The following is a 45,684-nucleotide window of genomic DNA, read 5'->3' as shown; positions in this document are numbered from 1 at the left end:
CGTGCGGTCACGGTGACGGATGGCGTGCGCCACCTCGTCCGGGACAATTATTTAGAAGTCCGCATCCACCGCTCGCTTGAAACCGATGCCATTGAAGCCTACAGCGGCCGTGGGTTGGACATGTACCGCTTCGGAGAAGAGTCAATATTTGTCTCGGAAGCCCTGAAGGAGGCATTCAAAGAGGTCAGTCCGCAGGGATTGCGCTTCAGTTTGGGATTCTCGGAGTTCGCTGCCTAAGTAGACTCTCTAATTCAAGAAAACGGTCGGAAGGTAAACGCGCTCCGTTCAGTTGAAGGAGCGTTTATTCATCAACGAGTTCTGAGAGAACCCACTCAMCTCCCTTGGTTGCTCGGGTGGCTGCGGCTCCCCTCGGCAGGTCGGACACCTCCACGACGGTCCCATCCAGGGCCACCACCTCGTCCAAGCGCAAAACGAGGTAGTCTTCGTCTGGCAACCCTTGTTCGTGGCCTTCTGCGCCCGAGAATTGCCAATAGCCATCGTCGAAATGCGCCACAAACAGAATCGGTGATTCCTGACGCACGACGTAGACCGTGGTAATGACAGCCGTGTCGGGGGCGTCAGCAAAGCGTTTTGGGGGCGTGCTCATAATTCTTTAAAAGTAAGGGTTTGCCCAACGCAGGCCCACAAAGCCTTGCAGTTCACTGAAACGGTCCGAATATCAAAACGAGCCTTTTCCTGTAGGCGTACAGTGTGCCGTTGATTGGCGTCCACGAGTCAATGCGCTGCCTCAAAACGGCCTATTGAAGTCGTAAGATCCTTAACGCAATTTTTCGCCCTGTTTTAACGAGGGCCCCCACCGGCTGTGCGCCTCGCYCGACGGCACGCCGATTGAGCGGGCCTGCCGCCAGCGCCCCCCCCACCGGCCCGCCCGACGGCGGCCGGCCCCCTGGTGGTGGGGGCCCCCTGGTGGTAGGGGCCCCCACCACCAGGCCCACGTGCCCAATGGCATTATTGCTGCATAATGGTTAGTCAATGGCCATTCCTCTGCCAACTACCCCCTTGGCTTTTGGGCGCAGCGGCGGCGGGGCACTCGTTGCCAGAACCGTTCCGCAGGCACCGCCAAGCCACCAGTTTATTACTTATTCAATATGATATAGAGTTTTATGCATCTGTGCGATACATTTGGACCATTGCCTGGCCGCCGTTGCGGTCGGCGCAACGGTTTCCACATTTTCCGTCCCTCCTGTATGCGCCCAACTTTTACTGTTTTGCCTCCCCCTGCGGCCGTGCGCCGGGGCACCGGCCCGCTCCTGGCGGGGCTGCTGTTGGCCACCAGCGCGGCCCACGCCCAACCCCTTACCCTCACCAGCGTGTCGCCCGCGCGCAACGCCGTGGCCGCCCCGCGCCCCGCACCCGTGGCCGCCACCTTCAGCATAGCGTTAGCTAACAATGCCGCCACCCAGGGGGCCCTAAAAGTGTTCAGCCCGCAGGCCGGGGGCCGCAAGGCCGGCACGGCCACCGTCAGCGGCAGTACGCTTAGCTTCCAGCCCACCACGGCCTTCCGGGCCGGCGAAACCGTGTCGGCTATCGTCACGGCCGGGGCCCAAAGCAGCACTGGCGCCGCGGCCCAGCCGCAGGTGTTCCAGTTCACGACGGCCACCAGCCCGACCAACGGCCTCTTCAGCGGAGGTTCAGACGTACCAACGGGTAGGCTGCTCGCCGACATGGTGACCGGTGACGTGGACGGCGACGGCGACCTGGACATTCTCACAGCCAATGGCAACTTCGACGTGAGCATCCGCCTGAACGGGGGCGACGGCACATACACCAACAGCCCTCACTCGTTTGTTGTGGGCGACAACATAACGGCCCTGACGATAGGCGACGTGGACGGTGACGGCGACCTGGATTTACTGATAACCTTCTACCCAGGCGTAGCCCCTGGGGCCGCAATAGCTTACCTCAACGACGGCAAGGGCGCTTTCACGGCCGGTGGCTCTGTGCCGCTGGGCTTTGGCGTCGGCCAAACTGTGCTGGGCGACATTGACGGCGACGGCGATCTAGATTTCCTGGGCGTAAGCAGCACGGGTATTCCTGGTACTGGAAGAACTTATAAGGGCGTTGTGGCAGTGCGGCTCAACGACGGCCACGGCGGGTTCAGCGGCACCCAGAACTTGGCGTTGGAAACCTTCTACCTAGCGCTTGGCGATGCGGACGGCGATGGCGACCTCGACCTGTTTGGGAACCAGAACAGCGTGGCGAGCTTGAGCCTAAATGACGGACAGGGCGTTTTTGGAACTGCCCAGCCGCTGGGCCTGCGCACATCTGCTCCCTTCACCGCCGGCCGCACCGTGCTGGGCGACCTGAACGGCGACGGCAGCCTCGACGTGGCGGTGGCCGACCGGGTGGGCGGCACGGTAATTATTGGCCTCAACGACGGCACGGGGGTCTTCGCCACGGCCTCGGAGGTGGCACTGACCGCCATCAGCACGCCTTTGGTGGGCGCCAGCCTGGCCCTGGGCGACGTGGACGGCGACGGCGACCTCGACATAGTAGGGGCCGGCGTGATGACCACCGCCGTAAGCGTGCGGCTCAACGACGGCTTGGGCCGCTTCACGGGCAGCCGGGAGGTAGCGGTGACCGTTGCCGCCCCGGAAGCGGCGGAGTTGCGGGCCGTGGTGCTGGGCGACGTGGACAACGACGGCGACCTGGACATCCTCGCCGGCAGCGCCAGCGCGCCTACTTCGTCTGACAATAGCATCGTGAGTGTTCGCCTGAACCAGGCGAAGGCCTTCGTACCTGTTTCCTACCGCCTGCACGCGGGCGGGGGGGCCCTGGCCACTACCCGCGGAGCCTTTGCCGCCGACCAATACTACGACGCGGCCAACAGCGCCGCCTTTATCACCACGGCCCCCGTCGCCGGCACGCCCGACCCGGCCCTCTACCAGACCGAGCGCTTCAGCACCCACGGCACTTTGGCCTACGCCCTGCCCGTGGCCAACGGCACCTACTCCGTGGTGCTCCACTTTGCCGAGCTCTACTGGACCAAGCCCGGCCAGCGCGTGTTCGATGCGGCGCTGGAGGGCAAGAAGGTGCTCGACCACTACGACATCGTCAAGAAAGTGGGGCCCCTGGCCGCTACCACGGAGACCTTCGCCGTGACCGTTACCGACGGCGTGCTCAACCTCGACCTCACTGTGCCCTACCTAACCGGCGGCATGGATCAGGCCAAGCTCTCGGCCCTTGAGGTGCTGCCCGCCCTGCCCGTCGCTACCCGCCTGAACGCCGGCGCGGGGGCCCTGACGACCACGCGCGGGGCCTTCACCGCCGACCAATACTACTCGGCGAATAGCGCCGCCGCCGCCACCGCGGTGGCCATCACTGGCACGCCCGACCCGGCCCTCTACCAGACCGAGCGCTACGGCACCGACGGCACGCTCCGCTACGCCGTGCCCGTGGCCAACGGCACCTACTCCGTGGTGCTCCACTTCGCCGAGTTCTACTGGACGAAGCCCGGCCAGCGCGTCTTCGACGCCGCCCTGGAGGGCAAGAAGGTGCTCGACCACTACGACATCGTCAAGAAAGTGGGCCCCCTGGCCGCCGCCACCGAAACCTTTGCCGTCACCGTCACCGACGGCGTGCTGAACCTCGACCTGAGCGTGCCCTACCTGAGCGGCGGCATGGACCAGCCCAAGCTCTCGGCCCTCGAGGTATTCAGCGGCGGTCCGGCCCAGGCCGCGAGCCGCGGGGCCCTGGCCGGCGCGGTGGCCAAAGGCGCCGCGCCGCGGGCCGCGGGGGTGTACCCCAACCCCTCGGCGGGGCGCTTCACGCTGGTCTGCACGGCCCCCGTGGCGCAAGCGGCCACCCTGCTGCTCACCGACGAGCTGGGCCGGGTGGTGCAGCAACGGCAGGTGCAGCTGCAAGCCGGCGCCAACGCGCTGGCCGTGCTGGCCGACGGGGCCACCCCGGGCCTCTACCAGCTCGTGCTGCGCACCGCCGACGGGCACAGCCAGCGCCAGAAGGTGCTGATTCAGCCGTAGCCCCGGCGCCGTTCATTCCCACAAAAAGCTGTCCCCACCCCAGGGGCGGCTTTTTTGGTGGGGGCCAGCGCCAGGCGGGCGCTTCGCGCAGGCTTCCGCAACGAAACCGCGCGCTCGGGACCCGCAGTGGCAAGGGGCAGGAGCGGCCCGCTGCTGACCGCCAGGCTTTAACCCACGCAAAGGCCGTTCTGTAGCCTGTACTGGAGCGGTTTCGGGGGAAGTGACACCCGGGAGGGGAAGCGCGGAAGGCAAGCCCTGGCATGGAATACCAGTGCGTTCAGCCAAACGGTGGGAGCGTGAACCCTAGCGCATGACCGCCGCTGCGCTTCGGCGCTGGACCGGCCAGTGCTTGCTTCGTGCCGGGCCCTGCGCCCCGCCGGCGGGCGTTTGCCCCGGTTATAACGGCACCGGCAAATAGGGCCACGCGAAGTAGAGCACCGCCCCTTGCAGCAGCGTCAGCCCCAGGGTAACGCCCCAGAAAGCGGCTTTCCGGGTTTTGTGGTGCAGCAGCCCCATCGCCGCCCATGCACCGGGCGCCGCGCCGGGCAGCGTCGCCAGGTGCAGCGTGGTTTCGGCCACGCGCCGCTGCCCGCGTCGGGCTTGGCGTTTGTCCCAGGCGAAGAGCAGGAAACACAGCAGGTTGAAAAACGACAGGCAACTCCAGGGTAGGGGCATGGGGCGAGCGGCGGGCCGTACGGAGTAGGCGGTGCTGGGGGTCGGTCCGGGGTGGTTACGGCACGGGGGTGGTTGCGGCACGGGTCGGCACCGGTGGGGCGCGTTCAAAAAGGGGCAAGGAAAACGCGCTGCCAGCGGTTTGGAAAACGAAGAGTGCACCCGCGGAGCCACAAGTTATGGCGCGGCGTCCAAGGAAACGGTGGGGCCGTAAATCCGCTCCGTTCAGTTGAAGGAGGATATCTTTCGTTATGAACTTGTCTTCCGTACTGCGGACCTATCGGCAGAAGTGGTGGCTTTACCTACCCTTTCAACTGCTAGGCATCTTCATGCTTTACTGGGGGTTCACCGCCCCTAAAAAGGACTTTGAGGCGCTCTACCGCGCCAAAGCAGCGGGAATTATCACCTCTCTTGACTCGGGCGACCACAACTCTTCCATCACGGTGGAGCTCGATGATAATGACGCGCAACGCTACCGTTTTTTCCCCGTCGGTGAGCAAGGCGCCCGGGTGTTTCTCGCCAATGCATCCCTCGGTGACAGCCTGCGCAAACGGGCCTTCTCGGACACGCTCTTCCTAGGGCAACAAGACCGAGTGGTGCCCTACCGGTTCAAGCACCCATGACCTGTTCACGTAAACGGTGGGTCGGTGAACACGGCCCGTTCGTTAATTGGAGGGCAGCGCTACGTTAAAAATTCGGGTAATTCTTTCGTACTCGCCACAGCAGCTATATTCCTCCATGTAGGTGCCGGTGACGAATTGCTTGATGGTAGCCGTGGTCAAGCGCACCGGCTGTCCGGCGGCCGGCCGTACTGTGACGGCTTCCCAATCAAGGGGTGGCGTGGTAAAAGCCCACAGAAAGGCTTCGCTACCACGTCCCACAGCAAGGCTATCACCCACCTCTAGCGTATGCACCAGCACCACCTTCCCTTCGGGGTTAGTCAGAAAGCACGTATCGGCGTGGTTGGACGCTTGTATCGCGCGCAGTTGCTCGGGCTTTGTGCCTTTCCACACGCCGGACGCGGTATCGGCCAGGCATTCTAAGGTGAGGCGGCCAGCGGAGGTGTTTTTTAGCACCGTGCGGGTATGGCCCGAATCGGCGCAGGAAGTGGCGAGCGGCAGCAGGAACCAAAGCAGGAAGTGGGGGCGCATGGCGTAAGGCGACGGCGCTGCCAGGGCGTAACGAATCCGGTGCCTGGCCCGCCAGTAATTCCTTGATACGCTCACCCCGCGCAAAGTAACCCGCAATGCGGCGGAGCGTTAACCCTTCTCTGTTTGCGCAAAGGTGTTGCTACTGCCGCGCGAACGAAGTGGAAGTTCCGAAGGGCCGCCCTCCTAAGTTTGCGTTCATGGAAGCGGTCCGAAGGTAAACGCGCGCTGTTCAGGTGAAGGAGAGTTTAAGAAAACGGTACTAATGTAAACGCGCGCCGTTCAGTTGAAGAAGAATTTAACGGACTTCGAGGATGAAACCGGGTACATCTTGCTCGGCGTCTCGAAGCGTTTCGAGCACTCGTTCCGCGTACTGACCTAGGTATTCTTGACTTTGGGCAAAATCCTGCCACACCACTGTTAACGGCACATCAACGCACCTGATACAGTCCCAAAGGGCATCCAGGTTCTCGCCATAATAATCGGGAAAGAAGAGCTTCTGTTTGAGTTGGGCGTGTAGTGCCAGCTCGCTCGTCATCTCGGCCCCTGACAGGAAAATTTTCATCTCGGAAGGTACTGACCAGCGTTCACCTTAACGGTGGTGCCTTAAACGCGTCGTTAAGTTGAAGGAGCGTTGGCGCACACCTTGATTTTAGTACGTTTACGGTGGGCTTTGCTTCTCCTGCTCAACTCACCATGCCGCCATTTCTTCCTTGCCTGCTAACAAGTCGGGTTTCCGGTTGGGCAACCGCCGCGGCGGCGTTGCTGGCGGGGGCAGTTTCGTTCAACGGCGTAGCCCAACACTACCCGGCGGTCCGGGTCCAAGCGGTCGCCGATAGTCTGCTCCGCCAGCAGGTAGGCCCGGCGTTGTGGGCCCAGAGCCACTACCAGGCCCGCACCTTTTACTACACCCGTCACGGGTCAGGCAAGGAACGTTACCGGGCCCTGCTGGCCGGCCGGAAAACCACGGGCCGCCTGCGCCGGCTTGAAGTGCGCTACACCCTGCACCTCACCCCATCGGGCTGCGAAGCGGTGGATACCCTCACGGGCCCGGTCCTGGTGGCCCTGGACGCACGGCTGCACCTGGTGGAGGCGCCCACCCTGGCCTTTGTTCCCGACTTCCTGTGGCGCGGGGAGCCCTGTGCCCTCCTGGGACGCGCTCGCGCCCTGGCCCTGGCGCAGGCCGACTCCTTGCAGCCGGGCTTGGGGCCACCCACCGCGTTGCTGGCGTACCATCCGACCACCAAAGCCTTTACCTGGTCGGTGTTCAACTATCTTACCCGAGACAGCCGACACCCCTACCCCACAGGCACTGTTGAAGTCGTAGACATCAATGCCGCCACGGGCCAGGTCCTGCAACACCAGACAAGGTGGCATGGCCCCATGCGCTAGGCAAGCCGGGTCCCGCAGACCGTTCAAGAAAACGGTCCCAAGGTAAACGAGCGTTTCAAGTAATGAACTGCGCTCCGCAGGCCAACAGTCTTTCCTGCATGGGGGACCCAATTCCGAAGAGCACGTCGTGGTGGTTCAGGCACAGCAGCCACGCATACTTTTTCGATACCAAGTAAACCTCGTCCAGGTAGTAACACTCGGCCAGCACGCGGCCGATGGCGCGGGGCGTCCCTTGGTAAAACCAGAATTTGTCCCCCATGTTGACCGTTTCGTTCAGCACGAGCCAGACCACTTCTCCCGGGTCCACCAAAGAGGCCAGGCGGGTGTGGGGGTCGTCGTCGCACACCAAGCCCACGGCGCCCGGCCGAAACCGCTCCCATAACCACAGCGGGCGCGCGGTGGGGTGGTCCAAGCGGCAGAACACTTGGTAGAGGTTCTCTTCCAACTGCGCCCAATTGGTCGTGAAGGGTAAGGGCGCAAAGTCCTGCGCGGAGAGCTGCAGCCGTTGGCGGGCTTGGTCAATTTCAGCTCGGAGGTCGCTCCACATGAAACGAAAGTACTGTTCAGGCTGGGTGTACTTGCTTAGGGTTCAGTAGACGATGTGGTCGAGGATGGAGACCTTGCCCGCGACCACCCGGTACGGATAATAGTGAACAGCGGGTTCTGCAGGCGGTACCAACAGCGTTACCCGTACGGCGTTCATGGGGGCACTTTCCGGCGTGGCCCGAAAGGTTGTATCGGCCACGATGGCCGCCGCGTGTATTTCCTGTTGGCGGAATTTCTCGTCAATGGCCTTGTCCAGCAGTGCCAGCACGTCCGCGGACTTGGGGAAGTTGCCGCCCGGCGAGGCGGACAACGGCACCACGGCGTGCTGCCTATCCACCACGCCCCCGAACGGGTAGAACTCGGCCGCATCCGCTAAAAAGACGGTGGCATGGTGCACCATCGTGCGCAGCAGGGTTGCCAAGGCTTGTTCCATAGCGGGAAAGGTACCACTGACCAGAAAAGCTGTTCACGAATACGGTCAGAAGGTAAACGAGCGTTCGGTAGACATCATGAGTCGCGCCCTAGGCCTATCTTAAAACTAGTCAGTGCTGGTCTCAGTAAATGTTTGGGTACTGGACAGGTGAAATTACGCGGTTGGATCGGGCCTGATTTGCGTTAATTAGTGACGCTTCCCGGCGATGCAAGCACCTGGCGAGTGCCCTGCCGCCGAGACAAACCGATCGGCCGGCGTGCGCGGCCGGCCGCACACGCCGCCGTATACTTGCGGCGTTCCACCACCAAGTCCTGTGCCATGCTGATCCGCGCGTCGTGGTGGTGGGGGCTGCTCTGCGGATCGCTGGCGGCYTGTACTCCCCCCCCGCCTCCCCCGCCTGCTTTTCAGGAAACGCCCTGGCCGGCGTTCGGCGGCCCGGTGATGCGGCGCCTGTACGATTCGCCCGCGTACGCGGTGCGCACCGCCGCGGGCCGCGTCGTCGTGGCCCCCGCGGGCAAGGCGCGCGCGCCGCAGCTGCGCACGGCCGCCGGCACGTTCCAGGGCAGTGACCACGGCGAATGGGGCGGCCGCCTGGTGTTCGTGCCGCGCGGCCCCCGGGCCCGGCCCGTATTGGTGAAAGAAGGAAACATCCGCGCCGTGTTTCAAGTGCAGGGCACCGTGTACTTCCTCGAACGCGACTTGGTGGACTTTGATTGCCGCGGGCGGCTGTACGAAGTCACGGGCCAACCGTCCCGCCTCGGCTACGTGCTGCGGGCCCGCTTTGCGCAGGCGCCCGTGGTGGCGGCCGTGGCCGGGTCCGACGCGTTCATTGCGTTTGGTGGGGGTTTTGCCATCGTGCACCCTTTGCTGGGGCGCCCCGCTCGGGTGGAAACCGTGCTAGCGCGGGCGCTTTGGGCCGGGCTCTCCCCGAATTCCATCGCCGTGGCAGGCCCGGATACGGTGTACGTTGGGCTGCGCGGGGGGTACGCGCGGCTCGACGTGGCGGCAAAGCTAGCGCACCTCTACCAGCCCCGCACCGGACTGGTAGAGGTGCGCTAGCTCGCTAGGGTCTCCGCACCCCCGTGATTGCGGTTGCTCAATGTTTACCTGGGCGGCTCGCGTATCTACCATTGTCGGTAGCTCTCCAAAATACGGTCGTTTTTTGGCGGGTCTGCGGGGGCGTTTGCGCGGGTCTTAATACGTCAGGCTAAAGTTCACTCAAACGGTCTAAAAGGCACACAGGCGGCGAAATGCAAACATTTGGCATTGCAACGCGCCGGTCTATAACCTCTTAAAGTGGGAGAAAAGGGGGTCTTTATGSGCCATCCTGACCTCTTTGTTGCGCTTGCTCACCACCACGACCCTTCCTGCCAGGTTGGCTTGCTGTTGACTAGCCTTAAGCGAGGAGCGGTTCACGCGGGTCGATAAAAAGCCCACGTGCCAGCTGTCGGAGTCCTCTGTGATGCAAAAGGCTTTCGGGTGAAGACTGTTACGCCTGGCTTTTAGAATGGCGCGAACATCCATCTCATCAGCGTCGAAGAGTTCGTATTGAGGCGCTGAGGCTTCTGCTGGTTTGAACGTGTAGCCATTTTTTTGAATGAATGCTTCGGCAACATGAATGGCTTGCTGTTGCGAAACTTCCTGCGCTTGTCCCCGGGCCAACAGGCAAGCCAAGCCCGAGAGCAGGAGCAGCACGCCGAAGACTTTGTTCATATAGCTGAAGGCCAAAGGGCGCGGGCCCATCGGGTCATTGACCAAAAAATGTTCTGCAAGGGACTTCCTGCGCCTTGACACGATGACTGCTTTCTGCAAAATACCCTTGGTTTACGAAAACAGTCGGAAGGTAAACGCGCTCCATTCATTCAAATGAGGGTTACTTTACAATCCATGCTGCTTCCCTTCTTTGGCTTTGTCTTCGGCGTTGTGGTCAGCGCGCTCCTCGGAGCCGCCGTTATTGCGCTTCACCCCCGCTGGAAGCTGACCTTCGCGAATATTGCCTGGTTTGTTAGCGGCGCCTTTGCGGGGGCCATCGGCTCGTCGCTGCTCTACGACTGGACGTTTGCCGACGACAACCAACAGCTGCACTCCGCCGCCGCAGTGTTTGGGTTTCTGGCAACGCTCGGCGTAGCGACCTTATTGGGGGGCACGTTGGCTGTTTTCCTGTGCCAGCGCTTCTCCAACCGAGTGGCTTAAAGGCTTGTCCGTTTACTTTAACGGTGGGGCTTTAAACTCAGGCACGTTCAAACGAAGGAGGGTTACTTTGTGACAGTGTTCTATCATCTCGTATATCCGGCTTCTCGCTACCGACTTCTCGCCCGAGTATGGCCGCACTGATAAGCCGGAAAATTCGCTTGTTGGCAATGGGAGGCGACCATGTGATCATGTGCGTGCTGTGTGTGCCCATCGCCTTTGTTCTTTCCCCTATGGTATCGAAATGGGCATTTTACGTGCTGCTGGTGCCGTACCTCAATAAAGACTTTCTGCAAGGTCGTAGCCCGGCGAAACGACTGTTGGGCTTGCAATTACAAGAAGCCAACGGAGCATCCGCCAATGAACTGCGCGCCTTTCTGCGCAACGTGACGGTGATGGTGTGGCCGCTGGAAGTGCTGCTGGTTGTCGCAGGCGGCCAAAAACGGCTGGGCGATTACCTAGCGGGCACACAAGTTGTCGCCAGCGCAAGCACACTGGCCACCACCACGCGTTTGTGGTGGCAGGATTTAGCAGCTTACCGAGTCACGCGCAACACGCTTTATACCGTGCTGGCTACTCTCGTTTACCTGCTCCTGCTTCACGGGTTCTTTTCGTGGATAGGGCTATGAGCCTGTTGGAGAATATCGAGTTTAGTTAAACGGTCGAGCAGGTAGACGGACATCCATGTAGAAGTCCATGTAACTAAAATCGCRGTTCAGTTCASTGCTCCACACGGCGGCCAGTAAATTGCCCCAGGAGCGATAGCCGCACCCCATAAAGTGCCCCCCGGCCACCACCGGCACGCCGTTCGGGCTGTACTGGTGCCAATCGCCCCCCGCCCACACCTGGCCCGCGATCATGGCGTGCCGAATGGCCTCGACGTACGGGTGCCATTCCGGGGCGTAGCCGGCCAGGTAATCCGGCCAGCGCATGCCTTCCTCGAAGCTGGAACTCCCGCCCAAGTTGTCCAGGTTGAACCCCTCGAGGGTGTCGAGGCTGTCGTAGCGCTGCCACGTGACGGGGAGGGGTTGCATGCCGTAAAACTACTGGTTGCTCGGTCGGTGCCGTTCAGCGAAAGGGTGATTAAAGTAAGCAATAAGCTATTTTACATACTGGAAACGACCGTGGCTGTTGCAGAACTCGGCGCGACGCCTTCAGCGGAGGGCCCGACCAATCGAACCATGTCGGAAAGGCTGGAAAACGGGCCTTTTCCCGTGCTCAGCAGTTGGCCTATGCTCTTAGCGAGCTGACTAGAGAGTTCTGCAACAGCCACGACCGTTTAATCAACGTTATAGGCCTTCTTCCTATCGGCGGCCGCGCCGTGCGGCGAAATAGGTAAACATTATCGCATGCCATGCGACTTCATATTACTAGCTACTGAAATGTGACCGTTGCCGGCACTGGGGATTTACGACAATAGGAGAGGCAGCTCCATGAGGTGTAAAGCGGAGTAAGCTTAAACGCCAATACAAAAAGCCCGGCCAATGGTCAGGCTTTTAGGTGATTTTGTACGGTTACTTAGGAACTACGCTGGGGCAAGGTGATCGGTATGCCCAAGCGCAGGCCGACGCTTAGGTTGCGCTTGCGAAAATCCTCAATGGGCTCCAGCTGGCGCGACTCCTTTGACGTACGCCGCTGGTCGGTCAAGTCCTCGTACCGCAAGTAGAGAAGGATTGACAGGATGTTTTTGTCTTTGTCCTTTTCCCGGCTTTTGATGTTCAACACGGGGCCGCCTTCCAGGCCTAGCACGAATGAGTCGTTCTCCCGGCCTACGAAATCATTCAAATTGTAGACGTTGCCCAGGTTGACAGTGCTGGAGATGTAGAATCCCGGAACAAAGGAATTCAACGGCAGATTGTAGTAGTCCACGTTGAACTGCCCCACTAGTCCGGTATGAAGTGCTTTCTCGTTGTACGCGGTGCCTTCTTTCGTTTTTACGGTGACGTTTGTGCCGTAAGCATAGAACGGGCGGGTGTTTTCGTAATTGAAGCTGTTGAGCGTGTTGAGGTTATTGTCTTTGGCGGCAGTCACGCCCAATCGGAAAAAGTGCGCCCGTTTGTTAACGTTGACGCGGTAAAAGTTGAGATACCCGGTTAGGCCAAAGAAGAACTTATACTCTGATTTGATGTAAGAAGAATCCTTATTCTCGAACTGGGTGTGGTAGAGCTCAAGCTTGGTGGAGCGGGCAAAGGGGCTGACTGTGATCCAGAAGTAATTTTTCTGCGTCCAAATATCGGCCGCGTTTTTTATGAGTTCGGCACTGGTGTTTTTGTCCAAGTTTTTGTGCTGTTTCGCCCGCTTCGCGTAATCGTCCACGAGCTTGCCAAGGAAAGTGCCCGGTTTTATGTCCTTATGAGATTTACCTTTCTCAACCGTGGTTATGGTGTCGGCTACCGGTGCTTTGGCTAGTATGGTGTCGACGCTACTTGCTTCACTTAGCCCGAGGTTGGTTTTTTTGGTATACGTCTCGATAAAATGGATGAGGATTTTCTTTTGCTGTGGGGTCACAGCGGAATCGGCGGGAATTACGGGCGGGATGGACTCTACCTTGCTCAGGTGGTGATCTCTGAGCAGTGCCATCATCAACAAAGAATCCCGGGATGCTTTTTTGTTGGCCAGCGTGATGTCGTGCCGCGCGTTGACAAGTATGGCGTTGGTTTTGGCGTTTTCCCCGCTCCCGTATTTGGCTTTGTTCACGGCCGGGATGTAGTGTAGCGCCGGCCGAAACTCGAAACCGGTATTAACGCTGGTGTAGCCTTTGAGCAAGTTAATATTGCCGTTGGTGGCACCCGCTTTCAGGTCGAAACTGATGAAGTCCGCCCACGCAAGGTTCGGGGTTGGAAAAGCACCCGACACGGTTGCCTCGGGCTTGGTGACGTCGATTTTCAAGCCGCTGGTTGGCGTGCTTTCCCCCGCAATGGTGTACGTGATGTCTTGAATAATCATGGCGTCGAATTCCTTCGGCGGCAAGGGCGGTTTGGTTTTGACCTTCGGGGTGGCGCGGCTGGGTTGATTTTGTGCAAACACGGCTTGTGCGCACAGTGAAAGGAGCAAGGCTAGGTAGAGGTGCTTCATGGCAATGCGTGGTTGATGCGGAAATGATGGGTGACAAGCGAACAGTCAGCCGTTGTCGGGCAGATGGTGCCGCCTCAAGCAGCTAGGTTAACGTCGGTTAATGAACGGCTTCGAGCCAGCAATATGTAAGCAGCTAACACTGGACAAATCCGTGCTACCACTGAATTGCACATCATTCGTTATCCCCTCTTGCAGCTATTGCTAAGAAACAAGGCGCTAGTGGCCCGAACAGCCCTGGGGTGCCGCACAAATTCAGTGCTGCCACGGAGTGCTCGCTGCCCGTGGTCCGTTACCTTGGCGGATTGACGGGCGTTCCCCCGAGAACGCCCGTCAACTGGGTCGGATGCTTCGTTCGGGCCTGCGCACGAGGCCCCCGTTCCGCTTTCCCTTCTCCGCCATGGCCGCCCATTTGTACGTCCGCACCAACGAAGCCCCGTTCTACGCCGATCCCAAAGTTGCCGGGGGGCACCCGTCGACGATTGTTAACCGCCTGTTGATGGGCTCCTACTTGACGCTGGTGGAGCCCGCCGCCGTGGGCGGGTTTTACCGCGTCCGCTCCATGGGCAAAACGGGCTGGATGCGCGAAGAAGACACCACCGCCAACATGGGCCTGAAAATCTTTTTCCTCGACGTGGGCCAAGGCGACGGGGCGCTGGTGGAAGTGGGCAAGCACCGGTTTTTGGTGGACGCGGGGCCCGACGCCCACATGAAGGCGTACCTAGTCAAGTGGCAATACAAGCACCTGCTCAACGCCGGCGCTACCGTGCACCTCGACGCGTTGTTCGTGAGCCATTTCGACGAAGACCATTACAACGGGTTCACCGAGTTGCTGGCCGACGTCCGCTTCACCTTCGGCGCGGTGTACCACAACGGCATCGGCAAGTGCGCCAAAACCAAAACCGGCTACCGGCCGCCCTTCAATACCGGCCTGGGCGAAAAGTACACCGCCGCGGACGGCACCGAGTACCTGAAAACGAATTTTGATTCCCTGGACGACTTGGTGCGCCTGCGCGACGCGGGCGGCTTGCAGGCCATGTTCGTGCGGTTCATCACGGCGCTGGAAACCGCGCACCGGGACGGGCGCCTGCAGGCCGTGCGGCGCTTGCGGCACGACGGGGCCGTGCTCTTGGAGGAAACGGTGGAAGCCAAGCCGCTGCGGCTGACGGTGCTGGGGCCCGTGTGCGAAGCCAACGAGGGGCGCTGGGAGCACCGCTGGCTCCAGGACGATTCCCACACCGTCAACGGGCACAGCTTGGTGCTGAAACTGGAATTCGGCACGTGCTCAGTGCTGCTGGGCGGGGACCTAAACACGCAGGCCGAAGAGCACTTGATGGCCGCCTTTGCCCCGGACAACCCCTTCCGCGTGGACGTGGCCAAAAGCTGCCACCACGGCTCGTCCGAGTTTTCGGAAGCCTTCATGGACCGCATCAGCCCGCTGGCCACCGTGATTTCGTCGGGGGACAACGAATCCTATTCCCACCCGCGGGCCGACGCGGTGGGCTGCGCCGGCAAGTACAGCCGCAGCGCGCGCCCGCTGGTGTTTTCCACGGAATTGGCCCGGTCCACCAACCTGGCGCAGAACTCCGTGCTCTACGGCTTGATCAATTTGCGCTGCGACGGCGAGCGCATCTTCATGGCGCAGATGAAAGAGGCCCGTACCACGGCGGACCTGTGGGATTCTTACCAAGTCAAGTAGCCGCCCTGGAGCCCTCTGCTCCCGGCGCTATTGATTATCAGAAAGCTACTAGGGAGCTGCGCCTATCTGACAGTAGAATAGGGATGTATAATGCGCTAATCCTGGTCTACGACGGACTATCAAACCACCCCACCACCGAAAACCTTATCCATCTAACTGCAACCTGTCTAGCAGCAAAAGGGAAAATTGCTTTCGATTTCTACTGCTGGCACATTGTAAGCGCATTTCCAGATTTTCTGGCATTAAATGCGTGAGAGGAGTACTTAAATAGGTGAAGACAATTCCTTTTACGTGCTGTAAATCAAGTTTTCTAGAATATAAAAGAGGAGCTTATAATGTTTATTGAACCCACAACTAATTGACCTTATAAGCCCGACAACAGCGTCTTACTAAAGAAACCAGCTGTCAAAGGTTTGTCCGGTAACGAAGGTTATGTTAGGTAATGGTGCTTTACCTATCAATCTAGGTTCCAATCCCGAACTAGCCATAGGAGACGCCGGGGAAGTACACCACGCAGTGCTCACAGGTTTCGGTCCTGCCCCCCTCCCCGTCCGTGGTGCTGCTTAGTAGGTACCGCAAGGGGGTGGGCAAACGTGACCCGTTAACGGGCCTGCGGGTCACCGGCGATGGTTACAACCCCGTCTTGTCAGCGGCCATTTGCTGGACAATGCAGCTCCAATCAGGTTTTGGCTTGGTAGCGGCCATGGTACGGGCGAGGGAAAGTGACACGACAGCGATGACGCCGCCAGCGGATTCGCTTCTACTTCCGTACCGAACAGGTACCTGTCCGGTTTTGCTGCACTAGAGTTGGCGAAAATAGTAGCACTGGCCCCACCAGAAGTTAGGGAAGAGCATTTTTAACAAGCCAGTCGTCCCCATCACGCTTTACCAGGGCAAATCCCTGGCTCAAGTAAATGGCTTCCAAATGCAGTTCAAAAGTGGGTTCCTTCAGCTGTCGTTTCAGAAAAGGCCCTGGATTTTCGTACATGTCCCGTACCTCCCGCAGCGGAAACGCCACCTCTTCCAGCAGCGGCAATTTRGCTTTGACGGCAGCACTGGCTTTTTTGACTGGAATCGCTTTTGATACTTTTTGTCCAGCCAGGTACTCTTCTAACAGGTACTTCTCCACCAATGCTTTATAGACTGCGCCCGCCGGCTTTTTCACCTTCCCCAGCTGGTGCTGCTTGCCAATGCGAGACAGTACAAAATCGACGTATTCGAGCGGATACTCCTTGTCCTCCAGTTGCTTAATGATTTGTTTAATACTCCGCAGGCTAACCCCTATCAACCGCAATGCCTGGATCCAGGCAGGTTCGTCCGCAGCAGGCTGGTTGGCATTCTCAGTATTCTGTAAATGTTCCGTATTCTCAACAAGTTTAACATTTTGTTCTTCTACTTCATCTGAACTCGCCGTGGCCGTATCGTAGCCGAACAGAAATTTGATGCGCTGCACGAGTTGGTTCTGTCGCTCCAGCTCGTAAGTGAACGGCATGTCGGTGCGCGCCAGTTCCAGCTGGGCACGGTCCAGCACCCGCGCTTTGAAGTTGCTGAACCGGGGGTATTCGTTCTCCGCAATGTTGAGCATGAAGCGCAGTTGTTCGGGAGTGACGGTCCGCTGCCCAAAGTCTGAATACTCTTTGAGTAGCCAGTAGATGCGAACCGAACTGGGGCTTTTCAGCTTGCGCAACTCGTCCAGGTCGGCCAACGTGAAGTTGCCACTCTCACGCAACTGCAGCAGGTACGGCATGATGAGGGGGTTGAAGGCCGCCACTATCCCGCCCATGTCACTGTCGTAGCCCGCTTTGGCCATCAGCGGAATGTAGTCGTACTTGGGCCGCCGCCGACGCTTGCGGGTGCCGTCCTCCAGTATTTCGATGTACAGCTTAAAGGAAGTAATGTCGTCGCACATCTCGTCAAGCTGCTGGTAAGCGGACCCGCCGTGGCGCTCAAACAACAGTTCGCTGACCGGAATTACATGCTCTTTGAACTCGGTATCGTCTAGGCTGATACGAGCGAGCAGTGCCAGAAACAGGCGCATCTGGAGGGGCACAAAGCTGAAACGTGCATTGACGAGCGCGTTGTGTTGGGCCACTATTTTATCAGCGTTCTGTTTAGGTAGTGTTTTCATGGTGGATAAGCTGGGGCACTGGAGAGTAAGGGTTGGCCTTTTTGTAGCAACCTGAAGTCAAGCAGCGTCCTTTTTGTAGCAACCTGAAGCCAAGCAGCGTCTATTTTGTAGCAACCTGAAGTCTAGCAGCGTCTATTTTGTAGCAACCTAGCGTCCTTTCTGTAGCAACTTGGCGGTGTGACGTCCTTTTTGTAGCAACCTGAGATTAGCTAGCGTCTATTTTGTAKCAACCTAGCGTCTATTTTGTAGCAACCTAGCGTCCTTTTTGTAGCAACCTGACTTCATAAAACATTGTTGCCCAGTATGTTCTGTGTAGTATAATACTAATACTATAATTTAAGTTTAAAAGTAACTAGCTAGGGAGTTTTTTTTTAACGTCCTTTTTGTAGCAACCACACAGTCTTAAAAGTAAAAAAAAGTACAATTCTAAAGTAAAATTATGGCGGTTAATACTTTTTTATACTAATCATTATCAGCCAGTGATTTGTGTCTTTATACTAGCTTATAATCTGACTCTGATTGATTGCTATTTGCCGCTTTAACCAAGGAAATATGCAATATCAGCCGCCGCTTGGGAAGCTCTTGCAGCAGTGGTTACCGCAACTGGCCCGTTGCAATCGCTTTGGAGCAATTCGTTCGCTGGCCTCGCTACTGGGGTTGCAGCTTGCGGTTTGTTTTAAGCAGCTTTTCCAGCACGGGTTGTGGCAGCGTCCGCTGCGCGGCGGGCAACTGCGCCAGGGCGGCTTGCAGGGTGTCTTCCAGAAACTGCCGGATTTCGAACCCGGGCTCCCAGTACTCGGCCTGCTTGAGCTGCAGGTACGTTTGGTCGCGCACGTATGACCCAAAAGGCACCCAGCGCCCGGTAGGACCGGCCGGTGCGGGCACTTCCGCCAAGGGACCCGAAACAGGACCGGCGGCAGGATGCGCTGGCAGCGGGCTAACGGCCCCGAACATCAGCTCGTCGGGGGTGGGGGCAACGGGCTGGGTCAGCGTGCTGCCGAAGCGTTTTTTGGGGCCGGTGCTCATAGACGGGCGAGGATTTCGGTGGTGAGGTTGGCGTAGTCTTCGGCGCCATTGCTGGCGGGCGCGTAAGTAAACAGGTTTTGCTTTTCGATCTGCGCTTCCGACAGCTTACCGTTTTGCCGGATGCTGGTGTTCATGAGCAGCGGCCCCGTCACGGCGTTTTCCCGCATGATGGCCACCACGTCGTGGTGCAGCGAGAGGCGGTAACTGGCCGAGTACTTCGTCAGGAACAGTCCACCGACCTTCAGGCGGGGGTTGAAGTTTTTGCCCATGATGGCGCAGGCGTCCAGCAGCGTGGTCAGCCCCTCGTAGCCGTAGAACTCGGGCTGCACKGGAATAAACACCGCGTCACTGGCCACTAAAGCCGCGTAGGTAAGGCTGGTGAGCGCGGGGGGCGTGTCAATCAGCACGTAGTCGTAGTCGGCTGCTACGTCCTCCAGTTGGTCGCGTAGGAAGAACTGGTAGGTGGGCTGCTGCCCCAGGATCTTCTCGAGCTGCGTCAGTTCCCGGGCCGAGCCCGCCAGGCCCATCCCCTCCCCTACCCCGACGATGATTTGCTTGAGGGTGCGCTCGCCGCGGATGACGGTGCTCAGGTGAGCCGCCCCGTTGGCGGCAAAACTCATGGTCAGGTTGTGCTGCGGGTCGCAGTCCAGGAACAGCACCCGCTGCCCGCGGCGGGCCAGCTCCTGACCGACCGTTAGCGTGGAAGTGGTTTTACCAACCCCTCCCTTATGGTTTGCGAAGGTGAGAACTTTCATGGGGTAGTAATGAACGTGATGCAGCAATATTACAACGCAGGAAGTAAATGAGCATACTTCACATATCGCCAATACTGAAATTGTTCAACATTCTGAGAATGTTTTAAATATCAAAGGGTTTGTACTTAATTATCAATTCATGTGCCTCAAATAGTGAGTTTTACATGTATTAATGAATGCTAATAATTATTTAGAATATCAAAAATGCTGGACATGTTAGGCAAATAATTAATTTTGAAATATGTTGCGCTTGTCATAAATACTTAGAATGTTGAGTATACTGAACTTGTTTAGCGTTATGTTTTAGAGTTCGGATACACTCTGCATGGCGCAATCAAACTCGCCCGTAACGGCCGCGGTGGGGAAGGAAAATGACCCGGCCCACATCAGGCCATTAGGCATCGATGAAAGCCGGAGAAATGGCCTGGTCTAACGGACTTAGGCACCAGGTCTATTGCAACCGGATGGCTTGGTCGGGCGGGTTAGGCCGGCGCAACTGGTGCACGTGGTTGGACGTCAGAAATCGGGTGCCCTCTAGAAGTCAAGCCCGATGCCGGTTTTGGTGTGTGCTGGTCCATATGACTACTTCAGGTCCTAAATCCTGAGGCAGCCGAAACAAGAATGGGAGCAGAAGGCCGTCTATTCCTGTCGCAATGACACTCAAAACCAAGGGAACGCTGCCCAACTACCAGCAGATTTACGGCAAGGAGTCCAAGGCAAGACCCTTGCGCCTGGCCAGTGAWAGCAGCCGCACCCGTACTAAGGGCTCACTGTACGGGGCCGCGAACAGGAGCCGTCGCAGCAATTGCCTCAGCCGAGTCTCCTTGTAACCGTTTTAAAGCCACGCAATCCGGCTATTCTTAGGTCTGACCAAAGCTATGCTCGAAATCAGCCAAAAACATCGCTTAAACTGTACACAAGGGCGGTAATCGCCTATAATCGCTTGGCATATTCCACATAACCATAATTATGTGGAATCACGTTTTAAGTGTTTAAAAGATAGCCCATGTGCGTATATAAGTACAATTTTACAGTCTATAAAATCAGCACACTGTTCGCATATAGGTACATGCTAGACAGCATTTTATGGCTAAAAAATCAATTGTTGCTTGTTTATATGAAACAGGTATAGTATAATTGTTGTGAAATGACTGCGCAGTCTTTTCTTTCACCATCCTACCAGTATCGTATGACACTAGAAAAGCGATTTCCCACTCTTTTTAGCCAACCACACGCTAGGGAATGGCTCCTCGAAAAAGCATCTGATTTAGCAAGTAACACGGTAAGCGCATACGGCCACGCGTTGGTGGACTACTTTCGGTTTTGTGCGATCCGCGCCATCAATCCTCCCGACGCCAAGCGAACCGACGTCAGAGCCTATGTTACTGACCTAAAATCGCGTTCAAAATTTGGTATGCCTGCCAGGCGTCCCGGCTACGTGAAAAGCACCACGCATGATGGATTTGCCAATGCCACCATACGTCTGAGGGTAACAACCGTCAGACTTTATTACGAATACCTTATTGATGAGGAAGTTAGGACCACGAACCCAATTAAAATAGTTAAATACAAAAGGGGAAGAGGGTTTAATGGAAATAGTCGCGGAATGGTTGAGCGCTACGAAAAGGACCCTTGGCTCCCGAATGAAACGCAGTGGCAGGCGCTCCTGAACGCGGCATCATCCGAATGCATTCGGAATCGTTTCATGCTAGCTCTGGCATACGACACGGGCGTGCGCCGGGCAGAATTGTGCGCCCTGGAGACCGGCGACATAGATCCTTCTCAGCGATTGCTTCATTTACGGGCGAAAACCACTAAAAGTCAGCGCGCACGGCAAGTGCCTTATTCGCAGGCAACGGGCGAACTGTACGCGGCTTACCTGCAGCATCGCCGGCGCATAAGCCGAGCGCCGGGCCCACTTTTCTTGTCTGAGTCACGGCGTAACAAGGGGCTTCCCATTTCTTTTTGGACTTGGTCCAAGGTCGTAAAAGCACTGGGAGAACGAGCCGGCTTGCCGTTGTTTACGCCGCACACGCTACGGCATTTGCGCTTGACCGATTTAGCCCAGGCCGGCTGGAAGATGGCTGAAATTGCGGCCTTGGCTGGGCATGTACACCCAGCCACGACGATGATATACGTCCACATAAGCGGACGTGAATTGAGTGAGCGGTTCCGCCAAACACTTGATTCGACGCTTGACTGGCGGCAAGAAACGATGCAAACCTCACTGCAATGACCAAACGCCTACCTTTCATAGAAAGCAGAAAGGATTCTGTTCGAAATTGGCCTTTTCAACCCCCCCAATTTGACAAGAGTCTCGTCTTAAGCCCATCGGAGAAAACCACGCTGTCTGCTTGGAAAGCGCACGGCCACCTGGGTTGGGGTTCCAAAGCGTTTAAGAAAGAAATTAAGCAGCAGTTGAATCGGCTCATTCAGCCTGTCGAGGTTGCGCTCTTGCATTGGGGAATTCCGAAAGGGGGGGAACGCCTATTGGCTTGCGTTTCATTACTTCTACATGAGATGCATCAACGGCAAACCAGTCTATGGGCTTGGGATGAAACAGCGTGGGCAGAGATAGTTGGTAAAACGTATGAGGATTTTAGAACCATACACCATGATTTTCAACGCGCTCATCATATTGCAAATTTGAAATACCGCCAGTGTGTATTAGCCTGCGCTTACCTACTAAGTGAAATTCCGATTTATCGATTAGTTACTGGTCATAATACGCTTGTTTCCGCTCAACGTATTTTCGGAGGCGTCGCGGTCGAGAAAGCGCTACATACGTTGACGACCGAGTCTACGCGAATCGGACGGGCAGTAACATGGGCAATTAGTCAAGCAACGTGTTCCGCATTACTAGCTAACCGAAGCCCGATTTTAGAAAAGCTTACCCTGCCCGTTATAGAGAAACTACACGAAAGTGATTCTCATAACAAAGCACGAAAAAAAAGCTATGTTACATTGTCAATTATATTGTATAATATTAAGGTTCTATCAACTCATTTACCTACTCCCTGCTACAGTTGGATTAACACCGGAATAGACGACAATTTATGTAATGACTGGCCTCATTTAATTCCGGCGTGGTTTGATCACTTGACGGATGGTGGTGCCTCGCGCAATGAAACGAGAGTGTCGATTTCCTCGGTTGCCAAAGCCGCAAGATGGGCTGCTGAGAAGTATCCAGCCACAGCGGGTGCCCAGCAGTGGACTAAAAGTATGGCCAGAGCCTATAGAGCGGACGTGCAAAAAATGAACGTTGGGCAGTGGCAACACCCAAAAACTAAATCAACTCCCAGGCGCGGTGAGCCATTAGGAGCAAGTTATCAGGCGCAACTGCTGCAAGATCTACGCTTATTTTTCAATGATTGTCACGAATTGGAATGGTTTCCAAGAGCCTTCGACCCTGACCGCCATCTGGCCACCCCTAGGCGCATCTCAGCCAGGCGAGGGCCTAACCCTCGGCCAATTGATGACGCACAATGGGCCAAATTGGTACAAGCTGGATTATCTATCACTCAGGAGGATTTACCTAGCGCTTCTCCGTTCGTGAGCAAGCGAAGTGACGTCACTCCTAAGAGTTGGTATCCACTGGCCATGGTGCGGGCACTGGCGCTTGTTTGGCTCTACTCAGGGTTACGCGCTAATGAAATCCGTCGGCTGCGAGTCGGATGCATACGGTCTATTCCCGGGGAAGAAAACGAGAGTAGGTCCGCCTCAACCCATGCCCTCTGCAATTTGATCGTGCCCGTGGGCAAGAATGGTCGTGGTTTTTTGAAGCCAATCATAAAATTGGTAGGAGACGCCATCGAGCTATGGGAGAAAATTCGTCCTAGTGTTCCCAAACACAGGGATGATAAAACAACCGAAGAAGTAGATTTCTTATTTGTCTGGAAAGGAGAACGAATAGGCCAAACGTACCTCAATGATGTCCTCATTTCCATGCTATGCCGGAAAGCCGGCATTCCCCTCGAAGATGCCTTGGGAAAAATCACTAGCCACCGGGCTCGGCATACCCTTGCCACCCAGTTGGCCAACGCTCCGACGCCACTGCGTGGTCCCTACTTGAGTAATTGGATTGGGCACCGCTCCCGTGGCTCTCTCGGACACTACGTTCAGGAGAATGAACATAAGGTTCAGGAGACCTACGCTGCGGCGAATCGCGTCAGTATTGACAAACGCCAGCTGGAGCAGTTAAAAGAATTTACCGCGATTGGCGGTGAATCAGCAACCGAAGATGGGCCGACACGCTCTGTTGACCTTGGTCACGGCTTCTGCATTTATGATTTCTATGACCAATGCAAACAGCGAAAGCCGTGCATGAATTGCTCATTTTATAGACCTAAAGAATCGCTTTATAGCCAACTGCGGGAAGTAAGAAGTCAGTTGCTACACATGCTGAACTCCATACCACTCTCGAAGGAGGCACGCCAAGCCGTTGAAGATGCGATAGCGATAAATGAAAGGCTGGAAGCCATTCTGCGGAGTACCGAATCCCCCCCGAGCTGAGATACTGGCGTAGAAAAGGCCCCGGGCCGGGTGGATGATGAAGGCAAGGTTGAATTGGCCCGGAAAAGGCGGACAGAAGCCGAAGGCATCGTTCTGCTGTTAAGACGGCCGGAAAGAGCGGACCGCGTAAACCATATCAGCTGAAAAGAAGACGCCTGCCCGGCTTCGTGGCTACGCTGGCAGCACTCTGCTGAACAGCGTAGCCACGAAGCCGGGCAGGCGGTGTACGGTAATCGCGCCCCGGCATTTTCTACCAGGCGCAGCACCTGCTGGGCGGCCGGGTTGCGGTGCCCTTTGGCCAAGTCGGTGAAGTCGGCCGGGGCGTCAGGCGAGCACACAGGTCGGAACAAGCTGACAACGGGCAGCCAGCTGTCCAGCAGCGCCTGCAGTAAGTTGTGGCAGGCGGACCGCTCAGAAGGCGGCGCGGCGGCAGGCCTATCCTGTGGCCCGCGCCACCTGTCGGGTTCCTAATTCAGTGGCTAATGGCGAACAAGGTGGTTCACCATACCTACCTTCCATGGGTGCATCAGTTGGCCAGGACGATGCTGGTGCACAACCGCCCGCGAAACCAACCCAGCCCTTCGACGGTTCGGGGCCGACGACTGACGTCCCGTGTCGCGATGGCCAGGCACCAACGGATTGCCGTTTGGATCGCGCTGACGCACGGGCGCTGGCAGGCGCAAGTCTGCTTCGCGCAAGCAGACGTGGGCGCAAGGCGGATAGGGAAACTACTTGTAGTCGAAACAGCATTCCGAGGCGTTACCCGCGGAAAGGCCTCTTAGCGCAGCATGAGCAATGCTTCCAGGTCGGCGGTAGTAAACTTATTGCCCAGGTCAAGCAGATACGCTTTCAGGTCGGGGTTGAACTTGCCCGTTACCAACCCGGTGTCCGCATCCATGCCCAGGGTAGAAAACAAGAGCATGTATTGACTACGGCTATTTCCCTGCCGAAAGGTCTTGTAATCAATGGCCTGCATGAGCCGTTTTGTGGCCACCCACAGCTTAGCGTACTGCTTGCCGTCCTCGTTATCGCCTGGAATGATGTCACGGAAAGCCAGCTGAAAGGTCTCTTGTGACGAATGCTGGGTCAGGCTGTTCAGGGCCAGGGCAAAGAGGCGGGCTTCCGCTTGGTTGAACGCCCGCGGGGAACGAACGAATAAGCGGCTTAAAAAATCAACTTCTGGGTCGTTGGGTGTAACCGGGTCCATGGCAGCAACGGGAAAATTAGTCGTTAAATAAATTTGGGCGCCTGGGCCCCAGCGTTCGGGCCCGCGGGGGAACGCCTATTGGACAGCCGCCGAACAAGGCCGGCTCCGGGGCGGGGGAAATTAGCGCTGGGCACTGGGCCGTACGGGCGGGTAGTGGCAAAAATCAGTGGAAGCAATGCGGCCGGGGCAGTGGGTTACCGCAGCGCGGCCGCGGGGGTGTCCAACGGCGCAGAAGGAGCAGAAACCACGCGCAGCAAACGCTGACAGGCGCTGCATTGGTCGCCGGGGGAAACCTCTTCCGGGCCCGGGTCATGAGCCAGGTAGGAAACGGGGTCGCCGCATCGGGGAAGGAAATCGCCCGCTTCGTAGCAGTGGTAGGGCACCGCGTAGAGCGCCGCCGCGCGCCAACCGGTTGATTGGGCGCGCACCGGGGGCAATTGCCGCTGCAACGCGCGCAGGTCCGCTTCGCGCAGCACCAGCCGCCGGGGGGGCAGCAAGTGGTTAAGGGCGTGGAGGACGCCTTGCCGGACCTGCGTCAGCAACGGGCGCAGCGCCTCGGGCGGGAGGGACTGGCCCGCGTCGAGTCCGGCCATCACCGGCTGCAGGAGCCGGTGCAGGTTGGTCAGCGGCTGCCTGGCCCGGGGCAGTTTCTCGTCCTGGAAGGTGTCGCGGGGCTTTTGTACCGGAATGTCCGCGTTATCGGGGGTCAGCACCCAGGCCATGTTAACCCCCATGCCCTGGTAAAAGTGCAGCACGGCCGCCAGGACATCCATGCTCCCACGGCCCGTGCTTTCCAGCCGGGTGAGCGCCGCGGGCGAGACCCCGGCCTCCCGGGCCAGCCGGGTACGAGGCCAAGCACCCGGTACCAGGGACTCCGCAGCCAGCATCGCCCGGAGCTGGGTGAGGCGCTCGCCGATGTTTACAGCACTCATGAGCTAATAGAAGAAAAACGCGAAACTGTAAACCCTACGCCCCGCTACCAGCGCGGGCTCACCTCGTTGGCTGCCGGTGGTTGCGCGTTGCCTTGCCTGCTGCAGCCAGCAGCAGCGGCTTGCTGTACACGGACGGATCTAAGAGGCGCAGTACCCGTTCAAAGGATTGAGGCTGCGCCCGCACCCTAACCGTTCTGTGGTGGTGGTGGGCGCCCCCATCAGCTGCCAAGGCCCCCAGAATTGGTATTCGCTGCGCTTCCGGCCGTGCCGTTACTGGTCGTAGTCGCTGGCGAGCAGCGGGCCCTCGTCGTCTTCCACGGTGAGCCGCCGCAAGCGCAGGACTTGCAGCCAGCGGGCGAGGGCGTCCGCGTCGTTGCCATTCGTACGGTTTTCCTCAAAGTACCCCCGGGCGTACGCGGACAGCCCCGCGGTCAGCGGGTACAGGTCCACCGGCTCGACGGCAGGATCGATCAGGTCGATGAAGGGTTCGGGGTCGCCCAGGCGGTAGATCCAGCGCCGGGCCTCCTCCAGCCACAGTTGCCGCAGCACCGGGGGCTGCGCTTGGACGGCGGCGGCCAGGGCCAACTCGCTTTCCAACCCCAACAACCGCACCTCCGCCGCGGCGGCCCCGCCGTCGGCGGCCACCGCCCAGTATTGCAGGAGCAACTCCGGGGTGATCTCGGCAGCGTCTTGGTCAAATTCAAACACAATGCGTAGCATGGCCGCGGATTAAAAAGAAGGGAAAGAATGAGTGGCCGTGGGGGCGCCCCGGAGCGACGGCCCCAGGGTAACCAGTCGGCGGTGGTCGCCGGACCCAAGCACGGTTGGACCCGTCCCTACCACCACCGGGACCAGCCTGCGAGGCCGTTGAGCGAATGGACAGGCTGCGAAATGCGCTGGAGCTGTGCGTTGGGCTCGGAACCGATCTTAGCGCGACAGGCGGTTACCTAAGTACTGGCCGCTGGCCGGGCGGGCGATAGCGTTCCGGCCTGATGGGCTACGACTTCTCCCCCAGGCCAATGCCTGCATCCTGCTTGTCGGCGTCAAATAAGCGTTTCAATGCCTGGTTTAGCACATCTGTCGCCCGGGCCCTACCGGGCTTGTGCGCTTGGTACGGTGCGAGTCGCCGCTCGTTGTCCGCTGTAACAGTGGAGGTAAAAGGGTGCGTTTTGTCCTTCTTTTCCTCCAATACCCCCTGCTTTGCTGGCTTTGGGGGGCCAGGCTTTTTTTGGTAAAAGTGGCAGGGGGGAGGCCAGCAATGCACTAGCGGGACTCCTTCTGTTGATGGAACGCATACAAGCGAAGGAATGGAATAAAATGAATGAAGCCACTTGGCAGGTTCGCACGTGGGTGTCGCAGGGAGGGGTTGCGCGTAAGAAGTTGGGGAATAAGTATAAGAAGTTGTGCGCGCAATGCCACGGTCAAGCAGCGACCTCTGCCACCACAACCGGAAGTGTGAGCACCTGCTCGGAAGCTGAATTAAGTGCTGCAATATGCAGCACTTAAATTAATAATACAGCAAAATACGTGTTATTATTCATTTTTTTTTAGTAAAATACAGATTTATAGGCGGCTAGTTTTGCGCGATTTCCCGCGTGGCCATGTATTTTGCAAAAAACCTGCGCTTTTTACGGCGTCGAGCAGAGCTCTCCCAGTCCGAACTCGGGGATAAGCTCGTAACCGATTACAACACGGTTAGCCGCTACGAGAACGGCAAATCGACGCCCAAACTAGAAGCCTTGACGAAGCTGGCGCAGGTATTTGGCGTGAGCGTGGAAGCCCTGCGTAACCAAGACCTCACGCAGCTGTTGGCGGCCCCCGCCCAACTGGAGCCCAACGCCCCGCCTGAGGCCCAGCACTTGGGGAAAGCGGCTATTCGCGCGGTTAAGCATCCGCTGTTCGTGTCGGTGGAACTGGATGGGACGGCGGCCAGCTTAGCGCGGGCCGTGGCGCGCCTGACGGCCATCAACAACGTGCTCGTCGAGACCGATGAGCCCAGCCGGTAGCCAGGACATAAATGGCCAGGCGTTTCAGGGCCTACGCCGCTTGCACCAGCCCCAACCCGGTGCCTCAACGGACCATCTCAGGGATGGGGAGCACTACCTGCGTCTCAGTGAGCAGCAGCGCGGTGCAGTACTCCGCCAGTGTGCGGACGCAAGGGCGTTCGAGCAGGCTAGAAAAGTGAGGCCGTGACGGGCTTTCAGGTAAGGCACAGCACGGGTAAGGGGGCCCTTATTGGACTATTAGGTAATGAGAATTTTAAAATGCACCCCTGTCTTTTTCTTTTTATGTAGTATGTGTGCTATTAAGATTTTAGCACAATATTAAAAAAACAAGCAAATCGTGCTCAAAAGCTTGTTTGGCAACCAAAGTATATCTGCCTTGGACTTCCGCAACGAGCATACTTCAACTTCGGAAGCAGTCGCTTAAAGAGGCTGAACACTGAATTCTTATTGTGGAAGCCTGCCAATGTTGGCGTAATGAGGCTGCTGACGGGCTCGTCAATTTGCCACTGGACCAACCGCCAGTTACACAGCCGGCAGCACCAGCACGGGCATCGAGCTGTGCAGCAGCACGTGGGCCGTGACGCTGCGGTGAAACAGCCCACCCAAGAAGCTACGGGTCCGCGCCACCAGCACCACCCAATCGAACGCACCGCTGGCCGCAACCTCCAAGATGCCGCCACCCGGCGTGGCGTGCACCAAGCATTGGGTGCGCAGGGCGGTAGCTAGATCGAGGGCCAGGCCAGTGCGCTCCAGCGCCTCGCAGGCCGCGGCCGTGCCAGCCACTGCGTTTGCCTGGTCAGGGCCGACGTGCAGCACAGTCAATTCGGCCGGCAGTGCGTCGAGTAGGTGGCGGACTAAGCCCGCGTTCTCGCCCAGGCTGAACGGCTCATCATCGAGGGCTACCAGTAGGCGTTGCGGGTGGGCGAAGCGGGCGCCCATGGGCACCACCAGCATGGGCTGCGGGACCGTGCGCAGCATGTCTAGCGCAGCGGTCGACACCAGCTCGTCGGGCATGCCGTCGGTGTTGCGGTGGCCCAGCACCACCAGCGCGGGCTGGTGACGACCTAGGGCCTCGGCCACGGCGGACGCTACCTCACCGTGCGCCACTTCGGCCACGGCGGGTGCGGCTAGCCCGCGCACCAGGCTGGCCAATGCCAGGTCGATGGCCTCCCGGCTGAGCGTGTCGACGCGGCCGGTGAGGTGCTCGGGGTCTAGGAGCGCGTCGCGGCGCACGTGCAGCAGCACCAGCTGCGCGCCGAGGGCCCCGGCCAGCGCGTCGGCGTAGGCCAGGGCATGGTCGGCGGGTTGGAAGAAGTCGGTGAGCACTAGCAGCGAGAGCTTCATGGGCTAGGGTAGGAGGGAAGTGAAACCTGCCCGCAAAGGAGCGGGCGCGGCCGGCCCCCGGCCCTGTCAATCGTCAGCCCCGCCACCTGATTTTTATCATGGGCCAGGCCGGGGGGCGGCCGGAACCTTGCGGAGCACCTGGCCTGCTATCCACCAGGGCTTTCAATCCCTTATGAACGTTACTGTTTTCAGCACCCTGGCCTTCGAGCGCCCTTTTCTGGAGCAGGCCAATGCGGGCCGGCACCAGGTGCAATTTTACGAGGCGACGCTCACCGWCCAGACCGCGCCGCTGGCCCAAGGGGCGCGGGCCGTCAGCGTATTCGGGGCCGATGATTTGTCAGCCCCAGTGCTGGCGCAGCTCTGGGCGCACGGCGTGCGCTACGTGCTGGTACGCGCCGCCGGCACCGACCAGGTAGACCTGCCGGCCGCCCACCGGCTGGGCCTGCGCGTGGCCCACGTGCCCGACTACTCGCCCCACGCCATTGCCGAGCACGCCGTAGCCCTGATGCTGGCCCTGGCCCGCCACCTGCGCCAGGCCGACCAGCAGCTGCGCGCCAACAACTTTTGCCTCGATAAGCTCATCGGCTTCGAGCTGCACGGCAAAACGGTGGGCATCCTAGGCGTAGGGCACATCGGGGCGGTGCTGGCGCGCATCCTGCACGGCTTCGGCTGCCGGCTATTGGGCGTGGATGTGCAGCCCAACCCCGACTTCACCCAGCGCTACGACCTGGCCTACGTGACCCTGCCCGAGCTGTGCGCCCAGGCCGACATTATCAGCGTGCACACGCCCCTGACCGCCCAAACCCGGCACTTGCTCGACGATCAGGTGCTGGGCAGTATGAAGCCCGGCGCGATGCTCATTAACACCGGCCGCGGTGGCGTGCTCGACACCGCCGCCGCTTTGCGCGCCCTGGCCAGCGGCCAAATTGGCTACCTAGGGCTCGACGTGTATGAGGCCGAAAAAGGGCTGTTTTTCGCCGACCACACCCGCGACCCACTGCGCGACCCGGCGTTTGCGCAGCTGCTCACTTACCCCAACGTGCTCGTGACCGGGCACCAGGGCTACCTCACCCGCGAGGCCCTGGCCGCCATTGCCGCCACCGCCGTGGCCAGCTTCGATGCCTGGGCCGCCGGCCAGCCGGCGCCGCACGAGCTGTAGGGCGCGCTTCCTTTTCACCCTCTCTTTTCTGCTTCGTGGACCTTCACCACCTCATTTACCAAAGCCAGGCCCTGGGCGACTTCAACGAGCCCGCGCTGGCCGCGCTGCTGCGCCGGGGCCGGGCGCACAACCTAGAAAACAACATCTCGGGCGTGCTGCTGCACACCGCCGATGGCCGGTTTTTGCAGGTGCTGGAGGGCCCCAAAACGGCTGTGCGGCACCTGTACTACCACGTAATCCTGTCCGATACCCGCCACTTTCACTGCCAGGTAATAAGTGAAGGGCCCTGCGACCAGCGCAGCTTTGCTGCCTGGACGATGGGCTGCCGCCTGGCCCAAGCCGCCGACCTGCGCACGCTGCTCGGCGAAGCGCCCGCCAATACCCTCGGGCTCGCCCACCGGCCCTACCCCCGCCTCCAGCTGCTGGCCCTGCTGGAAAGCTTCGTGGCCCAAGGCCCCGTCGAAACCGGCCAGGAGCATCCGCTGGATAGTCAGCCCATCCGCCACCACTAACCCCCACTTCGCCCGTGGCGCTTTTTGCTGATATTCTACTGTTTAGCTGCGGCGCGGGCTTGTTGCTGGCCGCTCGGTGCGGCCCCGCGCCCACGCAGTCGGGGCCCCCGGCCACCCGGCCGGTAGTCACTACCGTGCAAGGTGATAGTTCGGTAGCTGCTGCCATTCGGGTGCTGCTTGATACCACCTCGGCCAGCGCTGCCGGCCGCGCCGCTGCCCGCCCGGGCTTGCAGGCCGGGGCTGAGGTACGGGCGTTTTATGGCCCGGCCGGCGCGCCCGTCTGGCTGGTCGGCGCGGGCCCCGGCCCCGATGCGGCGGCGGCCCTGGCGCTGCTGGCGCAGGCCCCCGCGCACGGCCTGCGCCCGGCCGACTACGGCGGCGAGCGCCTGCTGCTGCTGCGCGACTCGCTGGCTGGCCCCGGCGAGCCGGTGGGCCGGGCCAGCCAAAAAGCCCGTTTTGACGTGTACCTCAGCGATGCGGTGCTCGGCTTCATGCGCGATGTTAGCCGCGGCCGGCTGCACCGCTACACGGCTTCGGCCCGCGAGAAGGCCGCCGGGCCGGGTGGGCAGCCGGGGCCCCAGTTGCGGGCGGCGCTGGCCGGCCACGCGGTGCCCGCCGCTATGCTGGCTGGCCAGCCCGCCAACCGCGAGTACCGCCAGCTGCAGCAAGCCCTGGCGCAGTGGCTGGCACTACCCAGCGCCCCCGATTCGGCGGTGCGGCAGCGCGCCCGCTACGAGCAGGTGGCCGCCAACTTGGAGCGTTGGCGCTGGGATGCCCTGCCGCCCGCGCCTGACTACGTGCTGATTAACCTCGCGGCCTGCGAGCTGCTGGTGGTGGCCCGCGATTCGGTGCAGCGCCGCTACCGGGTGGTGGTGGGCAAGCCCACCACGCCAACGCCCATCCTCAGTAGCATCATCGACCACTTCACGCTGGCCCCCGACTGGCACGTGCCGCGCTCCATCGCCACCCGCGAAATGCTGCCCCAGCTTAAACGCGACGCTGGCTACCTGGCTAGCCACAACTACGCCCTCTACGACGCCCGGGGCCGCCTGCTCAATGCGCGCCGCATCAACTGGGCGCGGGTCACGGTCCGGAATTTTTCTTATACCATCCGCCAGTCGGCCGGCTGTGATAATGCGCTGGGCAACATCGTGTTTCGCTTCGCTAATCCGTATTCGGTGTACGTGCACGATACGCCGGAACGCCAGGTATTTGCCCGGCCCTACCGCGCCCTGAGCCACGGCTGCGTGCGCCTGGAAACTCCCTTTGTTCTGGCCGCCTACCTGCTGCGGCGCGGCGGCCAGCCGGTGCAGTTGCCCAGCGAAGCCGAGTGCGCCCGCCAGCCACGCCCCCGCGACGTGCGCCTGCGCCGCCCCATGCCGCTGTTTGTGCGCTACGCCACCTGCACGGCTGAGGGCGGCCGCCTGCGCTTTCTGCCCGATCCCTACCACCGCGACGAAACGATACGCCGGGGGTTGTTTGGACCAAGCCTCACACCCTAGGCCTTGGAATTAACAGCCCTACCCAACACCCTTTTTCTCATTTAAAACCGGCTCCTGGCCCTAAAGCCGGCCCGCAATCCTCATGGCCTCTTCCTCCGCTTTTCGCTACCGGCACGTGGTCGTCATTGGCGCTTCGGCGGGGGGCGTGCCGGCGTTGCTGGCCCTGGCCAAAACGCTGCCGGCTGATTTTCCAGCCCCCATTTTCATGGTGCTGCACGTAGGGGCTGCCTTGCCCAGTATGTTGCCCGAGCTGCTCAGCGCCGTGTCGAAGCTGCCGGCCCGGCACCCAGAAAGCGGGGAGCTTATCGAGCCGGGCATTATCTACGTGGCGCCGCCTGCCCATCAACTGCTACTCAACGGCAACTGGGTGCTGGTGACGCAGGGCCCGCCGGAAAAAGGGTTTCGGCCCAGCATCGATACGCTGTTTCGCTCGGCGGCCAGCGCGTATGGCGGGCGCGTAATTGGGGTGATACTCACGGGCTTTCTGAGCGATGGGGCCCTGGGGCTGCAACTGGTGCAGCAGCACGGCGGCCTCACCATTGTGCAAGACCCGCACGACGCCGAGCAGCCCGCCATGCCCACGCACGCGCTGGCCCTGGTAACGCCCGACTACCTCGTGCCGCTGGCCCAACTCGGGCCCCTGCTCGTGCGCCTTACCACGGCCGGCGCTCCCGCCAACCGGCGTCCGCCCGGTGCCAAGCCCCGTGGCTGGGCCGCCGCAAAACTGCTGTTACTACTGCTGTGGCTAGCCCTGGTGCCGGGCCTGGCCCGCGCGCAGGCCATCGCCGTGGAAACCGTGCCACCGTTGGCTTTTGGGGCCATGTTTCGGCAGTATCCGCAGGCGCGGCAGATTACCTGGCGCCGGTTTCAGGCCTGGTACCAGGCCAGCTACACCCAGGGCTCGAACCGCCGGCTGGTCCGGTTCAGCAGCAACGGCGACGTGGAGGCTACGGGCCAAGACATAGCGCTCAGCGCGCTCTCGCTGCCCATTCAGCACACCCTGACCACGTACTACCCCACCCGCACTTTTTGCCGCGCCATCGAGGTGACCAACGCCCGCACCGGGGCCCTCACCTACGAAATGGCCACCTGCGAAACTGCCCTCAGTCGCACCATTACGCTCACGGCCAACGGCCGGAAAATACCCCGCCCCGACTAGGGCGTGAGATGATTAGCCCAACCTGTCATTTATAGCAAAAAGAAGGTTATGCAGACCGAAGGGAAGCGTGACCTTCTTTTTGGCTAATTGTCCTACCGCCCTAGGCGGGCGCTACCTGACATATATCAGCTAGTAAGGCCATAATCATCAGGGTATTGCCAGGCGGAAGGACGGACTTTTGGGGCCTGTTCACGCCTTCAAATTTTTCCCCACTGCCCATGCAAACGCTGGAAACTTTCGCCCCGCCCGCCGCGGCCGATTACCTGTCGGACCCCGAGATTACGGCCGCCATCGAGCTGTTTTTTCTAACCAAGAAAGGCGTACCCGCGCACCTCATCGACGTGGCCACCCACGACGGCATCGTGCAGCTGACCGGCATTACCGATAACATGCTAGCCGCTGACCGGGCCGAAGAAATCGCGCTGGCCATGCGCGGGGTGCGCGGGGTGGTCAACGAATTGCTCATCAGCACACCCGACATGCCCAACGACGAGCTGCACCGCGCCGTGGCCGAGGCCCTAGCCGCCGACCCCGCCACCACGGGCTACAATGTGGCCTGCACCGTGGCCGAGGGCGTGGTGACGCCCACCGGCGTGGTGCAGTCGTGGGCCGAGCAGCAGCTGGTGCTGCGCGTGCTGCGGGGCGTGCGCGGGGTGCGCCGCCTGGTGGCGGATGAACTGACTATCCGCTGGGGCGAAATTCAGAACTCGGACGAGGAAATCAGCACCCAAATCCGCGAGCTGCTAGACTGGGACATTCGTGTGTTTAGCAACGAAGTAGTGGTGCGCACCAACGACCGGGTGGTGCACCTGAGCGGCACCGTGGGCACCGCCGCCGAGCGGGCCCAGGTGATAGCCGTGGCCAACCAGACCGGCGCCATCCGCGTCGATGCCCTGGACCTGTTTGTGGCCTATTGGGCCATCAGCAGCGAGCTGCGGCGCGAAAAATTTGCCCAGCGCAGCGATACCGACATTGCCCAGGCCGTGTGCGATACCTTCCGCTACGACCCGCGCGTGCTCTCTTACCAGCCGGTGGTAGTGGTTCAGAATGGGGTAGTTACGCTGACCGGCCAGGTGAGCAGCCTGCGCGCCAAGCAAAGCGCCGAGCGCGATGCTCGCCATGTGGTGGGCGTGTGGGCCGTGCACAACCTGCTGAAGGTGCGCACCCGCTGGTTTACGCCCGATGTGGTGGTGCGCCAGTCTATCCTGGATGCGCTGGCCCGCGACCCCTACGTGGGGGTTTTTGGCTTTGAGGTGCGCGTGACCAACGGCCGCGCCCACCTGCACGGGCAGGTAAATAGCCACTTCGAGCAGGCCCAGGCCGCCGAGGTAGCCAGCGGCGTCAACGGCGTGGCCGAGGTCGAGAACCTGGTGCGCGTGCTGAGCAGCACCGGCTTTAGTGGCCCGCCGGCCGCCTGGTACCCTGGCGCGCTGCGCCCGGCGGCCCATTCCGGTTCGGATTTCGCACTGGCCGAGCGTATCCGCACGCTGTTTTTCTGGTCGGCCAGCCTGCACAACCAGGACGTGGCGGTGCGAGTCGAAAACGGCCGCGCCACCCTCTCCGGCACCGTCGATACCTGGCTCGACCGCGAGCAGGCCGCYTTCAACGCCTATGAGGCCGGCGCCACCTCCGTGGATAATGCCTTGGAATTGATTTCTTCCAAGTTCATTTAAATCAAGTATATGCGCTCCCGTGCAAATCTCGGCCGGAACTCCGCCAGTCGCCATGATACGGGCCAGGTGAGCCCGGCCGTCCTGCGCATTGCCCAGGAAGCTGACGCTACCATGTCGCCTGATGCGTGGGAAGTGGGGCCTGGTGGGCCGGGGTTGCGCGGTGGAGAGCACCCCGGCGACCCCGGCCCCCTAGGGCCCTCAGCAGGCGCCCCACCACGCAACAAGCTACTCCCAAGCTCATGAACTCCTCCATCCTCGTACTGGCCAATTTGCCGGAAGCCGCCGCCCACACGGCGCGCTACGCCGCCGCCCTAGGCCGCCCGTTGGGCCTGCATTTGGCGCTGCTGCACTGCTACTTATACCCCACGCTGCTGGAGCCCGCGCTGGTGGGCGAGGTAGTGGAGCAGCTCGACCGCAACGAGGCCGAAACCCTGGCTGCCCTGCGCGCCCTGGCCAGCCGCCTGCCTGTGCCCGCCGAGGTGCTGGAAGCCACCGGCTTGCTGGACGACGACGTGGCTGCCGCCGTGCGCCGCTGCCACCCGCTGCTGCTGGCCATGGGMCGGGGCCCCGAGCAGGGCCTGCTCGATGACCTGCTGCGTAGCCAGCTGCTGCCCGTGCTGCGGGCCACCGGCCGGCCGGTGCTGCTGGTGCCCGCCGCTACGTTGGCCACGGCGGGGGCCCTAGGGGTGCCGCGCCGGGTGCTAGTGGCCGTCGATGGTGAGCCCTTCGCCCTGGCGGCGGCTTCACGCAACCTAGGCGGGCTACTGAGCTCGTGGGCAGCCGCTTACACGGTGACCCAGGTGCTGCGCGGTTCTGACGCAGCGGCCCGCTCCAGCCACCTGGCCCTGGCCGATGTGCGGGCCAGCCAGCTGCTGCCGCCCGCTACTCCGCTGGACTTGTACGAGGTAGCTGACGCGGCCCCGGCTGCCGGCATCTTGCAAGCCCTGGCCGATACGCAGGCCGATATGCTGGTGCTCATTGCCCGGCCGCGCAGCTTTTGGGGCGAGCTGTTTCACCGCAGCGTCACGGCTGCGGTGCTGCGCCATTGCCCGGTGCCGGTGCTGCTGCTGCCGGCGGTGGAGTAGGGCGCCGGCTATTTCTTTTCACCTTTCTTTTCTAAAAAAATGGATACCACCCAACCCGCCCACTGCCCGCCCGGCATTGGGGCCCAAGCCCCCGACTTTGAGGCGCTTACCACCACTGGTCCTGTCAAATTTGCCGATTTTGCGCCCGGTAAGTGGGTGCTGTTCTTCTCGCACCCGGCCGATTTTACGCCCGTCTGCACCACCGAGCTGATGGGCTTTGCCAAGCGCGAGGACGAGTTCACGGCCCTCAATACGGCGCTGCTGGGCTTGAGCATCGACAGCATCCACTCGCACATTGCCTGGGTTAATGACGTGCGCGAAAAGAGCGGCGTGTACTTCCGCTTCCCCATCATTGCCGATATCGACATGAAAGTGGCGCGCCTCTACGGCATGCTCCAGCCCGCGGAGAGCGACACGGCCGCCGTGCGGGCCGTGTTTTTCATCGACCCGAGCCATAAAATCCGCCTTGTGCTATACTACCCCATGAGCGTGGGCCGCAACCTCGACGAGCTGCTGCGCGCCCTCCAGGCCCTGCAACACGTGGACGAGCACCACGTGTCGCTACCCCTCAACTGGCAGTTGGGCCAAAAAGTACTGCTGCCGGCCCCCATTACCCTCACCCAGCTCGATGCGCGCCTGTCCGACGATTCGGTGGAGCAACCCGAGTTTTACCTGGCCGAAACCTACGTGTAAGGGCCGGCTGAAAAGCGGGTGCCCGCAGCCAAAACGCCCTTTATACTACCCACTTTCGTGCCGGCGAGCCCGGTACCAGCTAGCGCCCCTAGCGACAGTGGCTTAAAAAAGCCCCGGCTTCCTACCCTGGAAACCGGGGCTTTTTTGCGGATTTAGCACCCTGGTTGCCGGCCGCGGCGTGGGGCAACCTGACAAAAATCAGGTAACCGGATCGGGTTCGTCAGGGCCACGGCTAGCCCTGCCGTGGACCTTTACCCCCGGCTTACGACTTCGGCCTGGCTGGGCCGGGCGAGGATTTTGCCGCTTAACGCACCCAATTCATGGACAAGGATTTGCAAGGAAAAACCGCTCTCRTTACTGGGGGGGCTTCTGGTATCGGTAAGGCCGTGGCGCTGCTCTATGGGCAGCACGGGGCCCGGGTAATGGTGTCGGATGTGGACGAGGAGCAGGGCCAGCAGGTGGTCGAGCAGCTGCAAATGGGCGGCGCGCAGGCGCAGTTCTTCAAGGCCGACGTGGGCGACCCCGCCCAGTGCCGCCAGCTGGTGCAGGCAACCGTGGCCGCCTTCGGTACCCTGGACATGGCCTGCAACAACGCCGGCATCACGGGCGAACTAAGCTTGACGGCCGATTACTCGCTGGAGGGCTGGCAACGCATTATCAACGTGAATCTTAACAGCGTGTTCTTCTGCCTGAAATACGAGCTGGAAGTGATGCTGAAGCAGGGGAGTGGCGCGATTATCAACATGTCGTCCATCCTAGGGCAGGTGGGCACGCCCACGCTGGCGGGCTACGTCACGGCCAAGCACGGCGTCATCGGCCTCACCCAAACGGCCGCTCAGGAATACGCTGCCCAGGGCATCCGCATCAACGCAGTGGGGCCGGGCTACATTGACACGCCGCTGCTGAGCGGGTTTTCGGCCGAAACTAAGGCCGGGCTGGTGGCGCTGCACCCCATTGGCCGGCTGGGCACGTCGAAGGAAGTGGCCGAGCTGGTCGTCTGGCTCAGCTCCGACAAAGCTTCTTTCGTGACGGGCAGCTACTACCCCGTCGATGGCGGGTATCTGGCCCGCTAGTACGATTTACATTTCCCTACCCCATGAAAATCGCCGACCACACCCTTGAACAGGAACTTGTTAGTAGCCTGTAAGCTAATCTTAGCGGCCTCACCGAGAAGCACACCCGCCAGATGCACCAAAAGGTAGCTGGTACCGTGAAAAAATGGCTAAAAGCTTTGCCCGCCTGCTGGCCAAGGAGCAGCGCGCCCGCGACGAGCAGCAGCGCCTCGCCACCAAGGTCTCGGTCGAAAACCTGGTGCTGAAGCTGCACGAGTTGCTGAGCCAACCCGCCGCCGCGCCGCGCCACTTGCGGCGGGCCGGCACCCTGGCCGCGTGAGGCCGCCCGCAGCTAAGGTTAGTGTAAGCTGAGCTGGCGTTTTTGGGCTGCGGGCTAGGTGCGACGCTTGTGGGCGTGATTTCTAGGGCTCGCCATTCGTAAAATCCAGTCCCTAGCCTCCTCTCTCAAAGGATTCCACGCATTAAGCGGAGCAGGGTTTACGGACGGTGGACATAAACAACTAAAATTCAATTATCTACATCATGCCCGTCACTACGTTAGCGCCCCCCATCGCCCGCCCCGCCCGCCCGCCGCTGCCGCCCGAAGCGCTCCAGCGCCTCGATGCCTACTGGCGGGCCGCCAACTACCTCTCGGTGGGCCAGATATACCTGTGCAACAACCCCTTGCTACGCGAGCCGCTGCAACTTGCGCACGTCAAGAAGATGCTGCTGGGGCACTGGGGCACCACGCCGGGCCAGAACTTCATCTATACTCACCTCAACCGCATTATCAAGCGGCGCGACTTAAACATGATTTACCTCTCCGGGCCGGAGCACGGCGGGCCGGCGGTGGTGGCGGGCACGTATCTGGAAGGGACGTACAGCGAGGTGTATCCCAACATCAGCCAGGATGAGGCGGGGCTGAAACGGCTGTTTACGCAGTTTTCCTACCCCGGCGGGATTTCCAGCCACGCCTCGCCCCAAACGCCGGGCTCCATCCACGAGGGCGGCGAATTGGGCTACTCGCTCAGCCACGCGTTTGGGGCGGTGTTTGATAACCCCGAGCTGATGGTGGCCTGCGTGATTGGCGACGGCGAGGCCGAAACCGGCCCGCTGGCCACCGCCTGGCACTCCAACAAGTTTCTCAATCCGGCCACTGATGGCGCGGTGCTGCCCATTCTGCACCTCAACGGCTACAAGATTTCCAACCCCACGGTGCTGGCCCGCATCACCCATGAGGAGCTCGACCAACTGCTGCGCGGCTACGGCTGGACGCCCTACTACGTGGAGGGCCACGAGCCCGCGCTGATGCACCAGGCCATGGCCGCGGCGCTGGAAGAGGTGGTCTGCGACATCCACCAGATTCAGCAGCGCGCCCGCGAGCACGGCGACCTCACGCGCCCCCGTTGGCCGCTCATCGTGCTGCGCTCGCCCAAGGGCTGGACCGGTCCGAAGGAGGTCGATGGCCGGCCCAACGAGGGCACCTTCCGCTCGCACCAGGTGCCGCTGGCCGTGTCGGCCACCGCGCCGCCCGAGCACCTGGCGCAGCTAGAAGCCTGGCTGCGAAGCTACAAGCCCGAAGAATTGTTCGACGAAGCCGGCCGCCTGCGGCCCGAGCTGGCCGAGCTGGCCCCGCGCGGCAATCGCCGCATGGGTGCCAACCCCAACGCCAACGGCGGCCTGCTGCTGCACGATTTGCACCTGCCCGACTACGCCGACTACGCGGTGGCCGTGCCGTCGCCGGGCAGCGTGGAGGCCAGCGACACGGGCACGGTGGGTAAGTTTTTGCGCGACGTGCTGCGGCTGAACGCGGCCCCGCGCAACTTCCGCGTCTTCGGCCCCGACGAAACATTGTCGAATAAACTCGACGCCGTATTTGAGGCCACCAACCGCCAGTGGGACGCGGCCACGGCCGCCCATGACGAGTTCCTGGCCCCCAGCGGCGGGGTGCTCGAAATGCTGAGCGAGCACCAATGCCAGGGCTGGCTCGAAGGCTACTTGCTCACCGGCCGCCACGGCCTGTTCAACAGCTACGAGGCCTTCGTGCACATCGTCGATTCGATGTTCAACCAGCACGCCAAGTGGCTGAAATTGACCCTCGAAATACCCTGGCGGCGCAACATCGCCTCGCTCAACTACCTGCTGACTTCCACTGTGTGGCGGCAGGACCACAATGGCTTCACGCACCAGGACCCCGGCTTTATCGACCACGTTATCAACAAGAAAGCCAGCATCGTGCGCGTGTACCTGCCACCCGATGCCAACTGCCTGCTCTCGGTAATGGACCACTGCTTGCGAAGCCGCCACTACGTAAACGTCATCGTGGCCGGCAAGCACCCCGCCCCGCAGTGGCTGAGTATGGAGGCCGCCCGCATTCACTGCGCCGAGGGCATCGGCCTCTGGCCCTGGGCCAGCACCGACGCCGGTCAGGAGCCCGACGCCGTACTGGCCTGCTGCGKCGACGTGCCAACCCTCGAAATTCTGGCCGCCGCCAGCATCCTGCGCGAGCACCTGCCGGAACTGAAAATCCGGGTCGTCAACGTCGTGGATTTGCTCAAGCTTCAGCGCCCCACCGAGCACCCCCACGGCCTGCCTGACGCCGACTACGACGCGCTCTTTACACGCGACAAGCCCGTCATTTTTGCCTTCCACGGCTACCCCTGGCTGGTGCATCGCCTCACCTACAACCGCGCTAACAACCAGCACCTGCACGTGCGCGGCTACAAGGAAGAGGGCACGATAACGACGGCCTTCGACATGACGGTGCTCAACGACATGGACCGCTTCCACCTGGCCATGGACGTGCTCGACCGCGTGCCCCAACTCGGCAACAAGGGCGCCTACCTCAAGCAGTACCTGAAGGATAAGCTGGTGGAGCACCGCCAGTACATCACCCACCACGGCGAGGACATGCCCAAAATCCGGGAATGGCAGTGGAAATCCTAGGGTGGTAGGGACCGGTCAGCCGGCGCGCGCCGGCTTCCACAAATATAAAACAATGAACATCAATACACTAACCGCTACCGCTCACGCCCTGCTAGCCCCCGGCAAAGGCCTGCTGGCGATGGACGAAAGTACTGGCACCTGTAACGCCCGCTTCGCCGCCCTCGGCATTCCGCAAACCGTGGAGGCCCGCCGCGCCTACCGCGAGCTGCTGGTGACTACGCCTGGCCTGGGCGAAGGCATTAGTGGGGCCATTCTGTTTGATGAAACCATTCGGCAGCGCACGGCGGCCGGCGTTCTCTTCGTGGAAACCTTGCAGCAGGCGGGCATCATCCCCGGCATTAAGGTGGACCTGGGCGCGCCCGCGCTGGCCGGCTTTTCCGGCGAGCAAGTGACCGAAGGGCTCGACGGCCTGGGTGCCCGCCTGGCCGAATACGCCGGCCTGGGGGCCCGCTTCGCCAAGTGGCGGGCGGTGCTCACCATCGGCCACGACCGGCCCAGCCGGGCCGCCATCGGGGCCAATGCCCACGCGCTGGCCCGCTACGCCGCCCTGTGCCAGGCTGCCGGCTTAGTGCCCATCGTGGAGCCCGAAGTGCTGCTGACCGGCCCCCACTCCCTGGCCCAGTGCGCGGCCGTGACCGAAGACGTGCTGCACGAAGTATTCGCGCAGCTGCGCACCCAGGGCGTGGTGCTGGAAGGCATGTTGCTGAAGCCCAGCATGGTGCTGGCCGGTGATGCCTGCCCCAAACAGCTCACCACCGCGCAGGTGGCCGATGCCACGGTGGCCTGTCTGCTGCGCGCGGTGCCGGCGGCCGTGCCGGGCGTGGCGTTTTTGTCGGGTGGGCAGTCGCCCGAGCAGGCTACGCGCCATCTGGCCGCCATGCACGAGCGGTTCGCCGGCCGGCTGCCGTGGGCGCTCACGTTTTCCTTTGGCAGGGCCCTGCACCAGCCGGCCCTTGAGGCCTGGGCTGGGCAGGCCGCTAACGTAGCCGCCGCCCAGCGGGCGCTGCTGGAACGGGTGGCGAGCAACCGGGCAGCCATTGGCGCCGCAGTGGCAGTAGTCGCTTGAGCATCATTGATATTTTACTGAATTTTAAGATTTTAAGCTGCTTAATCCAATCTCTTATCTCCATGGAAATCACAAATAAGAATACCCAAATCGGTCACGTATTGCTCGCCGCGCTAGCGGGGGTAGGGGCCGGCGTGCTTGGCGGGGTGCTGCTGGCCCCCACTGCCGGGGCGGCCACGCGCCAAAGCCTGAAAGACCTGACGCGTAAATACGGCCGCCTGGTCAGCGAGCAGCGGCAAGAGGCGGGCCATCACCTCGCCCAGCGTGCTACCAAGCTCAGGGAGGCTTCTAAAGGTCTGGCGAACGATTGCCTGGGCCATCTCCAGCAGTGGGGCCTGCTACCGGAAGTAACGTCCCGCCCTTATTAAGCACCATTGAGCACCCAGCCGACGCACCACGCGCCCCTCGCTGGACCAAGCTGGTCCGGCGAGGGGCGCGTTAGGTAACAGCTAACGAGCGTTTTACAGCGCGTTTAGCATCCGCACGATTTGGCGCTTGCGCTTGCCGAGCTTGGCTTGCAGGCGGCTCACCAGCTCGTGGCCCTTGCCCTCCACGTAGGTCAGGTCGTCGTCCGTGAGCTGGGTGTAGGTGTGTTGCAGCTTGGCTTTGAGCTGGTTCCAATCGCCGCGCATGCGCAGGCGGTGGTCGATGCGCAGGTTGCGGAATTTCCGGCGGCGCTCGATGGCTTTTTCGGAGTAGAGCAGGACCCCGGCCAGGGCCCCTACGCCGGCACCGGCCAGGAGGGTAAGGAAGACTTTGCCAGTCTTGTTTTTGGGCGTTTCGGCTGTCATGGGAAGCTAACTAAAAGGTGGAAACCCCGCCGCTGGCCAGCCTAGGTGCTGRGCGGCGGGGGTTAGCAAAGTTTCCGCCACCCAAGGCCGCGCGGCCCTGACTATCGTCAGGCCGGGGCCCTGATTTTCGTCATGGCTAGGGCAGGGGGTTTGTCGGAAAATTGCGGGGGAAACAGCTATAAAGCAACGCCGGCCGACCGGCCCGGACAACCACCTGGAAACTGCGCGGAATATTCCCGGCTACCGCAACCCCTTTTAATGGAGTATTACCAAACCCCCGTGGCCGAGGTGGCCGCCGCCCTAGGCACCTCGCCGGCCGGCCTCGATGCCGCCACGGCCGCCCAGCGACTAGCCGAATACGGCTCCAATCAGCTGACCGATACCAAGCAAAAAGCCTGGTGGCAGCTGCTGCTGCGCCAGTTTACCGACGTGATGATACTGGTGCTGCTGGCGGCGGCCGGCATCTCGGTGGCGGTGGGCGAGGCGCAGGCGGCCTACGTTATTCTGGCCATTATTATCCTGAACGCGGCTCTCGGCTTTGGGCAGGAATACCGGGCTGATAAGGCCCTGGCGGCCTTGCAGCAGCTGGCCCCGCCGCAGGCGCAGGTGCTGCGCGGCGGCCAGCCCGTGGCCGTGCCCGCCGCCAGCCTGGTGCCCGGCGACGCGGTGCTGCTCGAAGCCGGCAACGTCATTCCGGCCGACGTGCGCTTTCTCGAAACCCATGCCCTCAAAGTGGATGAGTCGTCGCTGACCGGCGAGTCGGCCAACGTGGAGAAAGACCCCGCCGCGCTGCCCGCCGGGGCCTACCCTCTCGGCGACCGCCTGAACCTGGGCTACAAGGGCACCTTCGTGACCAACGGCCGCGCCACGGCTTACGTGGTGGCCACCGGCATGGGCACCGAGCTGGGCAAAATCGCCGCCCTCCTCCAGGCCCCCAACACCCAGACGCCGCTGCAACAGCGGCTGGGCACGTTTGGCAAGTGGCTGGCGGCGGGGGCGGTGTGCATCTGCGCGGTGTTTTTTGCGGCCGGCTGGTGGCGGGGCGAGCCGCTGGGCGAGCTGCTGCTGGTATCCATTTCGCTGGCCGTGGCCGCCATTCCGGAGGCGCTGCCGGCGGTGGTCACCATCGCGCTGGGGCTGGGCGCGCAGCGCCTGGCCAGAGACCAGGCCCTGGTGCGCCGGCTGCCGGCCGTGGAGACGCTGGGCTCGGTCACCTACATCTGCACCGACAAAACGGGGACGCTGACGCTCAATCAGATGACCACCCAGGAGGTGTACGCCAACCCGGCGTTCAAGCTGCCCGCCCTGGGCGATGCCGACGCCCTGCTCACCGCCCTGGCCCTCAACACCGACGCCACCCAAAACCCCGCCGGCCAGTGGCTMGGCGACTCGACCGAGGTGGCCCTGGCCCGATACGCCGCCGACCACGCCTACCCCCGCGCCGCCCTCGAAACCCGGTTTCCGCGCCTCGCCGAGTTGCCCTTCGACTCGGAGCGCAAGTGCATGACCACCCTGCACCAGACCCCGCAGGGCGTACTCGTGCTTACCAAAGGCGCGCCCGGCGTGCTTTTCGCCCAGCTCGCCGCCGACCAAAAAGCCCAGCTGCCCGACCTCGAAAAGCGCGCCAACGCCCAGGCCGCCCAGGGCTACCGCGTGTTGGCCTACGCCGCCCGGTTGCTGCCCGAATTGCCGACCCAGCTCGACGCCGCTACCCTCGAAACCGGCCTCAGCTTCATCGGCTTCGCCAGCCTCATCGACCCGGCCCGCGCCGAGGCCGCCCCGGCCGTGGCCGCGTGTCAGGCCGCCGGCATTATCCCCGTTATGATTACCGGCGACCATAAGCTCACCGCCGAGGCCATCGCCCGCAAGCTGGGCATTCTGGGCCGGCCCGGCGAGCTGGTGCTTACCGGCCCCAAGCTGGCCGCTCTGGATGAGCCCGCCTTCGCCGCCGTGGTGGAAAAGGTGCGGGTGTACGCCCGCGTAGACCCGGCGCAGAAGCTGCGCATTATCAGTGCCTTGCAGGCCAAAGGCCAGTTTGTGGCCATGACCGGCGACGGCGTGAACGACGCGCCGGCCCTCAAAAATGCCGACATCGGCATTGCCATGGGCATCGGCGGCACGGAGGTGGCCAAGGAGGCCGCGCACCTCATTTTGCTCGACGACAACTTTGCCACCATCGTGGTGGCCGTGCGGCACGGGCGGCGCATTTACGACAATATTCTCAAGTTTGTCCGCTACATTTTGTCGGGTAATGTGGGCGAAATCTGGGCCATTTTCCTAGCCCCGTTCTTCGGGCTGCCCATTCCGCTGCTGGCCATCCAAATCTTGTGGGTCAATCTGTTATCCGACGGCTTGCCCGGCCTGGCGCTGGCCTACGAGCCCGCCGACGCCAACGCTATGCAGCGCCCGCCCCGTCCGCCGGGCCAGTCCATTTTTGCGGGCGGCCTGGGCTGGTTTGTGGGTTGGGTGGGCCTGCTGATTGGGGCCCTCACGCTGGGCACCCAGGCCTGGGCCATCCGCGACGGCGACGCGCACTGGCAAACGATGACATTCACGGTGCTCTGTTTCACGCAGTTGGGCAGCGCGCTCGCCATCCGCTCGCCACGCGAGTCGCTGTTTACGCTGGGCCTGCTCTCCAACAAGCCCATGCTGGGCGCGGTGGGGCTGTCCATCGTGCTCCAGTTGCTGATTATCTACCTGCCCTTCTTCAATAAGCTGTTTACCACCAGTCCCTTATCGTGGCGCGAGCTCGGGCTGACGGTGGCTATTTCGAGCGTAGTGTTTTGGGCCGTGGAGCTGCAAAAGCTAATCATTCGGCGGCGTGGGGTAGGGGCGGCGGTGCCTGAGCCACTACCACCACAGGCAGCCGTGCTAGCGGCCGCCTAGCCGCCCCGGTCCGCCGGCGTGAGCCGGCCGACCGGTTGTCGTTGGGAGTCAACTGGCTGTCGTTATAAGGCAGTTAACTGTTGTCGTGAGGTCAGCT

General features: G+C 61.0%; 41 protein-coding genes. 24 read left to right on the top strand and 17 right to left on the bottom strand.

The window, feature by feature from the left end; genetic code table 11:
* A partial coding sequence (locus tag EAH73_RS23265) for a hypothetical protein (protein ID WP_161599529.1) occupies positions 1-237 on the top strand: 237 nt, incomplete at its 5' end.
* A gap of 64 nt (positions 238-301) precedes the next feature.
* Here the strand turns inward: EAH73_RS23265 and EAH73_RS22865 are convergent.
* Positions 302-607 (bottom strand): hypothetical protein, encoded by a 306-nt coding sequence (locus EAH73_RS22865; RefSeq protein WP_140469759.1) that lies wholly within the window; start codon positions 605-607, stop codon positions 302-304.
* Positions 608-1,229: 622 nt separating this feature from the next.
* Between EAH73_RS22865 and EAH73_RS22860 the strand changes: the two genes are divergently transcribed.
* Entirely contained in the window at positions 1,230-4,001 is a 2,772-nt protein-coding gene (locus EAH73_RS22860; protein ID WP_161599665.1) for a malectin domain-containing carbohydrate-binding protein, read from the top strand.
* 396 nt (positions 4,002-4,397) lie between these two features.
* On the opposite strand, the gene EAH73_RS22855 is transcribed toward EAH73_RS22860, so the two are convergent.
* Positions 4,398-4,676, bottom strand: coding sequence for a DUF1294 domain-containing protein (locus EAH73_RS22855; protein ID WP_140469757.1), 279 nt, complete (start codon positions 4,674-4,676; stop codon positions 4,398-4,400).
* 248 nt (positions 4,677-4,924) lie between these two features.
* Here EAH73_RS22855 and EAH73_RS22850 point away from each other — a divergent pair, with 248 nt between their 5' ends.
* On the top strand, positions 4,925-5,296 hold the full coding sequence (locus EAH73_RS22850; RefSeq protein WP_140469756.1) for a hypothetical protein: 372 nt from the start codon (positions 4,925-4,927) through the stop codon (positions 5,294-5,296).
* A gap of 42 nt (positions 5,297-5,338) precedes the next feature.
* Here the strand turns inward: EAH73_RS22850 and EAH73_RS22845 are convergent, their stop codons facing one another.
* Entirely contained in the window at positions 5,339-5,824 is a 486-nt protein-coding gene (locus EAH73_RS22845; RefSeq protein WP_140469755.1) for a hypothetical protein, read from the bottom strand.
* A gap of 295 nt (positions 5,825-6,119) precedes the next feature.
* On the bottom strand, positions 6,120-6,386 hold the full coding sequence (locus EAH73_RS22840; protein WP_140469754.1) for a barstar family protein: 267 nt from the start codon (positions 6,384-6,386) through the stop codon (positions 6,120-6,122).
* A 131-nt stretch (positions 6,387-6,517) separates the two neighbouring features.
* Here EAH73_RS22840 and EAH73_RS22835 point away from each other — a divergent pair, with 131 nt between their 5' ends.
* Entirely contained in the window at positions 6,518-7,213 is a 696-nt protein-coding gene (locus tag EAH73_RS22835; RefSeq protein ID WP_140469753.1) for a hypothetical protein, read from the top strand.
* Between the two features lie 55 nt (positions 7,214-7,268).
* On the opposite strand, the gene EAH73_RS22830 is transcribed toward EAH73_RS22835, so the two are convergent.
* The gene (locus tag EAH73_RS22830) at positions 7,269-7,760 is read right to left on the bottom strand and encodes a DUF6756 family protein (RefSeq protein ID WP_140469752.1); all 492 of its coding nucleotides are present in this window, start codon (positions 7,758-7,760) and stop codon (positions 7,269-7,271) included.
* 42 nt (positions 7,761-7,802) lie between these two features.
* Complete coding sequence (locus EAH73_RS22825) at positions 7,803-8,192, bottom strand: hypothetical protein (protein WP_140469751.1); 390 nt, start codon at positions 8,190-8,192, stop codon at positions 7,803-7,805.
* A 441-nt stretch (positions 8,193-8,633) separates the two neighbouring features.
* Between EAH73_RS22825 and EAH73_RS22820 the strand changes: the two genes are divergently transcribed.
* Positions 8,634-9,251, top strand: a complete 618-nt coding sequence (locus EAH73_RS22820) for a hypothetical protein (RefSeq protein ID WP_161599664.1) — start codon at positions 8,634-8,636, stop codon at positions 9,249-9,251.
* A gap of 222 nt (positions 9,252-9,473) precedes the next feature.
* Here EAH73_RS22820 and EAH73_RS22815 read toward each other — a convergent pair whose 3' ends face one another.
* Positions 9,474-9,905, bottom strand: coding sequence for a hypothetical protein (locus EAH73_RS22815; RefSeq protein ID WP_140469749.1), 432 nt, complete (start codon positions 9,903-9,905; stop codon positions 9,474-9,476).
* 174 nt (positions 9,906-10,079) lie between these two features.
* Between EAH73_RS22815 and EAH73_RS22810 the strand changes: the two genes are divergently transcribed.
* Positions 10,080-10,385 carry a hypothetical protein gene (locus tag EAH73_RS22810; RefSeq protein ID WP_140469748.1) on the top strand — a complete coding sequence of 102 codons (306 nt, stop codon included), beginning with the start codon at positions 10,080-10,082 and terminating at the stop codon, positions 10,383-10,385.
* 128 nt (positions 10,386-10,513) lie between these two features.
* Positions 10,514-11,011 (top strand): hypothetical protein, encoded by a 498-nt coding sequence (locus tag EAH73_RS22805; protein WP_140469747.1) that lies wholly within the window; start codon positions 10,514-10,516, stop codon positions 11,009-11,011.
* Between the two features lie 21 nt (positions 11,012-11,032).
* Here EAH73_RS22805 and EAH73_RS22800 read toward each other — a convergent pair whose 3' ends face one another.
* Entirely contained in the window at positions 11,033-11,416 is a 384-nt protein-coding gene (locus tag EAH73_RS22800) for a hypothetical protein (RefSeq protein ID WP_140469746.1), read from the bottom strand.
* A 484-nt stretch (positions 11,417-11,900) separates the two neighbouring features.
* On the bottom strand, positions 11,901-13,457 hold the full coding sequence (locus tag EAH73_RS22795) for a hypothetical protein (RefSeq protein ID WP_140469745.1): 1,557 nt from the start codon (positions 13,455-13,457) through the stop codon (positions 11,901-11,903).
* 397 nt (positions 13,458-13,854) lie between these two features.
* Between EAH73_RS22795 and EAH73_RS22790 the strand changes: the two genes are divergently transcribed.
* Positions 13,855-15,153, top strand: a complete 1,299-nt coding sequence (locus EAH73_RS22790; protein WP_140469744.1) for a ComEC/Rec2 family competence protein — start codon at positions 13,855-13,857, stop codon at positions 15,151-15,153.
* 841 nt (positions 15,154-15,994) lie between these two features.
* Here the strand turns inward: EAH73_RS22790 and EAH73_RS22785 are convergent.
* From EAH73_RS22785 to EAH73_RS22775, 3 genes are all read right to left on the bottom strand, one after another.
* Positions 15,995-17,281, bottom strand: coding sequence for a replication initiation protein (locus tag EAH73_RS22785; protein WP_140469743.1), 1,287 nt, complete (start codon positions 17,279-17,281; stop codon positions 15,995-15,997).
* A gap of 648 nt (positions 17,282-17,929) precedes the next feature.
* A complete protein-coding gene (locus tag EAH73_RS22780; RefSeq protein ID WP_140469742.1) occupies positions 17,930-18,307 on the bottom strand; it encodes a hypothetical protein in 378 nt (125 codons plus the stop codon).
* Entirely contained in the window at positions 18,304-19,062 is a 759-nt protein-coding gene (locus EAH73_RS22775) for a ParA family protein (RefSeq protein ID WP_140469741.1), read from the bottom strand. The genes EAH73_RS22780 and EAH73_RS22775 overlap by 4 nt, the downstream gene beginning before the upstream one ends.
* 1,147 nt (positions 19,063-20,209) lie before the next feature.
* Between EAH73_RS22775 and EAH73_RS22770 the strand changes: the two genes are divergently transcribed.
* Positions 20,210-21,298: a tyrosine-type recombinase/integrase gene (locus tag EAH73_RS22770; protein ID WP_240047377.1), complete on the top strand. Its 1,089-nt coding sequence runs from the start codon at positions 20,210-20,212 to the stop codon at positions 21,296-21,298.
* Positions 21,295-23,574, top strand: coding sequence for a tyrosine-type recombinase/integrase (locus EAH73_RS22765; protein WP_140469739.1), 2,280 nt, complete (start codon positions 21,295-21,297; stop codon positions 23,572-23,574). The genes EAH73_RS22770 and EAH73_RS22765 overlap by 4 nt, the downstream gene beginning before the upstream one ends.
* A 778-nt stretch (positions 23,575-24,352) precedes the next feature.
* Here EAH73_RS22765 and EAH73_RS22760 read toward each other — a convergent pair.
* The 3 genes from EAH73_RS22760 to EAH73_RS22750 all read right to left on the bottom strand — a co-directional run bounded on the left by EAH73_RS22760 (position 24,353) and on the right by EAH73_RS22750 (position 26,433).
* Positions 24,353-24,781, bottom strand: coding sequence for a replication initiation protein (locus EAH73_RS22760; RefSeq protein ID WP_140469738.1), 429 nt, complete (start codon positions 24,779-24,781; stop codon positions 24,353-24,355).
* 194 nt (positions 24,782-24,975) lie between these two features.
* Positions 24,976-25,713, bottom strand: a complete 738-nt coding sequence (locus EAH73_RS22755; RefSeq protein WP_140469737.1) for a hypothetical protein — start codon at positions 25,711-25,713, stop codon at positions 24,976-24,978.
* A 270-nt stretch (positions 25,714-25,983) separates the two neighbouring features.
* Complete coding sequence (locus EAH73_RS22750) at positions 25,984-26,433, bottom strand: hypothetical protein (RefSeq protein ID WP_140469736.1); 450 nt, start codon at positions 26,431-26,433, stop codon at positions 25,984-25,986.
* An 881-nt stretch (positions 26,434-27,314) separates the two neighbouring features.
* On the opposite strand from EAH73_RS22750, the gene EAH73_RS22745 reads away from it, so the two are divergent.
* A complete protein-coding gene (locus tag EAH73_RS22745) occupies positions 27,315-27,719 on the top strand; it encodes a helix-turn-helix domain-containing protein (RefSeq protein WP_140469735.1) in 405 nt (134 codons plus the stop codon).
* 522 nt (positions 27,720-28,241) lie between these two features.
* On the opposite strand, the gene EAH73_RS22740 is transcribed toward EAH73_RS22745, so the two are convergent.
* Positions 28,242-29,063 (bottom strand): universal stress protein, encoded by an 822-nt coding sequence (locus EAH73_RS22740; protein ID WP_140469734.1) that lies wholly within the window; start codon positions 29,061-29,063, stop codon positions 28,242-28,244.
* A 172-nt stretch (positions 29,064-29,235) separates the two neighbouring features.
* Here EAH73_RS22740 and EAH73_RS22735 point away from each other — a divergent pair, with 172 nt between their 5' ends.
* The 12 genes from EAH73_RS22735 to EAH73_RS22685 all read left to right on the top strand — a co-directional run bounded on the left by EAH73_RS22735 (position 29,236) and on the right by EAH73_RS22685 (position 42,278).
* Complete coding sequence (locus tag EAH73_RS22735) at positions 29,236-30,222, top strand: 2-hydroxyacid dehydrogenase (RefSeq protein ID WP_140469733.1); 987 nt, start codon at positions 29,236-29,238, stop codon at positions 30,220-30,222.
* 35 nt (positions 30,223-30,257) lie between these two features.
* Positions 30,258-30,734 (top strand): BLUF domain-containing protein, encoded by a 477-nt coding sequence (locus EAH73_RS22730; protein ID WP_140469732.1) that lies wholly within the window; start codon positions 30,258-30,260, stop codon positions 30,732-30,734.
* 14 nt (positions 30,735-30,748) lie between these two features.
* Positions 30,749-32,236, top strand: coding sequence for a L,D-transpeptidase family protein (locus EAH73_RS22725; RefSeq protein ID WP_140469731.1), 1,488 nt, complete (start codon positions 30,749-30,751; stop codon positions 32,234-32,236).
* A gap of 82 nt (positions 32,237-32,318) precedes the next feature.
* Positions 32,319-33,395, top strand: coding sequence for a chemotaxis protein CheB (locus EAH73_RS22720; RefSeq protein WP_140469730.1), 1,077 nt, complete (start codon positions 32,319-32,321; stop codon positions 33,393-33,395).
* A 218-nt stretch (positions 33,396-33,613) separates the two neighbouring features.
* Entirely contained in the window at positions 33,614-35,068 is a 1,455-nt protein-coding gene (locus tag EAH73_RS22715) for a BON domain-containing protein (protein ID WP_140469729.1), read from the top strand.
* Positions 35,069-35,307: 239 nt separating this feature from the next.
* Positions 35,308-36,153: a universal stress protein gene (locus EAH73_RS22710; RefSeq protein ID WP_140469728.1), complete on the top strand. Its 846-nt coding sequence runs from the start codon at positions 35,308-35,310 to the stop codon at positions 36,151-36,153.
* A 39-nt stretch (positions 36,154-36,192) separates the two neighbouring features.
* Positions 36,193-36,846, top strand: coding sequence for a peroxiredoxin (locus EAH73_RS22705; RefSeq protein WP_140469727.1), 654 nt, complete (start codon positions 36,193-36,195; stop codon positions 36,844-36,846).
* A 320-nt stretch (positions 36,847-37,166) separates the two neighbouring features.
* Positions 37,167-37,919: an SDR family NAD(P)-dependent oxidoreductase gene (locus tag EAH73_RS22700; RefSeq protein WP_140469726.1), complete on the top strand. Its 753-nt coding sequence runs from the start codon at positions 37,167-37,169 to the stop codon at positions 37,917-37,919.
* A 145-nt stretch (positions 37,920-38,064) separates the two neighbouring features.
* A complete protein-coding gene (locus EAH73_RS23260; protein ID WP_161599663.1) occupies positions 38,065-38,238 on the top strand; it encodes a hypothetical protein in 174 nt (57 codons plus the stop codon).
* Positions 38,239-38,441: 203 nt separating this feature from the next.
* Positions 38,442-40,844: a phosphoketolase gene (locus EAH73_RS22695; protein ID WP_140469725.1), complete on the top strand. Its 2,403-nt coding sequence runs from the start codon at positions 38,442-38,444 to the stop codon at positions 40,842-40,844.
* Between the two features lie 52 nt (positions 40,845-40,896).
* Entirely contained in the window at positions 40,897-41,910 is a 1,014-nt protein-coding gene (locus tag EAH73_RS22690) for a class I fructose-bisphosphate aldolase (protein ID WP_140469724.1), read from the top strand.
* Positions 41,907-42,278 carry a YtxH domain-containing protein gene (locus EAH73_RS22685; protein ID WP_193560219.1) on the top strand — a complete coding sequence of 124 codons (372 nt, stop codon included), beginning with the start codon at positions 41,907-41,909 and terminating at the stop codon, positions 42,276-42,278. The genes EAH73_RS22690 and EAH73_RS22685 overlap by 4 nt, the downstream gene beginning before the upstream one ends.
* A 93-nt stretch (positions 42,279-42,371) precedes the next feature.
* On the opposite strand, the gene EAH73_RS23820 is transcribed toward EAH73_RS22685, so the two are convergent.
* The gene (locus tag EAH73_RS23820; RefSeq protein ID WP_240047376.1) at positions 42,372-42,701 is read right to left on the bottom strand and encodes a hypothetical protein; all 330 of its coding nucleotides are present in this window, start codon (positions 42,699-42,701) and stop codon (positions 42,372-42,374) included.
* Between the two features lie 258 nt (positions 42,702-42,959).
* On the opposite strand from EAH73_RS23820, the gene EAH73_RS22675 reads away from it, so the two are divergent.
* Entirely contained in the window at positions 42,960-45,587 is a 2,628-nt protein-coding gene (locus EAH73_RS22675; RefSeq protein ID WP_140469723.1) for a cation-translocating P-type ATPase, read from the top strand.
* Positions 45,588-45,684 lie beyond the last annotated feature (97 nt).

This window comes from Hymenobacter nivis, from assembly GCF_006439025.1.
GTDB classification, from domain to species: domain Bacteria; phylum Bacteroidota; class Bacteroidia; order Cytophagales; family Hymenobacteraceae; genus Hymenobacter; species Hymenobacter nivis_A.
The sequence above is the reverse complement of the archived record's forward strand: the minus strand, read 5'-3'. Positions and strand labels throughout refer to the sequence as shown.

Bases quoted from the DNA above. Each gene is read 5' to 3' on its own strand.
- EAH73_RS22855 (WP_140469757.1), bottom strand. From the start codon at position 4,676: ATGCCCCTACCCTGGAGTTGCCTGTCGTTTTTCAACCTGCTGTGTTTC.
- EAH73_RS22850 (WP_140469756.1), top strand. From the start codon at position 4,925: ATGAACTTGTCTTCCGTACTGCGGACCTATCGGCAGAAGTGGTGGCTT.
- EAH73_RS22845 (WP_140469755.1), bottom strand. From the start codon at position 5,824: ATGCGCCCCCACTTCCTGCTTTGGTTCCTGCTGCCGCTCGCCACTTCC.
- EAH73_RS22840 (WP_140469754.1), bottom strand. From the start codon at position 6,386: ATGAAAATTTTCCTGTCAGGGGCCGAGATGACGAGCGAGCTGGCACTA.
- EAH73_RS22835 (WP_140469753.1), top strand. From the start codon at position 6,518: ATGCCGCCATTTCTTCCTTGCCTGCTAACAAGTCGGGTTTCCGGTTGG.
- EAH73_RS22830 (WP_140469752.1), bottom strand. From the start codon at position 7,760: ATGTGGAGCGACCTCCGAGCTGAAATTGACCAAGCCCGCCAACGGCTG.
- EAH73_RS22825 (WP_140469751.1), bottom strand. From the start codon at position 8,192: ATGGAACAAGCCTTGGCAACCCTGCTGCGCACGATGGTGCACCATGCC.
- EAH73_RS22820 (WP_161599664.1), top strand. From the start codon at position 8,634: ATGCGGCGCCTGTACGATTCGCCCGCGTACGCGGTGCGCACCGCCGCG.
- EAH73_RS22810 (WP_140469748.1), top strand. From the start codon at position 10,080: ATGCTGCTTCCCTTCTTTGGCTTTGTCTTCGGCGTTGTGGTCAGCGCG.
- EAH73_RS22805 (WP_140469747.1), top strand. From the start codon at position 10,514: ATGGCCGCACTGATAAGCCGGAAAATTCGCTTGTTGGCAATGGGAGGC.
- EAH73_RS22795 (WP_140469745.1), bottom strand. From the start codon at position 13,457: ATGAAGCACCTCTACCTAGCCTTGCTCCTTTCACTGTGCGCACAAGCC.
- EAH73_RS22790 (WP_140469744.1), top strand. From the start codon at position 13,855: ATGGCCGCCCATTTGTACGTCCGCACCAACGAAGCCCCGTTCTACGCC.
- EAH73_RS22780 (WP_140469742.1), bottom strand. From the start codon at position 18,307: ATGAGCACCGGCCCCAAAAAACGCTTCGGCAGCACGCTGACCCAGCCC.
- EAH73_RS22770 (WP_240047377.1), top strand. From the start codon at position 20,210: ATGACTGCGCAGTCTTTTCTTTCACCATCCTACCAGTATCGTATGACA.
- EAH73_RS22765 (WP_140469739.1), top strand. From the start codon at position 21,295: ATGACCAAACGCCTACCTTTCATAGAAAGCAGAAAGGATTCTGTTCGA.
- EAH73_RS22760 (WP_140469738.1), bottom strand. From the start codon at position 24,781: ATGGACCCGGTTACACCCAACGACCCAGAAGTTGATTTTTTAAGCCGC.
- EAH73_RS22755 (WP_140469737.1), bottom strand. From the start codon at position 25,713: ATGAGTGCTGTAAACATCGGCGAGCGCCTCACCCAGCTCCGGGCGATG.
- EAH73_RS22750 (WP_140469736.1), bottom strand. From the start codon at position 26,433: ATGCTACGCATTGTGTTTGAATTTGACCAAGACGCTGCCGAGATCACC.
- EAH73_RS22745 (WP_140469735.1), top strand. From the start codon at position 27,315: ATGTATTTTGCAAAAAACCTGCGCTTTTTACGGCGTCGAGCAGAGCTC.
- EAH73_RS22740 (WP_140469734.1), bottom strand. From the start codon at position 29,063: ATGAAGCTCTCGCTGCTAGTGCTCACCGACTTCTTCCAACCCGCCGAC.
- EAH73_RS22720 (WP_140469730.1), top strand. From the start codon at position 32,319: ATGGCCTCTTCCTCCGCTTTTCGCTACCGGCACGTGGTCGTCATTGGC.
- EAH73_RS22705 (WP_140469727.1), top strand. From the start codon at position 36,193: ATGGATACCACCCAACCCGCCCACTGCCCGCCCGGCATTGGGGCCCAA.
- EAH73_RS23260 (WP_161599663.1), top strand. From the start codon at position 38,065: ATGGCTAAAAGCTTTGCCCGCCTGCTGGCCAAGGAGCAGCGCGCCCGC.
- EAH73_RS22690 (WP_140469724.1), top strand. From the start codon at position 40,897: ATGAACATCAATACACTAACCGCTACCGCTCACGCCCTGCTAGCCCCC.
- EAH73_RS23820 (WP_240047376.1), bottom strand. From the start codon at position 42,701: ATGACAGCCGAAACGCCCAAAAACAAGACTGGCAAAGTCTTCCTTACC.